Origin of the sequence: Microbacterium sp. cx-55, from assembly GCF_021117345.1 — a bacterium.
Lineage (GTDB): Bacteria > Actinomycetota > Actinomycetes > Actinomycetales > Microbacteriaceae > Microbacterium.
On sequence record NZ_CP088261.1, the window covers coordinates 1,026,789 to 1,084,459 of the forward strand.

Here is a 57,671-nt window from a genome sequence, read left to right on the forward strand (position 1 = left end):
GAACCGGAACACGACGAAAGCGCGGGCGCGGACGGTCCCGCGTGAAGCAGTACCTGCTGATCACCGCCGTCACGGCGCTCGTCACTTTCGGTCTGTCGTGGGCCGTGTGGCGGATCGCCATCCGGTACAAGCTGCATCCGCCGATCCGCGATCGCGATGTGCATACGCGTCCGACGCCGCGACTCGGCGGAATCGCGATGTTCCTCGGCGTACTGGCGGCCTTCGCGATCTCGTCGCAGAATCCGTTCTTCTCCATTTTCTGGGCCGATCCGATGCCCGTCCTCTCGATCCTCGGGGCGACGCTCCTGATCGTGCTGGTCGGTATCGCCGATGACCTCTGGGACCTCGACTGGATGATCAAGCTCGGCGCGCAGTTCCTCGCCGCCGGCATCATCGCGTGGTTCGGCGAGATGCAGATCTACGCGTTGCCGATCGGCGGGCTGACGATCGGGTCCAGCGCCATGAGCTTCGTGCTCACGGTGTTCGCGATCGTCGTCGTGATGAACGCCGTCAACTTCATCGACGGTCTGGACGGCCTGGTCGCGGGCGTCTGTCTGATCTCGAACGGGATCTTCTTCGTCTACTCCTACGTCCTCACCCGCGACATCGGCTCCAGCACGTACTTCAACCTGGCCTCGTTCATCGCGGTCGTGCTGGTCGGGGCCTGCGCCGGGTTCCTCCCGTTCAACTGGAACCGCGCGAAGATGTTCATGGGCGATTCGGGGGCGCTCATGCTGGGCCTCCTGATGGCGACGTCCGCCATCGCGATCACCGGCCAGCTGAACCCCGCAACCCTCGACCCCGAGCAGTTCGGCCGCTCGCAACTGCTCGGCGCGTTCATCCCGATCCTGCTGCCGATCGCGGTCGTCACTCTGCCGCTCCTCGACTTCGGCTCGGCGGTCCTCCGACGGATGCGCGCGGGCAAGTCCCCGTTCTCGCCCGATCGGAAGCACCTCCATCACCGGATGCTCGACATGGGCCACAGCGACCGTGCCGCGGTGCTCATCTTCTACGCGTGGACCGCCGTGATCGGCATCGCGGTGCTTCTCATGTACATCGCGACCCGTGAGGACTGGTTCGGCCAGTACTGGATCGGCGTCGCCTTCGGCGTGGTGGGCATCTCGGCCTGTCTCGTCGTCACGCTGCTGCCGGCGCGCCGGCGCATCCCCGCATCCGCTCCGGCCGGAGTCCCTCCGGCCGCCGCTCCGGCCGCCGACGGCCCCTCACCGCAGGAGACCCCATGACGACCCCCACCGTGTCCAGTACCCCGATCCTGCGCACCGCCCTGGTGTGGTCGGGAGTGATGACGGCGGCGCTCGTCGTGATCGGTGGGATCGTCGGGTTCCTGACGGCTGGCACCCCCGGGCTGTGGAGTGCACTGTCGGGAGTGCTGGTGGCGGCGATCTTCCTCGGCATCACGGCCGCCAGCATCCTGATCGCCAATCGCTGGTTCGGCGATGAGCTGTACGTGCCGATCTTCTTCGGAATCGTGCTCGGCGGCTGGATTCTGAAGCTGGTCCTGTTCATCGTCGCTCTCGTGCTGCTCCGGGGTCAGTCCTGGATCGTTCCGATGGTGTTCCTGCTGGCGCTCGTCGTCAGCGTGGTCGCCTCGCTCGTGATCGACGTCGTCGTGATGATGCGGATGCGGCTGCCCAATGTCAGCGACATGAGGCTCCCCACCGACGTCGAAGAGGGGGAGCGGCGCACTCCGAACCCGGAGGCGGGCGACGCAGCCTCAGGAGTTTGATAGTGTTGTCCCGCACCCGACCGCGAGCGCCTGAGTGCCAGCGTGCGGTGAAAACCGACCATCGTCGCAACGGTCCACACCGATGCCCCGAAGCTGGAGCCTGTGCTGTTTAGTCACGCTGCGACACTGATCGCCAACGCCGAGTCCTCGGACGAGTTCCACGCTCCGTCCATCTGGGAGTTCTTCCCCGACGCTCTCCTGTTCGAGGGCAGTCCATTCGCGATCACGCGAATCAACCTCATCCAGATGCTCGCTGCGGCGGCACTGATCATCCTCTTCGTGGTGGGAACGCGTCGCATGCGACTCGTGCCGACCCGCTTCCAGAGCGTCATCGAGATGGGTCTGGACTTCGTCCGCGTCAACATCGCGCACGACCTGCTGGGGCGCAAGGACGGCAACCGCTTCCTGCCGATCCTCACGACGCTGTTCTTCATGATCCTGTTCATGAACGTGACGGGCATCATCCCGTTCCTGAACATCGCCGGAACGAGCGTCATCGCGGTTCCCCTGCTGCTGGCGGTCGTCGCGTACGTCACCTTCATCTACGCCGGCATCAAGAAGAACCCGGGTGCCTTCTTCAAGAACTCGCTCATGCCTTCGGGCGTGCCGTGGCCGCTCTACATCATCATCATCCCGCTCGAGTTCCTCTCGACTTTCATCATCCGCCCCGTCACTCTGACGCTGCGTCTGCTGATGAACATGATCGTCGGGCACCTCATGCTGGTGCTGTTCTTCGCCGCCACGCAGTTCTTCATCTTCTCGATGGGTGGACTCTGGACGGCTCTCGGGGCCGGAACGCTCGCGTTCGGCTTCGTCTTCACCCTCTTCGAACTCCTGGTGGCCTTCCTCCAGGCATACGTCTTCGCCATCCTTACCGCGGTCTACATCCAGCTCGCGGTGGCGGAAGAGCACTGATCGGGACGGCATCCGCCGCCCACTACGAAAGGAAAACCCCCGTGGACGCAACTACGGTTCTCGCCCAGGTGACCGGCTCGATCGCGACCGTCGGCTACGGCCTCGCCGCCATCGGCCCCGCCATCGGCGTGGGCATCGTCGTCGGCAAGACGATCGAGGGTGTTGCTCGTCAGCCCGAGCTCGCCGGCCGCCTTCAGGTGCTGATGTTCATCGGTATCGCCTTCACCGAGGCGCTCGCCTTCATCGGTATCGCCACCGGCTTCATCTTCGGCTTCTAATCAGACGCAACCAGTAAGGAGACAGGATGCTGAACGCTCTTGTCACTCTCGCGCACGCGGAGGAAGAAACGGCCCCGAGCCCGCTCATCCCCGCTGTGTACGACATCGTCTGGTCGGCGGTGTGCTTCGTCGTCATCCTGTTCGTCTTCTGGCGCGTCGTGCTGCCCCGGATGCAGAAGCTGCTCGACGAGCGCGCTGCGGCCATCGAGGGCAACATCGCGAAGGCGGATGAAGCGCAGCGACAGGCTGAGGCCGCGCTCGAGGAGTACACTGCGCAGCTTTCCGAGGCCCGCAAGGAAGCCGGTGAGATCCGTGAGGCCGCCCGTGAGGACGGCAAGAAGATCGTCGGCGAAGCGAAGGATGCGGCCGCGGCCGAGGCCGCTCGCATCACCGCGCAGGCGCACACCCAGATCGAGGCCGAGCGTCAGACCGCTCTGGTGTCGCTGCGGAGCGAGGTGGGCACTCTGGCCCTCGACCTCGCCGGCGGAGTCATCGGCGAGAAGCTGAACGACGACGCGACCGCTCAGGGTGTCGTCGACCGTTTCCTGGCCGACCTCGAAGCCTCCGAGAAGGCGACCAAGTAATGGGCAGTGCGACCACGCACGCACTCGGCGCGACGACTGCGGCGCTCAACGCCGCATCCGGTGTCGATCTGACCGTCGCGAGCGAGCTCTTCCAGGCCGCTCGCGCGGTCAGCGGCTCGCTGCACCTGTCGTCGGCGCTCGCGGATGCCGCGGCGCCGTCGACGGCGCGCGCGCAGGTCGTGGCGGCCGTATTCGGCCCCGTGCTCTCCTCGACGAGCGTGGCGCTGCTCTCGGCGGTCACCGCCGAGCGGTGGTCGTCGGCGTCCGACATGATCGACGGCATCGAGGAGCTCGCCCTGCGCGCCGCCTCGGTCGCCGCCGCCGATGTCGACCTCGAGGGTGAACTCTTCCGGTTCTCGCGCACCATCGCCGACAACCACGAGCTCGAACTCGCGCTCGGCAGTCGGCTGGGCGATGAGTCGGCGAAGGGCTCGCTGGTCACCACCCTGCTCGCCGGACGCGCGAGCGACGCGGCGATTCTCGTCGTCTCCTCGATCGTGCGCGATCTTCGGGACCGCCGGGTGCGTCAGCTGCTGACCCGCGCCATGTCGATCGTTGCCGACCAGCGTTCGCGCACGGTCGCGACGGTCATCACGGCTAAGCCGCTCGACGGTGCGCAGATCGATCGCCTGAAGAGCGCGCTCGCCCAGCGTTACGGCAGCGAGATCTCGCTGAACACCGTCATCGACCCGACGATCGTGGGCGGACTGCGCGTGCAGATCGCGGACGACGTCATCGACGCGAGCATCTCCGCGAGGCTCGCCGACCTCCGCCAGCGTCTCGCCGGCTGATTACAGACTTCCCGCCCGTCGCCCGACGGCACGGCGGAGACTTCGGGGCCGAGGCCCCATGAACCGAAGGAAGACAATGGCAGACATCTCCATCAGCCCCGACGTCATCCGTGACGCCCTGAAGGACTTCGTCGCGGCGTACGAGCCCACCGGGGCTGCGGCAGCCGAGGTCGGCACCGTCGTCGACGCGGCAGACGGCATCGCCCACGTCGAGGGACTGCCCGGCGTGATGGCGAACGAGTTGCTGACGTTCAAGGACGGCACGCTCGGCCTGGCGCAGAACCTCGACGAGCACGAGATCGGTGTCGTCGTCCTCGGCGAGTTCGCCGGCATCGAGGCCGGACAGCCCGTCTCCCGTACCGGTGAGGTGCTCTCCACGCCCGTCGGCGACGGCTTCCTCGGTCGCGTGGTCGACCCGCTCGGAACCCCGATCGACGGCCTCGGCCCGATCGAGGCCGAGGGTCGTCGTGCGCTCGAGCTCCAGGCGCCCGGCGTCATGCAGCGCAAGAGCGTGCACGAGCCCCTGCAGACCGGCATCAAGGCCATCGACGCGATGATCCCGGTCGGCCGCGGCCAGCGCCAGCTGATCATCGGCGACCGCCAGACCGGCAAGACGGCGATCGCGATCGACACGATCATCAACCAGAAGGCGAACTGGGAGTCCGGCGACGTCGACAAGCAGGTGCGCTGCATCTACGTCGCGATCGGCCAGAAGGGCTCCACGATCGCTTCGGTCAAGGGCGCCCTCGAGGACGCCGGCGCGATGGCGTACACGACCATCGTCGCGGCCCCCGCATCCGACCCCGCCGGCTTCAAGTACCTCGCGCCCTACACCGGCTCCGCGATCGGCCAGCACTGGATGTACGGCGGCAAGCACGTCCTGATCATCTTCGATGACCTGTCGAAGCAGGCCGAGGCCTACCGTGCCGTGTCGCTCCTCCTCCGCCGCCCGCCGGGCCGCGAGGCGTACCCGGGTGACGTCTTCTACCTGCACTCCCGTCTGCTGGAGCGTTGCGCGAAGCTGTCCGACGAGCTCGGCGCGGGTTCGATGACGGGTCTGCCGATCATCGAGACGAAGGCCAACGACGTCTCGGCGTACATTCCGACCAACGTGATCTCGATCACCGACGGCCAGATCTTCCTGCAGTCCGACCTGTTCAACGCGAACCAGCGTCCCGCCGTCGACGTGGGCATCTCGGTGTCTCGCGTGGGTGGCGACGCGCAGGTGAAGTCGATCAAGAAGGTCTCCGGAACGCTCAAGCTCGAGCTCGCCCAGTACCGCTCGCTCGAGGCGTTCGCGATGTTCGCCTCCGACCTGGATGCGGCCTCGCGCCGTCAGCTGGATCGCGGTGCACGCCTGACCGAACTGCTCAAGCAGCCGCAGTACTCGCCGTACCCCGTCGAGGAGCAGGTCGTCTCGATCTGGGCCGGTACCAAGGGCAAGCTGGACTCGATCCCGGTCGAGGACGTCCTCCGTTTCGAGCGCGACCTGCTCGACTACCTGCGTCGTAACACGCAGGTGCTCGACACGCTGCGTGCCACCAACGTGCTCGACGACGACACCGTCGCGGAGCTCGAGAAGGCCACTGACGCATTCATTCTGGAGTTCCGCTCGGGCGATGGCGTCGCCATCGACGCACCGGGCAGCGAACAGCACGACGCGGCGGATGCTGCGGACGTCAACCAGGAGAAGATCGTCAAGGGTCGTCGCGGCTGAGCGCCTGAGGATCTAAATCATGGGCGCTCAACTCCGGGTCTACAAGCAGAAGATCGCTTCTGCGCAGACCACTAAGAAGATCACGAAGGCGATGGAACTCATCGCGGCTTCGCGCATCCAGAAGGCGATGGCGCGCGTGCGCGCGTCCTCTCCCTTCGCGCGAGCCGTGACGGGTGCCGTGTCGGCCGTCGCGACCTACTCGAACGTCGACCACCCGCTCACGCGGGAGCCGGAGACGATCCGTCGTTCCGCGGTGGTCATCTTCTCCTCCGACCGCGGACTCGCGGGCGCGTTCAACTCGCAGGTTCTGCGTGCGGGAGTCGAGCAGGCAGAGCTGGTGCGCAGCCTCGGCCGCGAGCCCGTCTTCTACCTGGTCGGGCGCAAGGCCGTCGGATACTTCCAGTTCCGTCGGATGGCGGCCGCGGCCGAGTGGACGGGCGACACCGATACGCCGCACTTCTCGACGGCCGAGGAGATCGCCGACACCCTGCTCGACGCGTTCACGCGCGGCGGCGACGGTGGCGGCGTGGATGAGATCCACCTCGTCTTCAACCGCTTCGTCAGCATGATGACGCAGACGCCCGAGACGGTGCGACTGCTTCCGCTGGAGGTCGTCGAGGCGGCCGAGAGTTCGACCGATTCGGCGGTGTACCCGCTGTACGAGTTCGAGCCCGATCCCGCGACCGTGCTCGACGCGCTCCTGCCGGTGTACATCCAGAGCCGCGTCTTCAACGCTCTCCTGCAGTCGTCGGCGGCCAAGCACGCCGCGACGCAGAAGGCGATGAAGTCGGCCAGCGACAACGCCGACAAGCTCATCACCGACTACACCCGCCTGCGCAACAACGCACGCCAGGCGGAGATCACGCAGCAGATCGCCGAGATCGTCGGCGGCGCCGACGCCCTGGCGTCCGGCAAGTAGAAAACGAGGAAGAGACATGACCATCCCCGCCACGGCCGAGAAGACGGAGACCGTCGTCGTCGGGCGCATCGCGCGCGTGACCGGCCCCGTCGTCGACATCGAGTTCCCCCACGACGCCATCCCCGACATCTACAACGCGCTGAAGACCACCGTCGCCATCCCCGGCGCGGAGTCCAGCGAGCTCACCCTCGAGGTCGCCCAGCACCTCGGCGACGACCTCGTTCGCGCGATCGCCCTGAAGCCCACGGACGGTCTCGTCCGCGGCCAGGAGGTGCGCGACACCGGCGGCCCCATCACGGTTCCCGTCGGCGACGTCACCAAGGGCAAGGTCTTCAACGTGCTCGGCGAGGTTCTGAACGCCGCTCCCGGCGAGCAGGCCGAGATCACCGAGCGCTGGGGCATCCACCGCAAGGCTCCGAACTTCGACCAGCTCGAGTCGAAGACGCAGATGTTCGAGACCGGCATCAAGGTCATCGACCTGCTGACGCCGTACGTGCTCGGCGGGAAGATCGGCCTGTTCGGCGGCGCCGGCGTCGGTAAGACCGTCCTCATCCAGGAGATGATCCAGCGCGTTGCGCAGGACCACGGTGGTGTGTCGGTGTTCGCCGGTGTGGGCGAGCGCACGCGTGAGGGCAACGACCTCATCCACGAGATGGAAGAGGCGGGCGTCTTCGAGAAGACCGCCCTCGTGTTCGGCCAGATGGACGAGCCGCCGGGAACGCGTCTGCGCGTCGCCCTGTCGGCCCTGACGATGGCGGAGTACTTCCGTGACGTGCAGAAGCAGGACGTGCTGTTGTTCATCGACAACATCTTCCGCTTCACGCAGGCCGGCTCCGAGGTCTCGACGCTGCTCGGTCGCATGCCGTCCGCGGTGGGATACCAGCCGAACCTCGCCGATGAGATGGGTGTGCTCCAGGAACGCATCACCTCGACGCGCGGTCACTCGATCACCTCACTGCAGGCGATCTACGTCCCGGCCGACGACTACACCGACCCGGCTCCGGCGACGACCTTCGCGCACCTCGACGCGACGACCGAGCTCTCGCGCGAGATCGCGTCGAAGGGCCTCTACCCGGCCGTCGACCCGCTGACCTCGACCAGCCGCATCCTCGACCCGCGTTACATCGGTGAAGACCACTACCGGGTCGCCACCGCGGTGAAGCAGATCCTGCAGAAGAACAAGGAACTGCAGGAGATCATCGCGATCCTCGGTGTCGACGAACTGTCCGAAGAAGACAAGATCGTCGTCTCCCGGGCACGCCGCATCCAGCAGTTCCTCTCGCAGAACACGTACATGGCGAAGAAGTTCACCGGTGTCGAGGGCTCCACGGTTCCGATCAAGGAGACCATCGAGTCGTTCGACGCCATCGTCAAGGGCGAGTTCGACCACGTCGCCGAGCAGGCGTTCTTCAACGTCGGTGGTATCGCCGACGTCGAGGCCAAGTGGGCTCAGATCCAGAAGGAGAACGGCTGATCATGCCGCTCAAGGTCAGCGTCGTCTCCGCGGACGCGGAGGTCTGGTCGGGCGAAGCATCGCTCGTGGTGGCCAAGACCGTCGAGGGCGAGATCGGCTTCATGGTCGGTCACGAGCCCGTGCTCGCGATCCTCGCCGCAGGTCAGGTGCGCATCACCGAGACCTCGGGGAACAAGGTCATCGCGGACGCGCAGGACGGCTTCGTCTCCGTCGAGCACGACGTGGTGACGGTCGTCGCCGGAAACGCGACACTCGTCTCCTGAACCACCTTTCGGCGCGCGCTGCTCGTTTCGACGGGCGGCGCGCGCCTTTTCCGTCCCGTGCGAAAGAGAACCCGGATGCTGCTGCTTCTTCCCCCGTCCGAGACCAAGCGGCCGGGAGGGACCGGGGCGCCGTGGGCCGCCGGACGTCTTGCGCTTCCGGCACTGGATGCTCGGCGCGCGCAGGCGCGTGATGCGCTCGTCGCCCTGTCGGCAGACCCCGAGGTGGCCGCGCGAGTACTGAAGCTCGGTCCGAAGCAGCGCGGCGAGATCGAGGTGAACGCGGCACTGCGGGGCGCCCCGACGATGCCGGCCGTCGATCGTTACACCGGCGTGCTCTACGACGCGCTCTCGGCGCCGACGCGAGGAGCGGAGGCTCGTCGCTGGCTCGGTGATCACGTGCTCATCCATTCCGCGCCCTTCGGGCCCGTCGGCGCCCTCGATCCGCTGCCGGCCTACCGCCTCGGGGCGTCGGCATCCGTTCCGGGACTCCCGCCCCTCCGCCGACTGTGGGCGGATGCGGTCACCGCCGCTCTCGCCGAGGTCGGTCCGCCGTTCATCGTCGACCTGCGTTCGGAGGCCTATATCGGTCTCGGGCCCGTGCCCCCGGGGGTTCCCTCCGTCTTCGTCCGTGTCGTCGCGGACGGCCCGGGTGGCACGACCCGCGCGCTGAACCACTTCAACAAGCACGCCAAGGGCGCACTCGTGCGGGAGCTGGCGGACGAGCAACCGGCTCCGGGCAGTCTCGGAGAGCTGCTCGAGTGGCTGCGCGGGCGGGGGCATCGGGTCGAGGAAACCCCGGGGGAGTGGTTGCTCTTCGAGGCGCCACGCGCACCCTGAACGATTGCTGGGAAACTCGTCACCCTGTCGCTACGATGAAGGGCGCGAGCAAGGTGCTCGTCGGACCGGCCGGACTCGGCCTCGAGACAGGAAGCTTCCATGCATCTGTACTACGACGACTCGGGCAGCGCGGCAGCCGCCGCCGCGCTCTTTCTCATCCTGATCCCGATCTTCCTCTTCATCGCCCTCATCGGCTATGTCATCAGCTCGTTCTTCCTGATGAAGATCTTCGAAAAGGCGGGCGTGCAGGGCAAGTGGCGTGCCTGGGTGCCCGTCTACAACAGCCTGGTCTTCGCCAAGCTCGGTGACTTCTCGCCCTGGGTCTTCCTCGGCACGATCGTCGCCGGCGGCATCCTCGGCAACATCCCCGTCCTGGGCTTCATCTTCGCCCTGCTGCCTCTCGCCGCTATGGTGATGATCTCGTGGCGCGTGGGCGCGAAGCTCAACAAGGAGTGGTACTACCTGCTGCTCTGGATCCTCGGCATCGGTGTCTACATCTGGTACGGCATCCTCGCCTTCACGAAGGACCGCTGGAACCCCGCGATCGCTCCCGCGCCGTGGGCCAACAGCTTCCTCGCCGACAAGACGGTCTGGGACGGCATCCCCGTGCAGCCCTCCGCCGGCGTCGCCCCCGGTCACGCCGCTCCGGCTCCTGGCTACCAGCCCGCACCGGGCGGCTACGCGCCGCCCGTCGGCACCGTTCCGCCGGCACCCCCCGCGGGCACGTTCCCGCCCGCTCCTCCGGCCGGCACCGTTCCGCCCGCACCTCCGGCCGGCCCCGTGCCGCCCGCACCGCAGGACCCGGACGCCCCCCGCGTCTGATCCGAACCGCACGAGAGCCCTCACCGACGGTGGGGGCTCTCGTGCGTAGAGGGGGCGGGTCGCTCACGGTCCGGTTGTCGGGGTTCCCGTTAAGATGTGAGGACGCCGCGGTGCCCTCGCGCCCGGTGTTCGCTCGCAACCGGAAGGACACCGCGTGCCGCACGCAGCGACCCGGCTGCACAGCGTTTCGCTGGCACAGGGCTCGATCGATCTCACTTGGGCGGCCGTGACCGACGTCGGAAAGCGCCGCGAGATCAACCAGGACGCCCTGTTCGCGGACTATCCGCTCTACGTCGTCGCCGACGGTATGGGCGGACACATCGGCGGTGAGATCGCCAGCGGCAACACCGTCACCCGGCTGGGTGCCATCGTGGCCGCGGGAAGCGTCACACCGAAGACGATCGAGAAGGCGCTCTCGCGCGCGGTGAAAGACATCGCCTCCCACCCGGAAGCCACGGACGACGGAACGGGTACGACCGTGACCGGGGTCTACCTCGATACGACCGGACCGGAGCCGCACTGGGTCAGCCTCAACATCGGCGACTCTCGCGTCTACCTTCTCCGCGACGACACACTGGTGCAGGTCACGACCGACCACTCGGTCGTCCAAGAACTGATCGCCGCCGGCCGATTGAGCCCGGAAGAGGCCGAACACCATCCCTACGGCAACGTGATCACCCGTGCCGTCGGACCGAGCGACAGCGTGCGCCCCGATTACGTACGGCTCGAGGTCGTCGATGCCGATCGTTTCGTGATCTGCTCGGACGGCTTGACCAAGGAGCTCACCGACTACGGCATCGCGCATTTCCTGCGCGAGCACGCAGACCCGGGCGACGCCGCGGAAGCCATGATGGACGCCGCCCTCGAGAACGGCGGCCGCGACAACGTCACGATCATCGTGCTGAATGTGTCGCGCCAGGACTGACCGCTCCTCCCCAGGGCGCTGATCAGGTCGGCGCGTCCACAGTCGGTCGTTCCTCGCGACACCGCGGCGGCACGAAGGATTGACTGGAGCGGTGTTCATCGTTCCTCCGGCGAGTATGCCGCGCGCACATCCCGCACCCGCGCTCGTCATGCCGCCCGCATCCGGCCCGGTTCGTCGCACGTCCATTCCGTGGATCGCCTCGCTCGTGCCGGTGCTCGGAGCAGCGGGGCTCTGGGCGGTCACCGGCTCGCTGTTCGTCCTGTGGTTCGCCGCCCTCGGCCCGGTCATCGCCGGAGCCGCGGCGCTCGACGGACGCCGTGCGCAGCGGCGTGACCGTCGGGACGCCGACCGTGATCGCGCGCGCGCCCGGACGCGCATCGAGACCGAGATCGATCGTCGTCACGCGCAGGAGCGCGACGCGATGGCGGCGCAGCATCCGGATGTCGTCGGCTACCTCGGGGCTCCCCACGAGATCTGGCGCGTGGTGCCGGCGAGGGAGGGGGTGCTCCGCGTCGGGCGGGGGCCGGTCGAGAGCGCCGTGCGGGTCGAGGGCGACGACGATGAGGTCGTGCAAGCGCTGCGGGCGCGGGCGGCGCACGTGCCGGATGCGCCCGTGCTGATCCCGGATCACGTGGGGGTCGCCATCGTCGGGCCTCCCGTGTTCGCCGAGGCCGTCGCCCGCGCTCTCGTCATCCAGCTGTGCTGCACGCGCCCGCCCGGCCGGATGCAGCTGAACCCCGCCCGTTCGCCGGCGTGGGCGGCATCGTTGCCGCACCGCGCGCCGGCAGCCACGGCGTGCCACCTCGATACCCGGGATGCGGCGGTGCGACGTGCGGGCGACCCCGCCATCGTGGTGGTGCCGCCGGGCGCTGTTCCGCCTCCGCACTGCGGAGCGGTGCTCACGCTCGATGGCATCGAGACCGCGCGACTGGACTACGCCGGGCGGTCGATCGCGGTGCGGACCGAGGGACTCGGGCAGGCGCAGGCCGCCCGGATCGCCGGGGCACTCGCGGAACGCGCGGACACCATCGGCGGCGTCGATCGGGTTCCGGATGCGGTCGCGTTCGAAGACCTGGACGAGGGGCCGGCAGCGCCCGCGGGGGAGCGACCGGACCTGCGCGTCATGATCGGGCACGACGGCACGGGGCCGGTCGCGATCGACCTCGTCGCGGACGGGCCGCACGCGATCGTGACCGGCATGACGGGTGCCGGCAAGAGCGAGCTGCTCGTGAGCTGGGTCGCGCGACTGTGCGCCACCCGTTCGACGCGAGACGTGGTCTTCCTCCTCGCCGACTTCAAGGGCGGCACGGCCTTCGACGTCCTCGCCGAGGTGCCGCACGTGACGGGCGTGCTCACCGATCTGGACGGCGCGGGCGCCTCGCGGGCGCTCGACAGCCTGCGTGCCGAGATCAGGCACAGGGAGGAGATCATCGCTCGTGCGGGTGCGCGCGACATCCTCGACCCCGCTGTGGATCTGCCCCGCCTGGTCATCGTCGTCGACGAGCTGGCCGCACTCCTCGACGGTCACCGGGAGCTCGGCGCGGTCTTCGCAGACGTCGCCGCCCGGGGGCGCGCTCTGGGCATGCATCTCATCCTCGGTACGCAGCGCGCGACGGGCGTCGCCCGCGAGGCGCTGATGGCGAACTGCCCGCTGCGCATCAGCCTGCGCGTCGTCGACGGCGCCGACAGCACGTTCGTGCTCGGCTCGGATGCCGCGGCCGCGCTTCCCGGTGATCCCGGAGCGCGCGGCCTCGCGCTGATCCGTCGTGCGGCTGACGCCGCCCCGACGCTCGTGCGGATCGTGCGCACTCGGCCCGCGGACATCTCGCGGATCCAGCACGACCGGGCGGCTGAGCCGCGCCCGCGTCGCCCGTGGCAGCCGGCGCTGCCGCCGCATCTGTCGCTCGATGACCTGCGTCCCGCGGGCGAGACGACGGCGGAGCCGGTGATCGGTCTTGCCGACGAGCCGGATCGTCAACGCCATCATCCGGTGCGACTTCACGAAGGAGACGCCGGTCTGGCCGTCATCGGCGGGCCCGGGACCGGTAAGTCGACCGCGCTGGCGGCGATCTCCGCCCAGATCGACCCCGCTCGCGTCGTCCGACTCCCGGTCGACCCCGAGCCGTTGTGGGATCTGCTCTGCGAGCTGACCGACCGGGGCCCGGCTCCGGACACGCTCCTGGTCGCCGACGATCTCGACGTCGCCCTCGCCTCTTTCCCGCCCGACTACGCGATCGCGGTCGCGACCATGGTCGAGCAGCTGTGCCGCAGCGCACGATCGCTCGGCTGCCGGGTCATCCTGTCGACGGCGCGACTCGCGGGCCCGGTCGCCCGCATCGCCGAGCTCCTGCCGCGACGTGCGGTGCTGCGTGTTCCGACGCGCGTGGAACACGCGGCGGCGGGCGCCGATCCGGCGGCCTACGATCCCGCCCTGCCCCCGGGGCGCGCGCAACTCGACGGACGCACCGTGCAGATCGCGAGCGCCGAGCGCATCCCGCCGCCGGCGATCGCGGTGCCCGAGCCCTGGCGGCCGGGCGAGGACCTGTCGGGACTCGTGATGCGGGCGGGCGGCGGGGCTCGCCGACTGGCCGCGGCCCTCGCGGCGGACGGCGTCGACGTGCTCCACGCCGGAGACGACCACGACGCGCTCACGCGACGCATCGACACGGCCGATCGTCCCGTCGTGATCCTCGGTGAGCCCGAGCAGTGGCAACGCGCCTGGCGGATGCTGCAGACCGTGCGCGCGCGGGGAGAACTCGTCGTCGACGCGGCCTGCCTGGTCGAGTATCGACTGCTCACCGGCGACCGCATCCTGCCGCCGTACTGCGCCCCGGGCCGGGGCCGTGCGTGGCTCCTGCGCGACGGCGAACCCCCGGCGCGCACGGTACTCCCCGGGCAGGAGCATCCCCTGCGACAACGTGTCGCGTGACACGTTTCCAGACGACAACCTGTCGCTTGACCCGTTCTTCGGCGGAGCCATATCGTGCCCAGATGACTACCACTCCGATCAACCTTCAACGATCCGAAGGGAAGGGGCTCGCTGCAGGGACGCTCGGCCTCTGGGGATCCACCGTCATCGGCCTCGCCTCTACCGCCCCCGTGTACTCGCTCGTCGCGACGCTGGGTTTCGTGGTGCTCGCGGTCGGCGCGCAGGCCCCCATCGCCTTCGTCGTCGCCTTCGTGCCGATGCTCTTCATCGCCTTCGCCTACCGTGAGCTCAACCGTGAGGTTCCCGACTGCGGCACCACGTTCACCTGGGGCACCAAGGCGTTCGGCCCCTGGGTCGGCTGGATGGGCGGCTGGGGTGTGGCGGTCGCGGGAATGGTCGTGCTCGCCAACCTCGCGCAGGTCGCCGGAATCTACTTCTGGTCGCTGTTCGGCGACGGCTCCCTCGCGGAGAACGTGCCCCTCGTCACCGGCACCGGAGTCGCCTTCATCGCGGCCATGACCTGGATCAGCTGGCGCGGTGTCGAGATCGGCGAGAAGATCCAGAACGTGCTCCTCGCCGTGCAGTACGGGGCGCTCGCCCTGTTCGTCATCGTCGCGCTCTGGAAGTACTTCGACGGCACCGCCCCCGACCCGACCGCGTTCGACTGGGCGTGGTTCAACCCGCTCGGATTCACCGACTGGCACGGATTCACCGAGGCGGTCCTGCTCGCCCTGTTCATCTACTGGGGCTGGGACACCTGCCTCGCCCTCAACGAAGAGACGAAGGACCCGCGCCACACCCCCGGCCGCGCGGCGCTGCTGACGACCGTCATCCTGCTGGTGACCTACGTCGGAGTGACGGTCGCGGCGATGATGTACGCGGGCCTGGGGGAGAGCGGCACGGGGCTCGGGAACGAAGCGATCGCCGACGACTTCTTCCTCGCCGTGAAGGACGGGCTCCTCGGGCCGTTCGGTTGGGTACTCGTCGTCTCGGTGCTGATCTCCGCGATCTCCTCGACGCAGACCACGATCCTGCCCACCGCGCGCGGAACGCTGTCGATGGCTGCCTACCGGGCGCTGCCCCTGCGTTTTCGCACCGTCCACCCGGTCTACAAGACGCCGTCGTTTTCGACGCTCGTGATGGGTGTGGTCGCAAGCCTGTACTACATCGGAATGACCCTGATCAGCGACAACATCCTGCAGGACTCGATCCTGTCGCTCGGTCTCGCGATCGCGTTCTACTACGCCATCACCGGGTTCGCTTGCGTCTGGTATTTCCGCCGAGAACTCTTCACCCGGGGGTTCTCGAGCTTCCTGACGCGCGGCCTGCTGCCGTTGCTCGGTGGGCTGATGCTCGCCTACGCGTTCATCCAGTCGGCGATCGACATGTGGGATGTGGATTACGGGTACACGGTGCTGTTCGGAATCGGCGGCACCTTCGTCCTCGGCATCGGTTCGCTCGCCGTCGGCGTCCTGCTCATGCTCCTCTGGTTCGCGTTCCCGAACTCGAAGCGGTTCTTCCGCGGCGAGAGCCTCAACCGAGACACCGAGGTGCTCGTGCCCGACGAGGGCGTCTACACCCGCTCGGTCGACGGCGGCATCTGAGAGAACGGGCGGCTCGGCGCACTCCGAGCCGCCCGTTCTCCGGGTCGCAGGATGCGCACCGCCTCGCGCGGGCCGGGCCGGGTCAGACGGTGGGGCGGATGCTGCCGACCACGGCGGCGCCGCCGTGCAGGGCGAGCGAAAGGTCGCCGATCGCCTTCTCCGCATCCGACGACGACACGGCGCCGGCGCGCTCCAGGAGACGAAGGCCCACGGCGCTCGCCGCACGGGAGCTTCCGTCGAGCATCTTGAGTGCCACGGTCGTGCCGTCCGGCGCGATCATCACGAGCACACCCTCGGCGCCGGTCTTCGCGAACACGCCGGTGCGTTCGATCACGACGGTGTCGGGGCGACCCGGGCCGTCGATCGTCCACGGATGCGCGCGGACCGCGCCGATGAGGGTGGCCGCGTGCCGGTGCAGGGCGAACGGCGACCGCTCCGACGACGTGCCCATGCGCTGCAGGGCGCGGGCGAGCGCGATGAGGCTGACCGCGGGGACGGGGGCTCCGCATCCGTCGACCGCGTAAGTCGTGGGTTTCTCGCCCGTGAGCCGCTCGACGACCTCCCGGATGTGCGCCTGGAGCGGATGCGCCGGGTCGAGGTACCCCGCGATGTCCCACCCGCCGGCGCGGCACGCGAGCAGCATCGCGGCGTGTTTGCCCGAGCAGTTCATGCGCACCCGGGCCGGTGCCGCGTGATCGCGCACCATCTCGTCGCGGGTTGCGGTGTCGGTCGGCCAGGCGACCGGGCAGCCGAGGTCGTCTTCTGTGGCGCCGGCGTCCTCGAGGATGCTGCGGACGACCGCGACGTGCCGGTCGGTGCCGGTGTGGCTCGCGGTCGCCAGACCGAGCCGCTCGCCCTCGAGCACGGCACCGGCGGTCAGACACGCGAGAGCCTGGAGAGGCTTGAGCGTCGAGCGCGGAAGGATCAGGGCGGCCGGGTCGCCGAAGGTCGTCGATCCGCCGTCGGGGGAGAGGACGACCGCCGAGCCGCTGTGGCGGGACTCGATGAACCCGCTGCGTTCGACCACGGCGAGTTCGACGGCGGCGGTCACGGGGAACGTCTGCGGCATCCGTCCAGCCTATCCCCGCCGCTCGCACCGTTCCCGGCGCGTCGGAGGCGCGAGCGATGTCAGACTGAGGTCATGAACGGCGAGCATCACTACCGTCTGCGTGCGGCCTGGACCGGTAACCGCGGGTCGGGAACCAGCGGGTACCGCGACTACGACCGCGACGTGACCCTGTCTGTGGACGGCAAGCCCGATGTGCTCGCCTCGAGCGACAAGCCCTTCCGGGGCAACGCGGAACGGTGGAACCCGGAGGACATGCTGCTCGCGGCGCTCTCCGAGTGCCACCTGCTCTCGTACCTGCACGCGTGCGTGACGGCGGGCGTCGTCGTCGTCTCCTACGAGGACGACGCCGAAGGAACCATGATCGAGGACGGCGCGGGTTCCGGCCGCTTCGCCGACGTGCTGCTGCATCCGCGGGTCGTCGTGGCCGAGGAGAGCATGGTGGAGGCGGCGCGTGCGGCCCACAAGCAGGCGCACGAATGGTGCTTCATCGCGAACTCGGTGAACTTCCCGGTTCGGCACGACGCCGTGGTGACCGCGGCCGACTGACGCGGATCCTGCCGCACTCGGAGGCATGGCGAAGATCCGCCCGTACGGTCACATCCGTTCGTGCGGAAGAACCTGCCGGATGCGGTCGATCGGGGTCTGGGCGGGAACCTCGTTGTAGACCCCGGCCAGTTCCTGCTCGGAGAGCGCGTGGATCGCCGCCATGATCTCGTCGGTGGCCAGCCGTCTCGCGCGTCCCGACGTCGCCGGGCCATGCGGTGACAGATCCAGCGGCGCACCGAACCGGACGGTGATGCGCGGTCGTACCCGCGGGAACTTGGCGCCCACCGGCATGGCCTCGTTCGTGTTGATGAGGCCGACCGGCACGACGGGCACCCCCGACTGGAGTGCGAGGAAGGCGACACCCGTGCGCCCCTTGTAGAGCCGGCCGTCGAGCGAGCGCGTGCCCTCGGGGTAGAGCGCGATGCCCTTGCCGGCCTCGAGCATGCGGCGCTGCTGCGCGAGCGCATCGAGAGCGGCCTGGCCGGCCCCACGCTGGACGGGGCTCGCTCCGACCGCGGTGAAGAACTCCCGAGACAACCAGCCGCGCAGGCCCGTGCCGTCGAAGTAGCTGGATTTCGCGAGGAACTGGACGTGGCGGGGCGACGACATCGGGATGACGAAGGAATCGATGAACGACAGGTGGTTGCTCGCGAAGATCACGCCGCCCGTCCGCGGGACGTTCGCACGGCCCTCGATGCGGGGACGGTAGGCGGCGCGCGCGAGCGGCGCGAGTACATAGCGGCCGAGCAGATAGGTCATTCCGACGTCGGCGACAGCCTCGGTCTCGTCGGGATCGGCGGACGTCTCGGGCTCGGAACTCTCCGCGGAAGGCACCGCAAGAGGATACTCCTGATCGCATTCCCAACCGCGCATGGGGTGGTGCGCGGGCCGCGGAACCCGCCGCGCATAGGTCGTGCAGGCCGCGCTCCCAGGCGGAACCCACGCCGATGCGCGATGATGGGCACAACCCCGTCCCGATCGATTGAGGTCATCCGTGCGCGTCCGCCCGCTCGTCGTCCTGTCCGTCACCGCCGTGTCGCTGCTCGCGCTCGCCGGCTGCTCGTCGTCCGGAGGCGACTCGGCTACCCCGACGCCGACCAGCGCCGCTGCGGACCTCTGCGACGTCGCCGTGGGCGGGGGCGCCGCATCCGACTCGATCCAGGTCTCGGGAGAGGTCGGCCAGGCGCCGACCGTCTCGTTCACCTCGCCGCTGGATGTCACCGACCTCGAGAGCACGGTCATCACCGAGGGCACGGGCCCCGCGATCGCCTCCGGCGACTACATCAACTACGCCGTCACGGCCTACGACGTGTCGACGGGCGCGCAGGTAGACGCCGCCGGGTACCAGAGCGAGCAGATCCTCCCGCAGCAGATCACGGCGGGGTCGGTGCTCGGCCAGGTGCTGGGCTGCGCCCCGATCGGCACGCGCGTCGCCGCGACGTTCCCGGCCAGCGACCAGAGCGCGGCCGCGGTCTACGTCATCGACCTGTTGAGCATCACCCCGACCGCCGCGTGGGGCGAGGACCAGGCCCCCACCGCGGGCTTCCCCGAAGTGGCGCTCGATGATGACGGCGCCCCGACGATCACCGTGCCGGATGCGGATGCCCCCACCGACGTGCAGATCGAGACTCTGAAGAAGGGCGACGGCGCGGAGGTCCTCACGGGCGACACCGTGCTCGTGCAGTACACCGGCGTGAAGTGGTCGGACGGCTCCGTGTTCGACTCGAGCTGGCAGAACGGTGCCCCCGTCTCGTTCCAGACGACGCAGGTCGTCGACGGTTTCCGGCAGGCGCTCGAGGGCCAGACCGTCGGCTCGCAGGTCGTCGTCGTCGTTCCTCCGGCATTCGGCTACGGATCCGCCGAGGGCAACGAGCTGCAGAACGAGACGCTCGTGTTCGTCGTCGACATCCTCGCCACGCAGCACCCGATCGCCGGCTGACGCGGGAGACGAGCGGATGCGTCGCGTTCTCATCCTCGGGTCCACCGGCTCGATCGGTACCCAGGCGCTGGACGTCATCCGCGCGCACCCGCAACGCTTCGAGGTCGTGGGCCTCGCGGCCGGGAGCGACCGGGCGGGCGTCGAAGAGCAGGCCGAGCGGTTCGGGGTAGAGCACATCGCGCTCGGCGCGGAGGAGGCGGAGCAGCTCGTCCGGGACGTGCCGGCCGATGTCGTGCTGAACGGGATCACCGGATCCGTCGGCCTCGGGCCGACGCTCGCGGCGCTCGAGTGCGGCCGGACGCTCGCGCTGGCGAACAAGGAATCGCTCATCGTCGGCGCCGACCTGGTGGCTGCTGTCGCGCGTCCGGGTCAGATCGTGCCCGTCGATTCGGAGCATTCCGCGATCGCGCAAGCGCTCCGCGCCGGCACGGATGCGGAAGTGCGCCGGCTCGTGCTGACCGCATCCGGCGGCCCCTTCCGCGGACGCGCCCGCGCGGATCTCGCGTCGGTGACACCGGCCGAAGCGCTCGCCCACCCCACCTGGAACATGGGGCGGGTCGTCACGACGAACTCCGCGACGCTCGTGAACAAGGGGCTCGAGGTGATCGAGGCGCACGTGCTCTTCGACGTGCCCTACGACCGGATCGACGTGGTGGTGCACCCGCAGTCGATCGTGCACTCGATGGTCGAGTTCATCGACGGGTCGACGATCGCGCAGGCCTCCCCGCCCGACATGCGCCTGCCCATCTCGCTTGGTCTGGACTGGCCGCATCGCATCGGCGGGATCGGTCGGCCGCTCGACTGGACGACGGCGACGAGCTGGACCTTCGAGCCGCTCGATGAGGCCGCGTTCCCGGCCGTCGCGCTGGCGAAGCAGGTCGGACGCGCCGGAACCACCTACCCCGCGGTGTTCAACGCCGCGAACGAGCAGGCCGTGGATGCGTTCCACGACGGACGCGTGACGTTCACGGGCATCCTCGACACGGTGCGTGCGGTCGTCGATCGCAATGACCCGCCGGTCGTCCTCACCCGCGAGAGCCTCGCCGAGGCGGAGCGCTGGGCACGTGCCACGGCGGACGCGGTGATCGCCGCATCCGCCTGAGGCTCAGTACGTCACGAGGCCCGCGGCGCGGAACTGGTTCCGCACCCGCTCGATGAGGTCGACGGACGGCGCGGGCGTGCCCTCGAGGGTGTACTCCCGGCCGAGATCCCGCCACTTGTCGCGCCCCATCTGGTGGAACGGCAGCACCTCCACCCGGGCGACCGCACCGGGTCGGATCGCGTTCAGGGATGCCGCGTACTCCGCGACGAGCTCGACGTTCCTGACGTCGTCGGTGAGACCGGGTACCAGCACGAACCTGACCCAGATCGACACATCGTCGCGGCGCGCGAGTCGCTCGCCGAATTCGAGGGTCGGGGCGAGTTCGCGCCCGGTCGCGCGGCGGTACACCTCGTCGTCGCCGGATTTCACATCCAGCAGAACGAGGTCCGTGTCGGCGAGCAGATCGTCGCTCGCGTGCGCGCCGAGGTATCCGGACGTGTCGAGAGCCGTGTGCACGCCGAGCTCCTTCGCACCGCGCAGGATGCGGGCGGTGAACGCGGGCTGCATGAGCGCCTCGCCACCGGAGAGGGTGATGCCTCCGCCGGTCGCGCGGAAAACGGGAAGGTAGCGACGCAGCCGCTCGAGCACGGCCTCGGCCCGTACCGGAGCGCCGTCCTTCATCGCGAGCGTGTCGGGATTCTGGCAGTACACGCAGCGCAGCGGGCAGCCGTTCAGGAACAGCGTCATGCGGGTGCCCGGGCCGTCGACGGCCGTGACCAGCTCCCACGAGTGCACGGATCCGAGTTCGCCCGAGCGCATGGCAGCGAGTCGGCCGGCGCGGTCGATGTCGGCCACCGCGAGTCCGTGCAGACCGGCGCCGCGCACCCGCGCGGCGCCGGTCGTGCTGTCGGGGGCGTCGAGCCGTCCGGCTGCGCGGGGCAGCATTCCGGATGCGACGAAGGCGACCATCAGCGCGTCACATCCCCCCGTGGAAGGTGCGGGACAGCACGTCGAGCTGCTGCTCGCGGGTCAGCCGGACGAAGTTCACCGCGTACCCGGACACCCGGATGGTGAGCTGCGGGTAGGCATCGGGATGCTCCATGGCGTCCAGGAGCGTCTCGCGGTTCAGCACGTTGACGTTCATGTGGTAACCGTTCGCACCGAACGAGGCGTCCAGCAGGCCGGCGAGGTTCGTGCGACGCTCCTCGCCGGTGCGGCCGAGGCCGGCCGGGACGACCGTGTTGGTGAGCGAAATGCCATCCTCCGCCTGGGAGTAGGGCACCTTCGCGACCGACAGGGCCGAGGCGAGCATGCCGTGCGTGTCACGTCCGTTCATGGGGTTGGCACCCGGAGCGAAGGGCTGGCCGGCGCGGCGGCCGTCCGGCGTGTTGCCGGTCGCCTTGCCGTAGACGACGTTCGAGGTGATCGTGAGCACCGACTGGGTGGGGATGGCGTCGCGATACATCGGGTGGCTCCGGAGCTTCGTCATGAAGCGCTCGGTGATGTCGACCGCGATCGCGTCCACCCGGTCGTCGTCGTTGCCGTACGCCGGGTAGTCGCCGTCGATGACGTAGTCCACGACCACTCCGCGCTCATCGCGGACCGGGGTGACCTGGGCGTACCGGATGGCCGAGAGCGAGTCCGCCGCGACGGAGAGCCCGGCGATGCCGAACGCCATCGTGCGAACTACGTTCTTGTCGTGCAGCGCCATCTCGATGCGCTCATACGCGTAGCGATCGTGCGACCAGTGGATGCAGTTGAGTGCCTCGACGTACGTCGCCGCGAGCCAGTCCATCATCCGGTCGAATCGCGCGTTGACATCGTGGAAGTCGAGGGGGCCGTCGCCGACCGGTGCCTCGAACGGCGCGATCTGCGCGCCGGAGACCTCGTCGCGTCCGCCGTTGATCGCGTACAGCAGCGTCTTGGCCAGGTTGACCCGTGCACCGAAGAACTGCATCTGCGACCCGACGCGCATCGGCGAGACGCAGCACGCGATCGCGGCGTCATCTCCCCATCGGCCGCGGATGAGGTCGTCGGACTCGTACTGGACGGCCGACGTGTCGATCGACACCTGCGCGCAGAACTCCTTGAATCCCTGGGGAAGGGAGGGGCTCCAGAACACGGTCATGTTCGGCTCGGGGGCAGGTCCGAGGTTGTAGAGCGTCTGCAGGTAGCGGAACGAGGTGCGGGTGACGAGCGGGCGACCGTCTTCGCCGACACCGCCGATCGTCTCGGTGACCCAGGTCGGGTCACCGGAGAACAGCTCGTCGTACTCGGGGGTGCGCAGGAACCGCACGATCCGCAGTTTGATCACGAAGTCGTCGATGATCTCCTGGGCGTCGGACTCCGTCAGGATGCCGGCGGCGATGTCGCGCGCGAAGTACACGTCGAGGAACGTCGAGGTGCGGCCCAGCGACATCGCGGCGCCGTTCTGCTCCTTCACGGCCGCGAGGTACCCGAAGTACAGCCACTGCACGGCTTCGCGCGCCGTCGTCGCGGGGCCGGAGATGTCGTACCCGTAGGTCGCGGCCATCTGCGCGAGCTCGCCGAGCGCCCGGATCTGCTCGGCGTGCTCCTCCCGCATCCGCACGTTCTCCTCCGAGAACGGGCTCGTCTCGAGGTCGAGCTTGTCGAGCTTCTTCGCGGCGACGAGCGCGTCGATGCCGTAGAGCGCGACTCGGCGGTAGTCGCCGATGATGCGGCCGCGGCCGTATGCATCCGGCAGTCCGGTGATGATGTGCGAGCTGCGCGCGGCGCGCACCGACGGCGGGTACACGTCGAAGACGGCCTGGTTGTGCGTCTTCCGGTACGACGTGTACACCGTCTTCAGGGTGTCGTCGACCTCGTAGCCGTAGGTGCGCAATGCGCCCTCGACCATCCGCCAGCCGCCGTTGGGCATGATCGCCCGGCGCAGCGGAGCATCGGTCTGCAGTCCGACGATCAGCTCGTCGTCCTTCGCGATGTAGCCGGGTCCGTGCGCGGTGATCCCGGCGGGGGTGTGCGGGTCGATGTCGTAGACACCGCGTTCGCGCTCGGTCGGGAACAGCTCGCTGAGCGTATTCCAGACCGACGTCGTGCGGGCGGTCGGACCGGCGAGGAACGAACCGTCGCCGACGTAGGGCGTGTAGTTGCGCTGGATGAAGTCGCGCACGTCGATGCCGTCCTGCCAGGGGCCGGATGTGAAACCGCGCCACGCGGTCGGCATCTCGTCTGCGGCGTCGGGGGCCGTGCCTGCGGGGGTGACGGTACTCATGGGAACTCGCTTCCTTCGTCCGGTGCGGAGTCGGTCGCGTCGGGTCGCCTGGCGCCCTGCGGGTGCCGGCCCGGCGGGCCATCGATCGACGGTACGTCCGGGGGGAAGCGGCTCCCGAACCGCCTGCGCGCCGCGCACAATGGCGGGGCCGCATCCGCCGCCTCCGGATGCGTGCCCCCACAACATCCGCCGTGAATAATCCACCCGCCGCGCGGTGGCTCTCGGGGGCCGGTGCGACGGTGGGTGCGGCGGGTTCGGGGCGCGGCGGGTTCGGGGCACCGGCGGTCGGCCCGACGAGCGCGAGCGGTCGGCCCGAAGAGCGCGAGCGATGGGCCCGAAGAGAGGAGATCTGCCGAAGCGAGGACGAAAACCCGGGTGTCGGCCCTCGCTTGGGCAGATCTCCTCGCTCCGGGCGCCGTCAGCTCAGACTCGGAGCCTCGTGTCAGGCCCGGCGGTCCCCGGCGCGGGTCTTGCGTCGGGCCCAACGGTCCCGGCGCGGGGTCTCGCGCGGGAGTCAGGCCGAGTAGGGGACCGGCCAGTGCGGCTCGGGAACCGGCCAGCCCGCGTCGCGGAGGGCTCGACGGGCGAGCTCGCGCGCCGAGTACGGCGTGCGCTGCCCGCGGATGTCGCGGTAGTCCTGGTGTCCGGGGCCCGCCCAGAGGATCGCGTCGCCCTCGCCGACGAGCGCGACCGCGTCGACGATCGCCTGCTCGGGCGGCGAGGAGACGTGGATCTCCGCATCCGGTCGCGCCTGGCGTGCTCCCTCGAGGAGCGTGTCGCGGATCGCTGCAGGGTCTTCGAAACGCGGATGGTGATCGGTGATGACCAGCACGTCCGATCCCTGTACCGCGGTGCGGCCCATGTCGTGGCGCTTCGTCGCATCCCGATCGCCGTCGGCGCCGAAGAGCATCAGCACCCGGCCTGGGGTCACCCGGCGGACTGCGGCAAGTGTCTTCTCGAACGCGTCGGGGGAGTGCCCGAAGTCGACGTAGACCGTCGGACCGCGGTCGCCCGACACGCGTTCGGTGCGCCCGGGCAGATAGGCCTCGATGCGGCCGCCGTCGAGGACCGCGACGATGCGCTCCCAGGCGTAGCCCGCCTCGAACATCATCACGATCGCGAGCGCCGCGTTCGCCGCCATGTGCGTGCCGATCACCGGCACGATCGTCTCGAGATGCTGCCCGTCCGGTCCGTGCAGGGTGAAGCGCGTGCCGTCGGGTTTCTCGCCCTGGATGTCGACGGTCCAGTCGGCGGATGCGGCGAAGGCGGGGTCCGCGGCGATCGCGGGCGTACCCACGGTCACGAACGGAACCTCGGCGCGCTCCGCCACCTCGGCGGCCGCGGCGGAATCGAGCGAGATGACAGCCCGCCGGGAGCGATCGGGGCGGAAGAGCGGCAGCTTGGCCTCGAGGTACTCGCGCATGTCGGCGTAGTCGTCGAGGTGGTCATGGCTCAGGTTCGTGAAGGCCGCGACGTCGAACACGATGCCGTCGACGCGATGCCGGCTGAGGGCCTGCGCGCTCACCTCCACGGCGACCGCTTCGACGCCGCGCTCGCGCATGAGGGCGAGCAAGGCGTGGAACTCGGATGCCTCGGGGGTCGTCAGCCGCGACACGATCACCTGTCCGGCGATGTGGCGCTCCGCCGTGGACGAGAGCCCGGTGACGATGCCGAGCTGGCTCAGCATCCCCTCGAGGATGTGCGAGACGCTCGTCTTGCCGTTGGTGCCGGTCGTCGCGAACAGCAGCGGCAGGTCGTCACCGGGACCCGTGCCGTAGACCCAGGCCGACAGTTCGCCCATCCGCGCACGGGGGGAATCGAGGACGAGGACGGGCAGACCGGATGCGGCGGCCGCATCGGCCCCGACCGCATCCGTGATGATGGCGACCGCGCCCTTCTCGGCGGCCGACGCCGCGAACTCGGCCCCGTGGCGGTTGACGCCCTGGAGCGCCACGAAGGCCTCGCCGGGTCGGAGGTCGGCGGTCGCGAGCGTGATCCCGCGCAGCGAGATGCCCTCGATCTCACCGCGCACCTCGGCGCCGAAACGATCGGCGAGATCTCCCAGCGATCGCGTCGCGGGCTGCTCGGGGCGGAGCACGGGGGGCAGGTTCGAGGGGGGTGTCGACATCGCGGTCCATTCAACCAGACCCGACCCCTCGCGCCGGGTCTGGTCGTGTTCGGCTCGCTCAAAGAGATCGCGGCTACGGTGGGCGAGTGACGATCATCGCCTTCGTGGTCGGCATCGTGCTGCTCGTTGTCGGGCTCGCGATCTCGATCGCCCTCCACGAGCTGGGACACCTCATCCCGGCCAAGGCCTTCGGCGTACGCGTCGGCCAGTACATGATCGGCTTCGGGCCGACGCTCTTCTCCCGCCGGAAAGGCGAGACCGAGTACGGCCTGAAGGCGCTGCCGCTCGGGGGCTACATCTCGATGTCGGGCATGTATCCGCCCGCCCCGCAGACGGATGCGGACACCGCGCCCGCCGACGGCAGCGGTGTCGCCACCGCCACCACGACGCGGCGAGCCACCGGTCGGGTCTCGGCGCGTTTCTTCCAGACGCTCGTGCAGGACGCGCGCGAGGTCAATGCGGAGACCCTGGTCGGCGCAGACGAGCGCGTCTTCTACCGCCTGCCGGTGTGGAAGCGCGTGATCATCATGCTCGGCGGGCCGCTGATGAACTTCGTTCTCGCGATCGTGCTGTTCGCCATCCTGTTCACCGGCATCGGCGTGCAGACGGCCACCTCGACGGTCTCCGCACTCAGCGACTGCGTCCCGGCCTCGAACGGCACGTCGTGCGTCAGCGCGACTACCCCGGCGGAACAGGCCGGGCTCGAACCGGGTGACCGGATCGTGTCGATCGACGGCACCGCGATCGGCGACTTCGCCGACGCCACGGCGATCATCCAGGCCTCGGCCGGTCGCCAACTCAGCGTCGTGGTCGACCGAGGCGGTGTCGAGCGCACGCTCGCAGTGACCCCGGTCGCCATCGAAGCGGCGACGACGAACGCCGCCGGCGAAGCGCAGACGGATGCCGACGGCAACCCGGTGACGCAGCAGATCGGTTTCATCGGCGTGCGGCCGACGTCGGAATTCGTGCGCCAGCCGCTGTGGGCGGGGCCCGCCGCGGCGATCGAGAACGTCGGGGCCGTCGCCGGGGTGATCGTCCAGCTCCCGGTCAAGGTCGTCGACGCGGCGTCCACCCTCTTCACGGGCGCGGAACGCGATCCGAACGGACCGTTGAGCGTTGTCGGTGCCAGCGTGATCGCCGGCGAGGTCGCCGCATCCGACGCTCCGGTGCTGAACCGGGTCGCCGGGATCATCGGACTCCTCGGTTCGCTCAACCTGGCTCTCGGCGTCTTCAATCTCGTGCCGCTGCTGCCGCTCGACGGCGGGCACGTCATCGTCGCCCTGTGGGACGGCATCAAGCGCGCCTTCGCGCGACTGCGTGGGCGCCCGGCACCCGCCCCGGTCGATGCGACCCGACTCGTGCCCGTGACGTTCGTGGTCGTGGCGCTCCTCGGCATCATGGGCGGCACGCTGATCCTGGTCGACCTGATCAACCCGATCTCGCTGTTCTGACGCGGGACGCGGGGCGCGGGGCCGTCAGACCGTGACGGGCTCGAGCGCCTGCGCGACCAATCGCTCCAGGGTACGCATCCCGTCGCGCGACAGGATCGACTCCAGATGACCCTGCACCGACGCGAAGCCGGGGCCGCGCAGCGCGTAGACATCGCCCGACACGGGCGATGCCGCGACCTCGGCGACACCGACCCGAGTGGTTCCGGGGGTCGTCCGCGCGGTGAACGTGTTGTAGAAGCCGATGGATGCCGGTTCGCCGAACACATCGACCTCGAACTGCAGTCCCTGGTGGGGGCGGTCGAGCGGAACCAGATCGATTCCGAGCCGATCGGCGAGGATCTGATGGCTGAGGCACACCGCGAGCAGCGGCCGCCCCGCGGTGAGCCGCTGCGCGACGACGCCGCGCATGTGGCGGATGCGGGTGCTCGCGTCGTCGCGCGGGTCACCGGGACCCGGGCCCGAGATCACCAGGTCGGCGGCGTCGAGCACGGCGGCGTCCGCATCCGCCCACGGCACGATCGCGACGTCGAGCCCGAGGTGACGCAGCTGGTGCGCCAGCATCGTGGTGAACCGGTCCTCGGCGTCGACCACGACCGCGGTGCGACCGGCGAACGGGCCGTCGCTGTCGCCGCCCTGCGGGTTGAGCCAGAACGCGGCCAGGCGCGAGTTCCGCGATTGCAGCAGCGCCGCGATCTCCGGATCGTCCGCGAGCGGAGCGCGCTCGATGACCGGAGCGTCCGGGTCGGCGGCGGGCACGGTGTCGCGAGGGACCGCCCCGATCGCGCCCAGCACGCCCGCGGCCTTGCCGTGCGTCTCGCCGACCTCGCCGGCGGGGTCGGAGTGGCGCACGAGGGTCGCGCCGACCGGAACACGGAGTCGACCGTCCTGCAGGTACGCCGTGCGGATCAGGATCGGCGCGTCCAGGTCGTGCGTGACGCCCTCGGTGGCGCCGTTCGGGGTGAAGAGCGCGGCCACGCCGGAGTAGTACCCGCGTGGTGAGGTCTCGTGCCGGGCGATCACGGTGCAGGCGTTCTGCATGGGCGAGCCCGTGACGGTCGGCGCGAACATCGTCTCGCGCAGGATGTCGCGGGGATCCAGCTGCGACCGCCCGCGCAGCATGTACTCGGTGTGGGTGAGGCGCGACATCTCCTTCAGATGCGGGCCGGTGATGCGTCCGCCGTCGGAGCAGACGGCGCTCATCATCTTCAGTTCCTCGTCGACGACCATGAAGAGCTCCTCGGTCTCCTTGGTGGACTCGAGGAACGTCCGCAGCGTGTCGACGGTTGCGCCGCCCGCCGGGTGCCGGAAGGTGCCGGAGATGGGGTTCATCGTGACGACGCCGCTCTGCGCGCTCACGTGCGCCTCGGGACTCGCGCCGACGGCGACGTGTCCTTCGGTGACTACCGCGAACGTCCAGTACGCGCCGCGCTCCTGCGCGAGAAGTGCGCGGAACCAGGTGAGCGCCGCGACCCGCTCGTCTGCGGAGACGGATGCGGTGAAGTCGCGCCGGATGACGAAGTTCGCGCCCTCGCCGCGCCCGATCTCATCGGCGATCACGGTGCGCACGATGTCGGCGTACTCGTCGTCGCTGATGTCGAAGCCCGGGTCGCCGAGCGGAAGCGGCGCGGTCGGAAGCGCCTCGAGCGCGTCCGCACGGGAGACGCGCTCGTGCCCCGTGATGACGAGGCAGCGGAGCGGGGCGCCGTCGTCGTGGCAGACGAAACCGCGCTCGCGCACCTGGCGGTACGGAACGAGCGCGAGCACCTCGCGAGCGGTGCCGTCCGCATCCAGCAACGGGATGTCGGCGAGCAGCTCGACGTCGACGACGTCGCCGGTGAGCACTTCGACCCACGCGTCGTCGCGGGCGATCAGCGCGAACGGCGCGTCGGCGGCAGCCAGCGAGGAGAAGAGGTCCGCAGCGGTAGCGGTCATGGTCGATCCTTTATCGGGGGAGCGGCAGCCTCACGAAAAAAGGACCGCTCATCAGCGGTCCGTGTCGCACGCGCGCACACCGCCTAGACGGTGAGCCACCAGGAGCGGTTCGCGAGCATGGGGCTGAAATTACCACACGGACCCGAGCATCCGGCGCCGCGCATTCGGGCCCGGCACGAACGCGGCGGCGTAGGCTGAGTGCGTGCCAGCCGTGAACCTCGGGATGCCGCGCATCCCGGAAACCCTCGCCCCGCGCCGGAAGAGTCGGCAGATCCGCGTCGGCAAAGTGCTGGTGGGCGGCGATGCGCCGGTCAGCGTCCAGTCGATGACGACGACGAAGACCACCGACATCAACGCGACCCTCCAGCAGATCGCCGAACTCACGGCCAGCGGCTGCGAGATCGTGCGCGTCGCGGTGCCGAGCCAGGATGACGCGGATGTGCTGCACATCATCGCGAAGAAGAGCCAGATCCCGGTCATCGCCGACATCCATTTCCAGCCGAAGTACGTCTTCCAGGCGATCGACGCGGGCTGCGCGGCCGTGCGAGTGAACCCCGGTAACATCCGCCAGTTCGACGACAAGGTCGGCGATATCGCCGCCGCCGCCAAGGCCGCCGGAGTCTCGCTCCGCATCGGCGTCAACGCGGGTTCGCTGGACCGACGTCTGCTGGAGAAGTACGGCAAGGCGACCGCGGAGGCCCTCGCGGAAAGCGCCGTCTGGGAGGCGTCCCTCTTCGAGGAGCACGACTTCCACGACTTCAAGATCTCGGTCAAGCACAACGACCCCGTCGTCATGGTGAAGGCATATCGGCTGCTCGCCGAACGAGGGGACTGGCCGCTGCACCTCGGTGTGACCGAGGCGGGTCCCGCGTTCCAGGGCACGATCAAATCCGCGACGGCGTTCGGCATCCTGCTCTCCGAGGGGATCGGCGACACCATCCGCGTCTCGCTGTCGGCGCCGCCGGCGGAAGAGGTGAAGGTCGGCCACCAGATCCTGCAGTCGCTGAACCTTCGCGAGCGCAAGCTCGAGATCGTCTCCTGCCCGTCGTGCGGGCGTGCGCAGGTCGACGTGTACTCGCTGGCCGACAACGTCACCGAGGGGCTCAAGGACATGACCGTCCCGTTGCGCGTCGCCGTCATGGGCTGTGTCGTGAACGGACCGGGCGAGGCCCGCGACGCCGACCTCGGAGTCGCGAGCGGCAACGGCAAGGGGCAGATCTTCGTCAAGGGCGAGGTCGTGAAGACGGTGCCCGAGGCCGATATCGTCGCGACTCTGATCGCCGAGGCGAACCGCCTCGCCGCCGAGATGGGTCCGAATGCCCCCCTCGGCACCGCGCAGGTCGTCACCGCCTGACCCGCGGCGCGCGCCACTTCTCCGCGCGCTCTCCGGCCGCATCCGGCTCGCGCGCCACTTTTCTGTGCGCGCGCTTCCGATCTGTAGCGCGGCAGCAGAAAAGAGGCGCGCGCCGGATGCGGGGTGCGAGGGTGATCGTGCCACGGGGAGCGACGTGGCCTGCGGGGCGCGGTGTCCGCATCCGCTAGCGTCGGGGTTCTCATGACCGGCACTCCTCGTCCTTCCGCGACCCGCCCGATCGTCGCGGGAATCGTGACGGCGCTCGTCGGCGTCACCAGTACCTTCGCGGTCGTGCTCACGGGTCTGGGGGCGGTGGGGGCGACACCGGCGCAGGCGGCGAGCGGCCTGCTGGTGCTGTGCCTCACGATGGGGCTCGCCTCGATCTTCCTCGCCTGGCGTTACCGGATGCCGATCACCGTGGCCTGGTCGACTCCGGGCGCCGCGGTGCTCGCGACGACCGGGCTGGTCGACGGTGGCTGGTCGGCAGCCGTCGGGGCGTTCTTGCTCAGCGCGGGCCTCATCCTGCTGACCGCCCTGTGGCCGCGGCTCGGCGCGTTGATCGCGCGCATCCCGCCGTCGATCGCGCAGGCGATGCTGGCGGGCGTGCTGCTGCCGTTGTGCGTCGCTCCGGTGACCGGGCTCGTGACCCAGCCGTGGGCCGTGGCGCCGGTCGTGGTCGTCTGGCTCGTCTGCATCCGCTGGGCGCCGCGCTGGGCGGTGCCGTTGGCCTTCGTCGCGGCGGCTACCGTCGTCGGCGTGTACGCGGTGTCGACCGGCGGGCACGCGGAGGCGACGTCGGTCGTTCCGAGCCTGCAGTTCACCGCGCCGACGCTGTCGTGGGGTGCGGTGCTCGGCATCGCGCTGCCGCTGTTCCTCGTGACGATGGCCTCGCAGAACGTCCCCGGAATCGCGATCATGCGGAGTTTCGGCTACGAGGTTCCGTGGCGGCCCGCGATGCTCGCGACCGGGATCGGGACCGCGCTCGGTGCATCCGCCGGCGGACACGCGATCAACCTGGCCGCGATCAGTGCTGCGCTGGCCGCCGCTCCCGATGCGGAACCGGATCCGCAGCGGCGCTGGATCGCGGGCGTCTCGACGGGGGTGTCGGGGATCGTGCTCGGCGGGCTGTCGGCGGCGCTGGTGGCGCTCGTGGTGGTGGCGCCCGAGGCGCTCATCCCCGCCGTCGCCGGAATCGCGCTGTTCGGCGCGTTCGGTGCGGCTGTGCAGCAGGCCATCGATGACCCCGGCGAACGGCTTCCGGCGGTCGTGACCTTCCTGGTGGCGGCATCGGGCATCGCCGTATTCGGGGTCGGCGCGGCGTTCTGGGCTCTGCTGGCCGGACTCCTCGTACGCGCCGTGACCCACCGCCGCGCCTGACGCCGCCTCCCGTCGACCGGGACCCTGCCCCGGCGGCCCCCGCCCGGCCGCAGCTGCCTGGCGTCTGTCGCCCGGCCCCAGCTGCCGGCGCCGGTCGCCCGGCTGCAGCTGCCGGCGCCCCGACCCTTCGCCCGTCCCCTCCCGCCGCCCGGAGCGCCGATCTGCTCCGCAGTCGTCGGATCGCTGGGGCTGATGTGCACGCGTGGGGCGGGTGAGGTGACGAAAGCTCTGCCGCTCCGACGACTGCGGAGGTATTCGACGCGATCGACCCGCGGCGGGGTCGGTGTCGGCTCGGGAAGCGGGCCGGTGCGAGCAGAACCGGCTGGAGGCGTGAGCCGCGCATTGGCCACGCCAGGCCGATCTCAGAAAACACGGCCAGGGCGGGAACCTTTTCCCGGATGCCGGACACTACTGGGTGTGACACATGTGGAAGCCGCGCTCTGGGAGCGGCTACGGGCGGGCGACGAGTCCGCGCTGGGGGACCTGTTCGATACGTGCGAGCCTCGCGTATTCCGGCACGCCAGCCGCCTTCTGACGTCGCGCGAGGACGCGAAGGATGCGGTGGCGATCGCGTTCTTCGAACTCTGGCGCAAGCGCTCTTCCGTGCGTCTGGTGGACGGATCACCATTGCCGTGGCTGCTGACGACCGCGACGAACGCGGCGCGGAATCTGGAGCGATCGGGGCGCCGCTACCGGGCGCTCCTTGCGCGCGCGCCCCGGTCCGCGCACGCCGACGCCCCGGTCGGCACCGATGAGAGCGGCATACTGTCTGCGCTGAATCGTCTTCCCGCGGGCGAGCGCAGTGTCGTGGTGCTGTCGGTTCTGGAGGGCTACCCGGACCGTGAAGTGGCTGAGACCCTGGGCATCCCGGTCGGCACAGTGAAGTCTCGGCTCTCCCGAGCAAAGGCGCGCCTGCGCGATGAGATGACGGCGATGGAGGCATCGTGGATGTGAATGACGAGAAGCTCACTTCCGCGGAGCACGCGCAGATGCGCGAGGTCGTGACGTCCGGTGCCCGCCGGATGCGGCTCCTTCGCGCGCGCCGGAGGCAGACCGCAGCCGTCGCGGCAGCGGTCGTGCTCGTCGCTGCGGTCGTGACGGGCGTGTCGTTCGCCGCGCTTCGGCCGGATGATCGAGTCGCGGAGCCCGTGGAGACGACGAGCGCCCCGACACCGACCGTGACCCCGTCACCGTCGGTGGCTCCGCCTGCGCCGCAGGCCCCGGCCACGGCGGTTCAGCCGTACGGGGGTGACTGCGCGAACATGCTCAGCAACGATCAGGCAAGCACCTGGATCGGCACGGCGGCGCAGCCGATTCCGCAGAGGTGGGTCGATCCGGGGCAGACGCTGAGCGGCGGAATGGTCTGCATGTGGTCGGTCCCGGATGCGTACCTGTCCAGATACGTCGAGATCGTCGCCTACCCCGTGTCCCTCTTCGATGCGACGGACGAGATGCCCGTGTCGGCCGGGGAGTGCGTGGACGGCAGGTGCCTCGCGGCGTCAGCGTTACGGGACACCTGGATCGGTGTCAGCTGGACGGGCGCCTCCGAATTCGACGAGGGGCCGGCGGTGCGATCCATCGGCGCGGTCGAGTTCGCGGAACTGTTTGACATGCTCGATGAGTCGGCCCGCGCCTATCCTGCCCCGCGAGCAGCCGAGAGAACGTCTTCATGGTGGCCGGGCGAGGGGTGTTCGGTCGTGAGTCGCGCCGTCTCGGACGAGTACACGCTCTCGGCGCCACCGGGCGCGAGCACCACGCTGTTTCCCGCACTGGATGCGCCGATGGAACGTCTGGGTGTCGACACGTGCAGTTTCGCGACGGGTGACGCGACGGACCTCACCCTGAGAGTCATCCCCGGAGCCGGATATCTGATCGATGACATCGCGGCATCCGAGTACGCGACGCCGGTCGACGTTCCGGGAGCCGATGCCGCGACCCTCGTTCCGAGTAATTACGTGTGGGAGTTCAACGGGAACGATCTCGTCGTCCGGAGCGGAGACAACCTGCTCATCGTCGCGGGATACCCGACGGGAGACGAACAGCAGCAGCTCGTTGAGCTGATTGCGCTCGCGACGGCGGCCCTCGCCGCGATGAACGCCACGCTCGGCTGACACTGCGGCGCCCGCCGCATCCGTAGACTTGACGATCGTGGTCACTCGTCTGTCGCAGTACTTCCTCCGCACGCTCCGTGAAGACCCCTCCGACGCGGAGGTGGCGAGCCATCGCCTGCTCGTGCGCGCGGGCTACATCCGCCGCCAGGCGCCGGGCGTGTTTGCCTGGCTGCCGCTGGGCCTGCGGGTGAAGGGGAAGATCGAGCAGATCGTCCGCCAGGAGATGGCGAACGCGGGTGCGTTCGAAGTGCACTTCCCGGCGCTCCTGCCCCGGGAGCCCTACGAGGTCACCGGGCGCTGGGAGGAGTACGGCGACGCACTCTTCCGCCTGCAGGACCGCAAGGGCGCCGACTACCTCCTCGCGCCGACTCACGAAGAGGTCTTCACGCTGCTCGTGAAGGACCTGTACTCGTCGTACAAGGACCTGCCCCTCACGATCTACCAGATCCAGGACAAGTACCGCGACGAGGCGCGTCCCCGCGCGGGCCTGCTGCGCGGGCGCGAGTTCACGATGAAGGACGCGTACTCCTTCGACGCGAGCGACGCAGGACTCGAGGCGTCGTACCAGGCGCAGCGCGACGCGTACGAGCGGATCTTCCAGCGACTCGGCCTCGAGTACGTGATCGTGCAGGCGGATGCGGGCGCCATGGGCGGTTCGCGTTCGGAGGAGTTCCTGCACCCCACCGCGGTCGGCGAAGACACCTTCGTGCGTTCCGACGGCGGGTACGCCGCGAACGTCGAGGCGTTCACGACCCTGGTGCCGGATTCCGTTCCGTTCGACGGCCTGCCTGACCCGGTCATCTTCGATTCGCCGAACACGCCCACCATCGCCAGTCTCGTCGCGCACAGCAATGAGGTGCTCGAGGGGGAGTACACCGCGGCCGACACGTTGAAGAACGTCGTGCTCGCCCTGACCCACCTCGACGGCACGCGGGAGCTCGTCGTCGTCGGACTCCCGGGCGACCGGGACGTCGACGACAAGCGGGTAGAAGTCGCGTTCGCACCCGCCGCGGTCGAGCCCGCGACCGAAGCGGACTTCGCGAAGAACCCGCTGCTCGTGAAGGGCTACATCGGTCCGTGGTCGCCGACCGGCGCGGTGCTCGGCGATGAGTCCGCGACCGGCATCCGCTACGTCCTCGACCCGCGCGTGGTCGACGGCACGTCGTGGATCAGCGGCGCGAACATCGACCAGAAGCACGTGCACTCGCTCGTTGCCGGTCGGGACTTCGTCGCCGATGGGTTCGTCGAGGTCGCGACCGTGCGACCCGGCGACCCGGCGCCCGACGGATCGGGTCCGGTCTCGCTCGCTCGGGGCATGGAGATCGGACACGTCTTCCAGCTCGGACGCAAGTACGCCGAAGCGCTGGGGCTGAAGGTGCTCGACGAGAACGGCAAGCTTGTCACGGTCACGATGGGCTCGTACGGCATCGGCGTGACCCGCATCCTCGCGATCATCGCGGAGCTGAACAACGACGCCAAGGGCCTCATCTGGCCGGAATCGGTGACCCCCTTCGATGTCCACGTGGTCGCCGCGGGCCGGGATGCTGTCGCCTTCGAGGTGGCTGCGACCCTCAGCGAGCAGCTGGAGGCCACAGGTCTGGACGTGCTCTACGACGACCGCCCCAAGGTGTCGCCGGGCGTGAAGTTCGGCGACGCCGAGTTGGTCGGCGTGCCCTGGATCGTCATCGTCGGCCGCGGTGCCGCCGACGGGCAGGTGGAGCTGTGGGACCGGCGCTCGGGTGAGCGCGACACGGTCGCCCTCGCCGACGTCGTGGAGCGCCTCCGCCGCTGACCGCTGCGCCGCGCTCCTGGTCGGTGCGCGGCGTGCCCGACCCGGTGGTTCACGCCTCCGGGTCGGTGCTCCCCGAGATCCACGGCGGGCCGATCGGAATCACCCGGCGGTGCATCGTGCGCCAGCAGAATTTTTCGGCCAGCAGGTAGAGCGCGAGCGCGGATGCGGCCAGAAGCGTGAGCGACCCGGCGACGGCGAGTGCCTCCACACCGGTGAAAGCGGCCGCCGACTGCAGTCCGAGGCCGACGGAGACGCACAGCAGCGTCACCGGGAGCACCGAGTTGTGCATGGCCCCGGCCGGCGCGAAGCCGAGCGCGAGCAACGCGAAGATCAGCGCGAACACGCCGCGGGCCTGCGCCGTCACCTCGAAGAAGCCCAGCTCCTCACCGAGCAGGAAACCGGGAACGACGATCCAGTACCAGCCGAACGCGTTGTAGACGATGAAGTGGAAGTCGTCGCCGACGAAGTACGACAGCATCCCGGCCGTCACCTGCACGATTCCGCCGAACGCGGCGCCGATCCAGAAGACGGCGCTCTCGTCCTGCAGGCCGAGATGGGCGAGTTGTGCCGTCACCGTGGCGATGACGAAGCCGAGCAGGCCGATGAGGCCGGGATCGGCGGGTTGGAACGGGTACCCGCGCAGGCTGGCGGATGCGGAGGTCTCACTCGATTCGGGGGGCATCCGTTCAGCTTGGCCGATGCCGCCGCGACTGTCTCGATCGGACGCCGGTGAAATTTCCGACGCGGCGTCGGGGCGGGGGTGGGGGAACCGTCACCGAGGCCCCCTACAGGCGCGCGAATCGCGCGCGGAACCCGCAGAAGATGCCGTAGGCGATGAACCCGACGCCCACCCCCGCGATGATCCACGGCCCGAACGGAAGCTCGCGGAGAGCGCTGATGGCCCCGTCGAGCCCCCCGGCCTCCTCCGGAGAGACACGGACGGCAGCGACGACGAGGAGAACACCGACCGCCGCGAGGGCGACGCCCTTCGCGGCGTACCCGATGCTGCCGAGCATCATGATCGAGCGCCCGGCCGGACCCGCGGGGAGCGCAAGCTTCTTGCGGAAGCTCCGTCGGATGCCGATCACGACGAACGCGACTCCGGCACCCCCGATCGCGAGCCCCGCGGCGCCCAGGAGGAACGGCCCGCCGGGGAGCGACAGGACGCCGCCGCTGGCCGATTGCGCGCTGCTCTCGCTGTCGGGGCGGGATCCGAGCGCCACGGTGACCGACACCGCTGCGAGCGCGAGGTAGACCGCGGCCCGACCCGCTTCGGGGAGCCGGGCGACCCACCGCCGCGTGTCGCCCGATCCCTGCGCGATCACGGCTCCCGCCACGTGCCACACGCCCAGAGCGCCGAGCGCGACCGCCAGAACCCAGAGGGCGAGAAATCCTGCGGGCGCATCGGCGATCGCCTTGAAGGCGCCCGCCTGATCGCTCTCGCCGTCTCCGCCCGCGGCGATCGCCACGACGATCACCCCGATCAACGCGTGCACGACGCCGTTGGCCGCATATCCCGTCCGCGCGAGAGCGCGGAACGCCGTGCTGTCTGTCGCCGCTCGCGCCGCATCCTTCGCCACCGTCATGGGGGCACTCTACGGCGGGCCCCGGACGGCGCGGACGGGCGGCCGGTGCTGCCTAGAATGTGCGGATGCCCGAGAGCCCGACGCGCCCGCGGCGCTCGCTGCGGTTGAGCGCCCTGCCGGGCCTCGTCGCGGCCGCCCCGCCGCGCGTGACCGTGCTGCTCGGCGTCATCATCGTGGCGCTCGGCGCGCTCATCGTCATCCGGCCGCTGACATCGCTCGTCCTCCTCGGCGTCTACGTCGGCGCCAGCGCGATCGTGTCGGGCGTTCTCGAACTCGCTCCCCGCCGCGCTCCCCCGTGGTGGGCGCGGGCGTTGGCCATTGCGTGGATCGCCGGAGGCCTCGTCATCCTCGTCTGGCTCGGACGCAGCATCGAGTTGCTGCCTCCCGCTCTCGCGCTTCTGCTGATCGTGGGTGGGCTGGCCTCCTTGGGCGAGGCGATGGCCGGCGGAGTGCGGAGCGCGCGGGTTCTCGCGGTCGCGTGGGGCGGTGCGCAGATCGCTTTCGGCGCGCTCTCGCTGACCTGGCCGGATCTGACGCTGCTGGTGGTGGCCGTGGTCTTCGGGGTGCGAACCGTGATCTTCGGCGTGACGCTTCTGGTTCGCGGCATCGGGGCGATTCGCACGGGGCGATCCGGGGCGACGGATGCGCCGGACCGCCCGTCCGACCGTGTGCGCTGGGGGACCGCGCTCGGGCGTTACGCGCTGTCGCTCGTGCTCGTGCTCGGCGTCGTCGGCGGCGTCGGGCTCGATGACTGGCTCAGCGACGGCGCGCCGGTCGTCGACGGCTTCTACGACCCGCCCGACACCCTGCCGAGCGGGCACGGCCGCCTCATCCGCACCGGCGACTACCTCGGGCGTGAACCCGCCCGCGGAACGGTGAGCCGCATCCTGTACACGACCGAGGACGCGCGCGGTCGCCCGGCCGCCGGAAGCGGCATGGTGATCGTCCCGAAGGACCCGCCGCCCGGCCCGCGTCCGGTGCTGATCTGGAACCACGGCACGACGGGCGTCGCACGGGGGTGTGCGCCGAGCCTCGCGGACGGCACGGCGACGAAGTGGGCGATCCCGGACCTCGAACGGATGCTGGCGCGCGGGTGGGTCGTCGTCGCGCCCGACTACAGCGGCCAGGGCGCGCCGGGGGACTTCCCGTACCTGATCGGTACGGGCGAGGCCCGGTCGGCGCTCGACGCGGTGCTCGCGGCGGGCGAGATCGACGACCTCGTGCTCTCACCCCAGACCGTGGTGTGGGGTCATTCCCAGGGAGGCCACGCCGCGCTCTGGACGACGCAGATCGCCCCGGAGTACACGCCCGGCATCGACATCCTGGGCACGGCGGCCCTCGCGCCGGCGGCCGACCCGGCAGAGCTCGCCCAGGAGCTCACGTCCGGCGATGCCGGAGCCATGCTCACGGTGCTCGTCGCGTGGGTGCTGGTCCCCTACGCCGACACCTACCCCGACGTCGAGCTCAACGACTACGTCGCGACGGGTGCGCGTCCGATCGTGCGGGAGATGACGCAACGCTGTCTGAGCGAACCGGGTGTGATGGTGTCGGCCCTCACCGCGCTGGGACTGAGCGAGGACAGCCCGTTCGACACCGGCAACCTGACGACCGGCGCGCTCGGGCGACGGCTGGAGGAGAACGTGCCGACGGGGCCGTGGGGCACGCCGATCCTGGTCGCGTGGGGCACCCGCGACGAGGTCATCCCGATCACCGCTCAGCAGCGCCTCGTGCAAGAACTGTGCAGCCAAGGCGAGCGGGTGCGGGCGGTTCCGGTGCCGCGCCGGGGGCACCAGGACATGCTGCAGCCGAAGTCGGCGCTGCTCCACGATCTCGCCCGCTGGACGAACACTCTGCTGCTCGCCGAAGTGCCGCCCGCATCCGTCGTCGACGACTGCGCTCGCTGAGCGGAGCGCCAGCTGAGTGCTGCCGGCATCGGGTAACGTAGACGGGATGCGGACGCTCTGAGCCCCGCGAAGATCTGAATATGGAGGGCACCGTGGATATCGATCTCGGACTGCTGCGCACTGTGGAACGCGAGCGGGAGATCCCCTTCGAGGAACTCGTCTCGATCATCGAGCAGGCGATTCTGACCGCCTACGCCAAGCACACCTCGCCCGACGGCGAACTGCCGGCGGGTGCGCGTGCGCACCTCGACCGGAAGACCGGTCATGTCGCCGTGTTCGTGCCCCTTCTCGACGAAGAGGGTGCGGTCGTCGGTGAGGAGGAGAGCGCCCCGGACGACTTCGGCCGGATCGCCGCGTTCGCCGCGAAGCAGGTCATCAACCAGCGTTTGCGCGACATCGCCGACGACGCCGTGCTGGGCGAGTTCCGCGGCAAGGAGGGCGACATCGTCGCCGGCGTGATCCAACAGGGTCCGAACCCCCGGATGGTCCACGTCGATCTCGGTTCGGTCGAGGCGATCCTGCCTCCCGAAGAGCAGGTCCCGGGCGAGAACTACACGCACGGCACCCGCATCCGCGTGTACGTCACCTCGGTGTCCAAGGGCACCAAGGGTCCGCAGATCACCGTCTCGCGCACGCACCCGGGCCTCGTTCGGAAGCTCTTCGCGCTCGAGGTGCCGGAGATCGCATCCGGCGTCGTGGAGATCGTGTCGCTGGCCCGCGAGGCCGGACACCGCACCAAGATGGCCGTGCGCACCGACGACAGCTCCATCAACGCCAAGGGCGCCTGCATCGGCGAGCTCGGGCGCCGCGTGCGCGCCGTGACCGAAGAGCTCGGCGGCGAGAAGATCGACATCGTCGACTACAACAGTGAACTGGCAGCCTTCGTCGCCAACGCGCTGTCGCCCGCGAAGGTCACCTCCTCGTTCATCCTCGACGCGTCCACCAAGGCCGTCCGTGCTCTCGTGCCGGACTACCAGCTGTCGCTCGCTATCGGAAAAGAGGGGCAGAACGCTCGTCTCGCCGCGAAGCTCACGGGCGCGAAGATCGACATCCAGCCCGACAGCATCCTCGAAGGCTGATCCGCGTCCTCGCGACGACCGGTGTAGGATGGAACCCGTACGAACGTGCGTCGGATGCCGCACGCGTGCCTCCCGGAACGATCTCCTTCGAGTGATCGCCATCGATTCCCTCCTCGTCCCCGACGAGCGAGCGTCGATGCCGGGGCGGGGCGCGTGGGTGCACGAGACGCGGGAGTGCATGGAAGCCGCCATCCGGCGACGTGCCTTCGTGCGGGCATTGCGCGTGTCAGGTCCCCTTGACACCCAGACCATCGAGAAACGGCTGAACGGCTATGGACGAAAAGTGAACGGCTCGAAATGAGACCCGTCCGCGACTAACGGTCTGCCCTGTCTTGGGGTAGGCCCTCAGACAGGAGAATTGTGGCAAAACCACGCGTGCACGAAATTGCTTCCGAGCTCGGCGTCGACAGTAAAGTCGCCCTCGCGAAGCTGAAGGAGCTCGGCGAATTCGTCAAGAGCCCCTCATCCACCATCGAGCCCCCCGTGGCTCGCAAGCTCCGCGCCGCCCTCGAGGCGGAGGGCGCAGCATCCGGCGGGTCCGCTCCCGCCGCGACCTCGTCGGCACCGAAGCCGGCCTCGGGCGCACGCCCGGGTCCCGCGCGTCCCGGCCCGGCCCGCCCCAAGGCGCCCGCGCCGAGCCCCGCTCCGGCCCCGGAGCCCGCGCCGGTCGCGACTCCCGAGCCCGCTGCAGCGGCGGCACCTGCTCCCGCACCCGCGGCAGAGCCCGCGGCAGCTACTGTTCCCGCGGCCGACGCACCGACCGCCTCCGACTCCGCGAGCGACGCCCCGAAGCCGGGCGGGGCAACCCCCGCACCGCCGCGTCCGGGTGGCGCACCGCGTCCGGGTAACAACCCCTTCGCCAGCGCGCAGGGCATGGGCCAGCGTCCCGCCGGTCCGCGTCCGGGCAACAACCCGTTCGCGAGCGCGCAGGGCATGGGCCAGCGCCCGAGCCCCGGCAACATCCCGCGTCCGCAGGCTCCGCGTCCCGGCGCTCCGCGTCCGGGTGCTCCGCGTCCCGGTGGCGCAGGTCGCCCCGGTGGCGGCGGTCGTCCCGGCGCTCCGTTCCAGCAGCGTCCCGGCGGTCCCGGTCGTCCCGGCGGTGCCGGTGGCTTCCAGCGTCCCGGTGCTCCTGGTGCTGCCCCGGCCGGCGGATTCGCCGGTCGTCCCGGCGGCGGCGGCGGTCGTGGTCGTGGGCCCGGCGGTGGCACCGCGGGTGCCTTCGGTAAGGGCGGCGGCAAGTCCAAGCAGCGCAAGTCGCGGCGGGCGAAGCGGCAGGAATTCGAAATGCGGTCGGCGCCGATCGTCGGTGGCGTCAACGTCCAGAAGGGCAACGGCCAGATCATTCGGATGCGCCGCGGCGCATCGATCGCGGACTTCGCCGACAAGATCGAGGCCATCGCCGGTTACACGGTGCAGCCCGGCACGCTCGTGACCATCCTCTTCAACCTGGGAGAGATGGCGACGGCGACCGAGTCGCTCGACGAGGCCACCTTCGAGGTCCTCGGTGAGGAGCTCGGCTACAAGATCCAGATGGTCTCGCCTGAGGACGAAGACAAGGAGCTCCTCGAGGGCTTCGGTCTGAACCTCGACGCCGAGCTGGAAGCCGAAAGCGAAGACGACCTCGAGATCCGTCCGCCGGTCGTGACCGTCATGGGTCACGTCGACCACGGTAAGACGAGGCTCCTCGACGCGATCCGTCAGACGAACGTCGTGGCGGGCGAGGCCGGTGGCATCACCCAGCACATCGGTGCCTACCAGGTGTGGACCGAGCACGAGGGCATCGACCGCGCGATCACCTTCATCGACACCCCGGGTCACGAGGCGTTCACCGCCATGCGTGCACGTGGTGCCCAGGTGACCGACCTGGCGATCCTCGTGGTCGCCGCAGACGACGGCATCATGCCGCAGACCGTCGAGGCGCTCAACCACGCCCAGGCCGCCGGTGTGCCGATCGTTGTCGCGGTGAACAAGATCGACAAGCCCGACGCCAACCCGGCCAAGGTGCGCCAGCAGCTGACCGAGTACGGCCTGGTCGCCGAGGAGTACGGCGGAGACGTCATGTTCGTCGACGTGTCCGCGCGCAACAACATCAACATCCAGGAACTTCTGGATGCGGTGCTGCTGACGGCGGATGCCGGCCTCGACCTCACGGCGAACCCGAACAAGGCCGCTCGCGGTGTTGCCATCGAGGCGCGCCTCGACAAGGGCCGCGGTTCGGTTGCGACCGTCCTGATCCAGTCCGGAACGCTGCGCGTCGGTGACGCGATCGTCGCCGGCACGGCCTACGGCCGCGTCCGCGCCATGATCGATGAGAACGGCGATGCCGTCGACGAGGCCTACCCGTCGCGTCCCGTGCAGGTGCAGGGTCTGAACTCCGTGCCCCGTGCCGGTGACGTCTTCATCGTCACCGACGAGGACCGCATGGCGCGTCAGATCGCCGAGAAGCGTGAAGCTGCAGAGCGCAACGCCGCTCTGGCCAAGGCTCGCAAGCGCATCTCGCTCGAGGACTTCACCCGTGCGCTCGAAGAGGGCAAGGTCGAGTCGCTCAACCTCATCATCAAGGGCGACGTGTCCGGTGCCGTCGAGGCGCTCGAAGAGTCGCTCCTCAAGATCGAGGTCGACGATTCGGTGCAGCTGCGGATCATCCACCGCGGCGTCGGTGCGATCACCGAGTCCGACATCAACCTCGCAACGATCGACAACGCGATCGTCATCGGGTTCAACGTCCGCCCCGACACGAAGGCACGCGAGCGTGCCGCCCGCGAGGGTGTGGACGTCCGGTTCTACTCGGTCATCTACAACGCGATCGACGACGTGGAGCAGTCGCTCAAGGGCCTGCTCAAGCCGGAGTACGAAGAGATCCAGTCCGGTGTGGCCGAGATCCGCGAGGTGTTCCGTTCTTCCAAGTTCGGCAACATCGCCGGTGTCATCGTCCGCAGCGGAACGATCACGCGCAACGCCAAGGCGCGCGTCATCCGAGACGGCGTCGTGCTCGCCGATGGTCTGGCCATCGAGTCGCTGCGTCGCTTCAAGGACGACGTCACCGAGGTGCGGACGGACTTCGAGGCCGGTATCGGTCTCGGTAAGTTCAACGACATCCAGATCGGCGACGAGATCGAGACCACCGAGCTCATCGAGAAGCCGCGCGGCTGACACCGTCCGGTCGCGGCTCCGGCTGCGGTGATGGACGCCTCTTCGGCAAGAGCGGGGCCCCTACCCCGATTGCCTCAGAGGCGTCCATCACCTCCGCCTCCGCCGCGACCTCCGTTCTCATCCGGAAAAGAAACAAAGGAAAAGGTATGGCCAGCGAACGTCAGGCACGCCTCGCGGACCGCATCCGCGTGCTCATCGCGGAGCGGCTCGAAAAAGGGCTCCGCGACCCGCGGCTCGGGTTCGTCACGATCACCGATGTGCGAGTGACCGGCGACCTGCAGCACGCGTCGGTCTTCTACACGGTGCTCGGCACCGAACAGGAGCGGAACGACTCCGCTGCGGCGCTGACCGCCGCCACCGGCATGCTCCGAAGCGAGGTCGGCCGTCAGCTGGCGATCCGGCTCACGCCGACGCTCGAGTTCATCGCCGACGGCATCCCGGAGAACGCGGGCCACATCGAGCACCTCCTCCGCGAGGCGCGCGAACGCGACAAGTCCGTTGCAGGGCTCGCCGCATCCGCCGACTACGCGGGAGAAGAAGACCCCTACGTCAAGCCGCGCGAACTCGAAGACTGAGCGACGAACGCGAACGAGAACGGGGATCGGCTGCGGCCGGTCCCCGTTCTTCGTCTCGGCTGAGCATCACCGAGGTGAGCGTGCGTTACCGGGGCAGGCGCAGAATGCCGTCGGATGCCTCGGCCAGGCCATCGGCGATCAGCGAGTCGATCGCCCGATCGCGCTGAGCCGGGTCCGGCCAATCCGCGGCGACCCCGTCGATCGGGGCGGCATGGCCGTTCGCCGTCCGCAGCACCCGCAGGACTGCGCCCCGCGCCTGACGATCGCTGCCCTCGTAGCGTGCCTGTCGGCGGCGCGTGTCTCCCGTGTCGGGATACCCCGCGGCCCGCCACGCGCAGGACTGCGCGATCGGACACTCCGCGCAGCGTGGCGTGCGCGCCGTGCAGATGACGGCCCCGAGCTCCATGGTCGCGGCGTTGAAGGTCGCGGCCTCCGTGCGATTCGTTGGCAGGAGCGCCGCCATCTCGTCGAGGTCCCGGCGCGCCGCCGGACCGGGCTGAGACCGCCCGCCGATCACGCGAGCGATGACCCGCCGGGTGTTCGTATCGACCACGGGGTGGTGGTCGCCGTACGCGAAGACCGCCACCGCGCGCGCTGTGTAGTCGCCGACGCCGGTGAGCGCGAGGAGCGCCTCGACGTCGCGGGGCACGACGTTATCGTGCCGGTCCCGGATCTCGACGGCCGCCCGGTGCAACCAGAGCGCGCGCCGCGGATAGCCGAGGTTCGCCCAGTGCTGCACCGCCTCGGCCGGAGGTGCGCTGGCGAGGTCGGCGGGGGTGGGCCAGCGCGAGAGCCAGGCCTCCAGCAGTGGAACGACGCGGGCGACCGGGGTCTGCTGCAACATGAACTCGCTCACCAGCACACCCCACGCGCCGTACCCGGGTGCCCGCCAGGGCAGCGGCCGCGAGTGAGCACGGAACCAGGCGTTCAACGGGGTGACGAGATCGGACACCCCGACAGCGTATGCGCGCGAAGACGGTCGCCCGGCCGCCGTAGGCTGGGAGGATGCGCGACGAGAAGGCTGCCGCCCCGAACGGGATCCTGCTCGTCGACAAGGACGGCGCGATGACGAGCCATGACGTGGTCTCCCGTGCGCGGCGGGCACTCCAGACGCGGAAGATCGGTCATGCCGGCACGCTCGATCCCATGGCCACGGGCCTGCTCGTGCTGGGCGTTGGGCCCGCGACGCGCCTGCTCACCTACGTCGTCGGCCTCGACAAGACCTACTCGGCGACCATCCGGCTGGGGGTCTCGACCGACAGTGACGACGCCGACGGCGAGGAAACCTCGCGCGCGGATCCGCAGCGTCTGGGTGCGGTGACGGATGCGGAGATCGCCGACCGCATCCGGCCCCTGACGGGTGAGATCGACCAGGTGCCGAGCACCGTGTCGGCGATCAAGGTCGCGGGGCGCCGCGCCTACGACCTCGCGCGGGCGGGGGAGGCGGTCGAGCTGACCGCGCGCCGCGTCACCGTGGCGCGCTTCGATGTGCTCGAAACGCGCCGGAGCGCGGACGCGATCGACCTGGACGTGGTCGTGGACTGCACGAGCGGCACCTACATCCGGGCGCTCGCACGCGACCTGGGTGCAGCGCTCGGGACCGGCGGCCACCTCACCGCCCTGCGGCGCACGCGGATCGGTGCATTCGATGTGGCGCACGCGGCGGCCGTGTCTGCGATCGCGGAGGGCGAGATGCTCGATCCCGTCGCGGCCGCGTCGCAGGTGATGCCTCGCCTCGACGTCACGGCGGACGATGCCCGAGACCTGCGTCACGGCAAGCGTCTGATCGGGGCGGCCGCGCGGCTGGGCGGACCGCGCGCGGCAGCGGTCGATCCGGAGGGGCGCCTCATCGGCGTCCTCGAACGTCGCGGCGCTGATCTGAAGAGCGCCATGAACATGCCGGAGGAGCGCGCATGATCCTGTGGTTCACCCTCGTGCAGGTCGCGGTCGCGGTCGGGGCAGGTGTGCTCTGCATCGTGCTCGGCCTCGCCGGGCGTCGACCGAGCGACCTGAGCGTCGGATCTCTCGCACTCGTCGAGGTTCTCCTCATCGCCCAGGTCGTGACGGCACTGATCGCTCCCGCGGTCGGCAACGCGGCCAGCGGCAGTCTGCTCGAGTACTGGGTCTACCTGGTGTCGGCCGTGCTGCTGCCGCCCGCCGGCGTCGCATGGGCGCTGCTGGAGCGGAGCCGGTGGAGCACCGTCATCATGGGGATCGCCGCCCTCGCCGTCGCGGTCATGACGTGGCGCATGCACGTCATCTGGACGGTTCAGCTGACCTGAGCGCCGCGATCGTCGACGGTTCGAGAGGCGCACGGTCGCCGCCGAACTAGGATGGATGCGACATGTCACAGCCCGTTCCCCGCCGCCGCATGAGCGGCATCGGCCGCGTTCTCGTCGTCGTCTACGCGATCATGGCCCTCGCCGCCACCGGCCGCTCCTTCGTGCAGATCGTGCGCGAGTTCGACGAAGCGCCCGTCGCCTACACCCTCTCCGCCGTCGCGGCGGTGGTCTACATCGTGGCCACCCTGGCGCTCGTCTTCGCCGGCCGCACGATCTGGTACCGCATCGCCTGGGCCGCCATCGGGTTCGAGCTGGTCGGCGTCCTCGTGGTCGGCACCCTGAGCCTGCTCGATCCGGCGCTGTTCCAGCATCCGACGGTCTGGTCGCTCTACGGCATCGGCTACCTCTTCATCCCGCTCATCCTGCCGTTCTTCGGACTCTGGTGGCTGTGGACGCACCGGATCGCCGCCCTCGCGGGGTCACCGCGATGATGGTCTTCCGCTCGCCCGACGACGTTCCCGCGGGGTTCGGGCCGTCGGTCGTCGCGATCGGCAAGTTCGACGGCGTGCACGCCGGTCATCGCGCGATCCTCGAACGAGCGAAGGTCGACGCAGCAACGCGCGGCGCGAAGGTCGTCGCCGTGACGTTCGATCGCAATCCGCTCGCGCTGCTGCGCCCCGACCGCTGTCCGACGGATCTCGTGAGCCTCCCGCAGAAGCTGCGGCTCCTGGCCGAGACCGGCATCGACGCGACCCTGGTGCTCACCTTCGACGAGCAGCTCTCCGCGCTCGCTCCGCGCGACTTCGTGGTCGACACGCTCGTGCGTCCGCTGGCCGTGTCGACCGTGCTCGTCGGCGCGGACTTCCGGTTCGGGCGCGGCGGAGCCGGCACACCCGACACCCTCCGAGAGCTGGGCGACGAGTTCGGGTTCCGTGTCGATGTCATCGACGAGGTACGCGGCATCCACGAGGGGCGCCGCGTGTCCTCGACCTGGGTACGCGAGCTGCTCGCGGCGGGCGACGTCGCATCGGCGTCGAAGCTCCTCGGCCGGCCCACATCGGTGTGGGGAGAGGTCGTGCACGGGCTCAAGCGCGGGCGCGAGCTCGGGTTCCCGACGGCCAATCTCTCGCCCGCGCTGGAGGGCTTCGTACCGGCCGACGGGGTCTACGCCGGATGGCTCGTGGATGAGGCGCCGGGGCTCCGCTCCGGCATCCGCTACCCGGCGGCCATCTCGGTCGGAACCAACCCCACCTTCGACGACGTCGCCGTCCGACAGGTCGAGGCCTACGTGCTGGACGAGACCGATCTCGACCTGTACGGCCACGAGGTCGAAGTGCAGTTCGTGCGCCGGGTGCGGGGCATGGTCGCGTTCGCCGACATCGAATCGCTCATGGTTCGGATGGCCGAAGACGTCGACGAGGTCCGCGCGATCCTCAGCCGCGCGTAGGCAGGCCGCCGGTCGGTTCCGCGGGCGCTCGGTCGCTCAGCTCTGAGCGGGCGCGGGGGAGGCGGATGCGGTGGTGTTGCGGATGCCGAAGAAGGATGCCACGGCACCCGCCGCCATCAGGGCGGCCGTGACGATGGCGACCGCGTGGAAGCCGTCCAGATCCAGATCCCCGGCGACGACGACGCCGAGCAGCGCCACGGCGACGAGACCTGCGACACGGGAGACCGCGTTGTTGACGGCCGATGCGATGCCGCTCCGGTCCGTCGGCACGGCCCCGAGTACGGCCGCCGTGAGGGGCGCCACCGTCAGGGTGAGTCCGGCGCCGAAGAGCAGGATTCCGGGGAGCACCTGCGTGAGGTAGTTGAAGTCCTCGCCCACGAAGAGGAAGTACAGCATTCCCATCGACATGATCACGGGCCCGAGCGTCATGAAGAGGCGAGGACCGAAGCGGCCGGCGAGGCCGCCGATCCGGGAGCTGAACAGGATCATGAGCAGGGTGGCCGGCAGGCTCGCGAGCCCGGACTCCGTGGCGGAGAGCCCGGCACCCTCCTGGAGGTAGAGGGCGAGCACGAGTCCGTTGAGCGACAGCGCACCGTAGACGAAGAACGTCGTCAGGTTTCCGGCCCAGAAGTTTCGCGCACGGAACAGCGAGAGCGGCATGAGGGGCGACGCGGCGACTCGCTGCCGGAACACGAACCCGATCAGTGCGGCGATACCGATGACCGCGGTGAGCCAGACGGCGGGGGAGGACCAGCCGAGCCGCGGCTGCTCGATGAGTGCGAAGACCGTTCCGCCGAGCCCGAGCGTGCAGAGCGCGGCGCCCGGGATGTCGATCCGGGCTCCCGGGACGCGCTCGTCGCGAAGGCCCCCGCGCGCGAGCAGGACGAGCGTCAGCGCGATCGGCAGAGCGTTGATCACGAACACCCAGCGCCAGGAGAGCAGATCTACGAAGAGTCCGCCCGCGACGGGGCCGACCAGGGTCGCGACGGTGGTCGCCCCGGTCCAGATGCCGATCGCGCGGGCGCGGGCCGCATCCTGGAACTGGGCGGTGATGAGCGCCAGCGAACTCGGAACGAGCAGTGCCCCGCCGATGCCCTGCACACCGCGGAGCAGATTCAGGGTCAGCGGATCGGAGCTCGCCGCGATGGCGAGAGAGGCGACGCCGAACAGCACCAGCCCGACCCGCAGGATGCGGACGCGACCGAAGACGTCGCTGAGGGAACCGGCGACGAGAATGAATGCGCCGAGGGTCAGGAGATACGCGTCGACGACCCATTGCTGCGTTGCCAGGCCGCCGCCGACATCGCGTTCGATGGCGGGAAGAGCGACGTTCACTACCGTGGCATCGAGGAACGAGACGAACGAGGCGAGGATGGCGACCGTCAGCACGACGCGGTCGGTGCGGCGTGCGGTGTCCATGTCTGCACGCTATCCCTGCCCGTCGACATTCGTTCGGTCGACAGCCTGCGGAATACCCCAGGGGGGTATACGGTTGGGGATAGCAGAACGAAGGAGATGTCGATGAGCGAACACCCGATGGGCGGCCGAGAGGCGGTCCTCGAGATCCAGGGCATGACGTGCGCGAGCTGTGTGGCGCGTGTCGAGAAGCGGCTGCAGGCCGTTGACGGCGTCTCGGCAGCGGTGAACCTCGCCACCGAGACCGCTCGGGTGTCGTTCCCCGACGACGTAGAACCTGCCCGGCTCGTCTCCGCGGTCGCCGAGGCCGGATACACCGCGCGGGTGCGATCGGCGACGCCGCCGGCGCACGACCACAGCGACCACGGCGCCCATGACCACAGCGCTCATGACCACAGCGCTCATGACCACAGCGCTCACGAGCACGCGGTGCGGGCCGATGATGACGGCCAGCACGACCACGGCGGTCACGTGCACGATGTCGAGGATGCGCCCGGAACGACGAGTCTGCGGACGCGTCTGATCGTGAGTATCGTCCTCGCCGTGCCGGTCGTCGCGCTCGGGATGGTGCCGGCCTGGCAGTTCGCAGGATGGCAGTGGGTGTCGCTCGTGCTCACCGCTCCGATCGTCGCGTGGGGCGGGTGGCCGTTCCATCGCGCCACGTTCGCGAATCTCCGCCACGGCGCGCTGACCATGGACACCCTCATCACCCTCGGAACCGGCGCGGCATTCGGCTGGAGCCTGTGGGCGCTCCTCTTCGGTTCGGCCGGAACGATCGGGGTGACCCACGAGGTCGCCCTGTTCGGCCGGGTGCACGATGCGACGTCCCTCGTCTACTTCGAAGTGGCGGCGGCCGTCACCGTCTTCCTCCTGCTCGGCCGCTTCATCGAGCAGCGTTCCCGGCGCCGCGCCGGCGCCGCGCTGCGTGCCCTCGGCGAGCTCGTCGCGACCGAGGTGCTGCGCGCCGACGGTCGCGTCGTGCCGCTGGCCGAGCTGCGCGTCGGCGATGAGTTCGTCGCGCGTCCGGGGGAGGCGATCGCCACCGACGGCGTCGTCATCGAGGGGCGCGCGGCCGTCGACGAGAGCATGCTGACGGGTGAGTCCGTGCCCGCGCAGGCGAGCCCGGGGTCCACCGTGACCGGCGGCACGATCGCCCGCGACGGCGCGATCACGGTGCGAGCGACCGCCGTCGGGGCGGACACCCGTCTCGCGGCGATCGCGCGTCTGGTCGAGAACGCCCAGCTCGGCAAGAGTCGCGTGCAGCGGCTCGCCGATCGAATCTCCGGCGTCTTCGTGCCGATCGTCATCGCGCTGGCCGTCCTGACGTTCGTCGGGTGGATGGCTCTCGGCTTCTCGCCGGCCGACGGATTCACCGCCGCGGTCGCGGTGCTCATCATCGCCTGCCCGTGCGCCCTGGGCCTGGCCACCCCGATCGCCGTTCTGGTCGGCACGGGGCGCGGTGCGCAGCTCGGCGTCCTGATCACCGGACCCGACGCGCTCGAGAACGCGGACCGCATCGACACGGTCGTCTTCGACAAGACGGGAACCCTCACCGAGGGCCGGATGGCGCTCGCCGCGGTTGTGACGGCGCCGGGCGGAGACGAGCAGCAGGCACGCCGGATCGTCGGAGCGCTGGAGGCGCGGTCCGAACATCCGGTCGCCCGTGCCCTCGCCGTCGCCGACGCTCCGCGCGTCGAGGACTTCCGCGCGGAGCCCGGACGGGGCGTCACCGGCGTGGTGGAGGGGCGCCGCGCGTTCGCGGGAAACCTCGCCTTCGCGACGGCGCAGGGTGTGATCCTGCCGTTCGCGTTGACCGCCGCTCTCCGCGATCACGCGGCCGACGGCACCGCCGTCATCGCGGGCTGGGACGCCGCCGACGAGCCGATGCGTGCCCGGGCCGTGTTCATCGTCTCCGACACTCTGCGACCGGATGCGGCGGATGCGGTCGCCGGCCTCCGGGCCGCCGGCATCCGGGTGCGTCTGGTCACCGGCGACACCGCGTCGATCGCCGAGCGCATCGCCGCCGAGGCGGGAATCGACGAGGTCGTCGCCGGCGTCACCCCCGAAGGGAAGGTGGCCGAGATCGAGAGGCTCCGCGGCGTGGGCCGCCGGGTCGCGATGATCGGCGACGGCGTCAACGACTCCGCGGCGCTGGCGACCGCGGATCTCGGGATCGCGATGGGTGGGGGAACGGATGCGGCGCGCCACGCGAGCGACATCACCCTGACGGGGTCCCGGCCCGGCCAGGCGGTCGTCGCGGTGCGGCTCAGCCGCCGCGTCATGCGCACGATCCGGCAGAACCTGTTCTGGGCCTTCGCTTACAACGTCGCGGCGTTGCCGCTGGCCGCGCTGGGGCTTCTGAACCCGATGATCGCGGGCGCGGCGATGGCGTTCTCGAGCGTGTTCGTGGTGCTGAACAGCCTGCGGTTGCGGCGCGCGGGCTGACGCCGCGCGCCTGGCTCGCCACGTCGGGGGCGGCGGTTAGGGTCGGATCACACCGACTTCCGGAGGCATCCGTGACGACCTTCCGTCCCCGAACCCGCACCCTGCTGGCCGTGACCGCGGTCGCCGCCGCGGCCTTCGCGCTCGCAGCCTGCGTGCCCGAACCGTCGGCGACCACCGCGACCCCGACGAGCTCGCCGAGTTCGTCGGCGACGAGCACGCCGGCGGAGACACCCGAACCGTCCGCGCCCGCGAGCGACCGCCCGCAGGCACTCGAGATCTCCCTGCCGGGTTCCTGTGACGCGCTGTACTCCGATGCCATGCGCGCCACGCTCGACGCCGACGTCCCGCCGCTGAACGACTCCGCGGTCACGTTCGCGTCGACGCGGATCGAGGCGGCGGGCGGTCTGATCGACTCGGGCGTCCCCACCCTGCACTGCACGTGGGGAACCGGCGGCGCGAGCAGCCTGTCGACCACGGTGACGATCCTCGCGTCCGAGGACGTGCCGCGTGTGCAGGATCTGCTGGCCACGAACGGTTTGCCGTGCACCGATGTCGACGGCGGTATTCTCTGCTCTTCGGCCGCCGCCGGGTCGCAGTCCGCAGCCGAGGGCGAAGCCCACTTCCTGCGCGGCAACGGCTGGGTGTCGACGGCCTGGGTGGGCCTGCCGCCGCAGGGATACACGGAAGACATCGCCGCGACGCTCTGGGGATGACTCGTGCCGCCACGGGGCGGGGAATGGCGTAAACTGCACTCGATCGTTCCGGTCGTGCATCGTGTCGCACGCAAATCGATCTCCCCGCGTCCGTTCCGGCACCGAGCCGCCCGCGGGACTCTGACCACCGGTCGCTGGTCCGTTCGGACCCGACGCTCAGGAGGAGCATGCCGACTACGGCTTCCGCCGCGCACTCCGCGCAGCGACGCAGGAAGACCTCGTCCCCCCGCCGTGACGAGGATGCACCCGTCATCCCGATCCTCGCCCGCAAGGTGCGCGAGGTCGAGGCGAAGTCGCAGCGCGGCAAGCTCGGCCCCACCAACCGGGTGAAGTTCCAGGTGATCGCCTTCCTCGTACGCGAGGAGCGCGCGCGGGTGAAGTCCGACACCGAGCTCACCGACGGCGTCCGCGCCGAGCTGCTCAAGCGGCTCGACGGTGTCGCGACGATCCTCGCCAAGACGGCGGCGCGCGACACCTCGCTCATCCAGCTGCTCGAGGTCGATCAGGCGACGTCGCCCGTGGCCAAGCGGATGCGCCGGGACTGGCTGATCGAATCGGGTGCCGAGCTGGCGCCGGACGAGCTCATCATCACGGATGCGGCTCCCGCCGCCGCGCCGGTCGTCTCTGCTTCCAGCTCCGCACGTCAGGTGATCCCGCCGCAGTTCGAGGCGCGTCAGCTGTCGAACCCGTTCCTCGCGCCCGACCTCAGCCCGCACGCTCCCGCTCAGACACCGCGGCGTCGGCTCGACGGTTGGGAGCTGATGGGGCCCCTGTACAAAGCGTTCGAGACCGGTGCCGGCGGAGGCGCAGCCACGATGGAGCTGCCGCCCGTCCCCGAGTACGACCGGCTCTCGCCCAAGGGGCTCGAGGTCATGCCGCACCAGTCGCGGTTCCTCGAAGCCGTTCGCGAGGGGCACCGGAGCTTCCTGCTCGCCGATGAGCCGGGCCTCGGAAAGACCGCGGAGTCGGTGCTGGCCGCATCCGTTGCCGGGGCCTACCCGCTTCTGGTCGTCGTGCCGAACGTCGTGAAGATGAACTGGGCGCGCGAGGTCGAGCGGTGGACTCCCCAGCGACGTGCCACGGTCATCCAGGGCGACGGCGAGAACATCGACGCATTCGCCGACGTGTTCATCGTGAACTACGAGGTCCTCGACCGGCATTTGACCTGGCTGAGCTCACTCGGGCTGCGCGGAATGGTCGTCGACGAGGCGCACTTCATCAAGAACCTCACCTCGCAGCGATCGCGCAACGTGCTGGCGCTGGCGGCGCAGATCCGCGACCGCCTGCGGAACCCGCTGCTGCTCGCGCTGACCGGGACGCCGCTGATCAACGACGTCGAGGACTTCGACGCGATCTGGCGCTTCCTCGGCTGGACGAACGGCGAGAAGCCCGGTCTCGAGCTGATGGAGAAGCTCGACGCGACCGGACTCACGCCGGCCGACAAGTCGTTCTACCCCGAAGCACGCAGCGCGGTCATCTCGATGGGAATCGTGCGACGTCGCAAGACCGACGTCGCCGCCGACCTGCCCGATAAGCTCATCGCCGACCTTCCGGTGGAGCTCGACGACGAGTTCGGTCGATCGATCCGCCAGGCCGAGCGGGAGCTCGGCGACCGGCTGGCCGCGAAGTACCGCCGCATCCTCGAGGCCCGCGGCGACCGCGGGCTCGCTGCCGGCGAGCTCGACGAAGACATCGTGCGCCTCGTTTCGCAGCACGAACTCGACGAGTCCAAGAGCGCCGCATCCGGAAGCGAGAACGTCTTCTCAATGGTGCGACGCATCGGTCAGGCGAAGGCGCACCTCGCCGCCGACTACGCCGTGCAGCTGCAGCGCTCGGTGGGCAAGGTCGTCTTCTTCGCCAAGCACATCGACGTCATGGATGCTGCGGAGGCGCACTTCGCCGCATCCGGGCTGAAGACCGTTTCGCTGCGCGGAGACCAGACGACGGCGGTCAGGCAGGACGCGATCGACGCGTTCAATTCGGATCCCAGCGTGGCGATCGCGGTGTGCTCGCTCACGGCGGCCGGTGTCGGAGTCAACATGCAAGCGGCGTCGAACGTGGTCCTCGCGGAACTCTCCTGGACGGCTGCCGAGCAGACCCAGGCCATCGACCGCGTGCACCGCATCGGTCAGGGTGAGCCGGTGACCGCGTGGCGCATCATCGCCGCGCACACGATCGACACGAAGATCGCGGAGCTCATCGACGCGAAGCAGGGACTCTCGCTGCGCGCGCTGGACGGTCAGGTCGTCGAACCGGGCACGAGCGATTCCGTGCAACTGTCGGCGCTCATGCACCTCACCCGCGTCGCCCTCGGCGGCTGATCCGACGCCCTCCCGGTATTTCTTCCGGGAGGGTCCGGGTGCGCCGGAGCGCTCCGGCGCGATAGTGTCGGGGAGGCAGCGTCGCCCCATTCCACGGAGAAGCTACACCCGGAAGCAGGGACTCCAGCATGAAGATCGGCATCCTCACCAGCGGCGGCGACTGCCCCGGACTCAACGCGGTCATCCGCGGTGTGATCCTCAAGGGCACGACCACCTACGACCTCGAATTCGTGGGCATCCGCGACGGATGGCGCGGTCTCGTCGACGCCGACTTCTTCCCGCTCACCCGGCACGAGGTGAAGGGTCTGTCGAAGGTCGGCGGCACGATCCTCGGCACCAGCCGCACGAACCCCTACGAGGGTCCCCGCGGCGGCGCCGAGAACATCGCGAAGACCCTCGAACGGCACCGGATCGACGGCATCATCGCGATCGGCGGTGAGGGCACCCTCGCGGCGGCCAACCGTCTCGCGAACGACGGCATCAACGTGCTCGGTGTGCCGAAGACGATCGACAACGATCTGCGCGCGACCGACTACTCCTTTGGGTTCGACACCGCGGTGAACATCGCGACCGACGCGATGGACCGGCTCCGCACGACCGGAGACTCGCACCAGCGCTGCATGGTCGCCGAGGTCATGGGCCGCCACGTCGGCTGGATCGCGCTGCACGCGGGCGTCGCCGCCGGCGCGCACGTGATCTGCATCCCCGAGGTGCCGATGTCGATCGACGAGATCGTCTCGCAGGTCTCCCGCGCGCACGATCGTGGCCGCGCACCGCTCGTCGTGGTCTCGGAGGGCTTCACGCTCACCGGCATGGACGAGGCGTTCAGCGACAAGGGTCTGGATGCGTTCAACCGCCCGCGTCTGGGCGGCATCAGCGAGGTGCTGGCGCCCGAGATCGAGCGGATCACCGGCATCGAGACGCGCGCGACCGTCCTCGGTCACATCCAGCGCGGCGGTTCGCCGTCCGGCTTCGACCGCGTGCTCGCCACCCGGCTCGGGCTGCACGCCGCGGACGCGGTCATCGAGGGCGCGTGGGGTCAGATGGTGGCCATGCGCGGCACCGACATCGTGCGGGTGCCGTTCGCAGAAGCGCTCGGCGAGCTCAACACCGTGCCGCTGTACCGCTACGAAGAAGCCGCGGCCCTCTTCGGCTGAGCCCCGCCGCCCGCCGGCGCTGGCGGCATCCGCCGGACGCATCCGCATCTGCCGGGCGCATCCGCCGGCCGCATTCGCCGGGCGCGTCCACCGGCCGCATCCGCATTCCGCATCCGCATCTGCCGTGCGCATCCGCCGGCCGCATCCGTATCTGCCGTGCGCATCCGCCGGCCGCATCCGCATCCGGCTCTGTTGCTGCTGCCGCGTGCTGACGCTTCCCCTCCAGCGGTGGCATGTCCCACTTTTCGCTGTTCATGTCCCACTTCTTGCGGCTAAGTGACCGTCATAGCGGCAAAAAGTGGGACACGGATGCAGAAGACTCCGTGGTTTGACTGATCCTCCACAGTCGAACCGGTCGCTGAATCCGTCCCGGATCTGCCTCGCGCGCGCGGCCGGAGATCCCACATCGGGCACGGTGTGTCGATGCGCACTCCGGAAGAGCTGCCGTCCGACCTGCCGTCGTACTTCTCCGTCACCGATGCGCGGGAACGCGGGCTCGGGTGGGCGCGGGTGCGGCGGAGCGACCTCCGAGCGCCCTACTCGGGCATCCGCGCACGGATCGTCGACCCTGTGGGAACCTCGCTTTCCGAGCGATGCGCCGAGTATGCCCCGCGCCTCGCGGACTGGCAGTTCTTCAGCCATGAAACGGCGCTGGGTTTATACGGTGCGCCGATGCCGGAGTGGCCGTACCGCCCCGAGCTGCACGTCTCGGCACACCGACCGACCCGAGAGCCCCGGGTGCCCGGCATCCGCGGCCATCGGCTTCAATTGCGCGAGCCGGCCACTCAGGCAGGCATCAGAGGCCTCCCCGTCGAACACCCCGTTCGCGCCTGGCGCCAGGCCGGTACGACGTGGCGGCTCGATGACTTGATCGCCGCCGGAGACTATCTGGTGTCCGGCGCTCGTCCCCTGGCTTCTATCGCAGAGCTCGCCGAGGAGATCGAGGTCATGGGGGACCTGCGGTCGAGGCTTCTCTCGCGCGCGTTGTCAGAGATCAGGGTCGGGGTGCGGTCAGCGCGTGAGACCAAATTGCGCCTCGTTCTCGTGCGCGGCGGCCTTCCTGTCCCCGAAGTCAATTGGGTGCTCCGCGATCGGGCGGCGCGCGCCGTGGCCGAGCTGGACCTCGCCTTCCCTCGCTGGAGGGTGGCGGCGGAGTACGACGGCCGCGTGCACGAGATGGATTCGTCGCAGTTCGCGAAGGATTCCGACAGATGGGATCGGGTACGCGCCCAAGGCTGGCAGCACGTGAGAGTGATGAATCACCACATGAGCGGCGGCGCACAGCTCGCCGTCGCAAAGGTGCGCCGCGCGCTCGTCGATGCGGGATGGCGCCCCGGGCACTAGTCGGAATGTCTCTGAGCGGAGGAGATCTCGGCCTCACCATGTCCCACTTTTCGCCGCTATGAGCCGCTCATAACGGCAAAAAGTGGGACACGGAGTGCAAAAAGTGGGACATGGGGGGGGGAGAGGCGGATGCAGCGCACCCGCCCGCACCCACCCCCGCCCGCACCCACCCACCCGCCGCGGCGGGCTCAGGCCAGGTCGAGCACGTCCAGCAGCCAGGCCAGCTCGAATGCGCGCTCGCGCCAGGCGTTGTACCGGCCGCTCACGCCGCCGTGACCGGCGACCATCTCGCACTTGAGCAGCGCATCGGCGCCGACGTCGCGCAGGCGGGCGACCCACTTCGCCGGTTCCACGTAGAGGACGCGGGTGTCGTTGAACGAGGTGACGGCCAGGATGCGAGGGTAGGCGACGCCATCGCGCACGTTCTCGTACGGCGAGTACGACTTCATG

General features: G+C 69.7%; 50 protein-coding genes (2 of these 50 cut by a window edge). 39 read left to right on the forward strand and 11 right to left on the reverse strand.

Going from position 1 to position 57,671, the window contains the following annotated elements:
• The 16 genes from LQ938_RS04735 to LQ938_RS04810 all read left to right on the forward strand — a co-directional run.
• Window positions 1-45, forward strand: partial view of an L-threonylcarbamoyladenylate synthase gene (locus tag LQ938_RS04735; protein WP_223723347.1) — the 3' portion only. Its footprint begins 654 nt before the window's first position; only the last 45 of its 699 coding nucleotides appear in the window; the start codon falls outside the window, past its left edge; it ends in the stop codon at window positions 43-45.
• Entirely contained in the window at window positions 42-1,244 is a 1,203-nt protein-coding gene (locus LQ938_RS04740; RefSeq protein WP_223723348.1) for an MraY family glycosyltransferase, read from the forward strand. The genes LQ938_RS04735 and LQ938_RS04740 overlap by 4 nt, the downstream gene beginning before the upstream one ends.
• Entirely contained in the window at window positions 1,241-1,747 is a 507-nt protein-coding gene (locus LQ938_RS04745; protein WP_223723349.1) for a hypothetical protein, read from the forward strand. Before LQ938_RS04740 ends, LQ938_RS04745 begins: the two co-directional genes overlap by 4 nt.
• Before the next feature lie 102 nt (window positions 1,748-1,849).
• On the forward strand, window positions 1,850-2,662 hold the full coding sequence (gene atpB / locus LQ938_RS04750; protein ID WP_223723350.1) for a F0F1 ATP synthase subunit A: 813 nt from the start codon (window positions 1,850-1,852) through the stop codon (window positions 2,660-2,662).
• A gap of 41 nt (window positions 2,663-2,703) precedes the next feature.
• Window positions 2,704-2,940 (forward strand): F0F1 ATP synthase subunit C, encoded by a 237-nt coding sequence (atpE, locus tag LQ938_RS04755; protein WP_077050257.1) that lies wholly within the window; start codon window positions 2,704-2,706, stop codon window positions 2,938-2,940.
• A 26-nt stretch (window positions 2,941-2,966) separates the two neighbouring features.
• The gene (locus LQ938_RS04760; protein WP_223723351.1) at window positions 2,967-3,524 is read left to right on the forward strand and encodes a F0F1 ATP synthase subunit B; all 558 of its coding nucleotides are present in this window, start codon (window positions 2,967-2,969) and stop codon (window positions 3,522-3,524) included.
• Complete coding sequence (locus LQ938_RS04765) at window positions 3,524-4,315, forward strand: F0F1 ATP synthase subunit delta (protein ID WP_223723352.1); 792 nt, start codon at window positions 3,524-3,526, stop codon at window positions 4,313-4,315. The genes LQ938_RS04760 and LQ938_RS04765 overlap by 1 nt, the downstream gene beginning before the upstream one ends.
• Window positions 4,316-4,391: 76 nt before the next feature.
• Complete coding sequence (gene atpA, locus LQ938_RS04770; RefSeq protein ID WP_223723353.1) at window positions 4,392-6,032, forward strand: F0F1 ATP synthase subunit alpha; 1,641 nt, start codon at window positions 4,392-4,394, stop codon at window positions 6,030-6,032.
• Between the two features lie 19 nt (window positions 6,033-6,051).
• A complete protein-coding gene (locus LQ938_RS04775) occupies window positions 6,052-6,951 on the forward strand; it encodes a F0F1 ATP synthase subunit gamma (protein WP_223723354.1) in 900 nt (299 codons plus the stop codon).
• A 16-nt stretch (window positions 6,952-6,967) separates the two neighbouring features.
• Window positions 6,968-8,425, forward strand: coding sequence for a F0F1 ATP synthase subunit beta (atpD, locus tag LQ938_RS04780; RefSeq protein ID WP_223723355.1), 1,458 nt, complete (start codon window positions 6,968-6,970; stop codon window positions 8,423-8,425).
• A 2-nt stretch (window positions 8,426-8,427) separates the two neighbouring features.
• A complete protein-coding gene (locus tag LQ938_RS04785; RefSeq protein WP_223723356.1) occupies window positions 8,428-8,688 on the forward strand; it encodes a F0F1 ATP synthase subunit epsilon in 261 nt (86 codons plus the stop codon).
• 75 nt (window positions 8,689-8,763) lie between these two features.
• Window positions 8,764-9,525: a YaaA family protein gene (locus LQ938_RS04790; RefSeq protein ID WP_223723357.1), complete on the forward strand. Its 762-nt coding sequence runs from the start codon at window positions 8,764-8,766 to the stop codon at window positions 9,523-9,525.
• Window positions 9,526-9,624: 99 nt separating this feature from the next.
• Window positions 9,625-10,347: a large exoprotein gene (locus tag LQ938_RS04795; RefSeq protein WP_223723358.1), complete on the forward strand. Its 723-nt coding sequence runs from the start codon at window positions 9,625-9,627 to the stop codon at window positions 10,345-10,347.
• 154 nt (window positions 10,348-10,501) lie between these two features.
• Complete coding sequence (locus tag LQ938_RS04800) at window positions 10,502-11,272, forward strand: PP2C family protein-serine/threonine phosphatase (protein ID WP_223723359.1); 771 nt, start codon at window positions 10,502-10,504, stop codon at window positions 11,270-11,272.
• Window positions 11,273-11,363: 91 nt separating this feature from the next.
• Window positions 11,364-14,201: an FtsK/SpoIIIE domain-containing protein gene (locus LQ938_RS04805; protein WP_223723360.1), complete on the forward strand. Its 2,838-nt coding sequence runs from the start codon at window positions 11,364-11,366 to the stop codon at window positions 14,199-14,201.
• A 62-nt stretch (window positions 14,202-14,263) separates the two neighbouring features.
• Window positions 14,264-15,805: an APC family permease gene (locus LQ938_RS04810; RefSeq protein WP_223723361.1), complete on the forward strand. Its 1,542-nt coding sequence runs from the start codon at window positions 14,264-14,266 to the stop codon at window positions 15,803-15,805.
• Window positions 15,806-15,887: 82 nt separating this feature from the next.
• Here LQ938_RS04810 and LQ938_RS04815 read toward each other — a convergent pair whose 3' ends face one another.
• Window positions 15,888-16,874 carry an asparaginase gene (locus LQ938_RS04815; protein ID WP_223723362.1) on the reverse strand — a complete coding sequence of 329 codons (987 nt, stop codon included), beginning with the start codon at window positions 16,872-16,874 and terminating at the stop codon, window positions 15,888-15,890.
• A 72-nt stretch (window positions 16,875-16,946) separates the two neighbouring features.
• Between LQ938_RS04815 and LQ938_RS04820 the strand changes: the two genes are divergently transcribed.
• Window positions 16,947-17,420 (forward strand): OsmC family protein, encoded by a 474-nt coding sequence (locus tag LQ938_RS04820; RefSeq protein ID WP_223723363.1) that lies wholly within the window; start codon window positions 16,947-16,949, stop codon window positions 17,418-17,420.
• A gap of 48 nt (window positions 17,421-17,468) precedes the next feature.
• On the opposite strand, the gene LQ938_RS04825 is transcribed toward LQ938_RS04820, so the two are convergent.
• A complete protein-coding gene (locus LQ938_RS04825) occupies window positions 17,469-18,293 on the reverse strand; it encodes a lysophospholipid acyltransferase family protein (protein ID WP_374197492.1) in 825 nt (274 codons plus the stop codon).
• Window positions 18,294-18,414: 121 nt separating this feature from the next.
• On the opposite strand from LQ938_RS04825, the gene LQ938_RS04830 reads away from it, so the two are divergent.
• Window positions 18,415-19,359: an FKBP-type peptidyl-prolyl cis-trans isomerase gene (locus LQ938_RS04830; RefSeq protein WP_223723364.1), complete on the forward strand. Its 945-nt coding sequence runs from the start codon at window positions 18,415-18,417 to the stop codon at window positions 19,357-19,359.
• A 16-nt stretch (window positions 19,360-19,375) separates the two neighbouring features.
• On the forward strand, window positions 19,376-20,461 hold the full coding sequence (gene dxr / locus LQ938_RS04835) for a 1-deoxy-D-xylulose-5-phosphate reductoisomerase (protein ID WP_223723365.1): 1,086 nt from the start codon (window positions 19,376-19,378) through the stop codon (window positions 20,459-20,461).
• A gap of 3 nt (window positions 20,462-20,464) precedes the next feature.
• Here dxr and pflA read toward each other — a convergent pair whose 3' ends face one another.
• The 3 genes from pflA to LQ938_RS04850 all read right to left on the reverse strand — a co-directional run bounded on the left by pflA (window position 20,465) and on the right by LQ938_RS04850 (window position 25,782).
• Window positions 20,465-21,346: a pyruvate formate-lyase-activating protein gene (gene pflA / locus LQ938_RS04840; protein ID WP_374197494.1), complete on the reverse strand. Its 882-nt coding sequence runs from the start codon at window positions 21,344-21,346 to the stop codon at window positions 20,465-20,467.
• Between the two features lie 31 nt (window positions 21,347-21,377).
• Window positions 21,378-23,654, reverse strand: a complete 2,277-nt coding sequence (pflB, locus tag LQ938_RS04845) for a formate C-acetyltransferase (RefSeq protein ID WP_223723367.1) — start codon at window positions 23,652-23,654, stop codon at window positions 21,378-21,380.
• A 514-nt stretch (window positions 23,655-24,168) separates the two neighbouring features.
• A complete protein-coding gene (locus LQ938_RS04850; protein ID WP_223723368.1) occupies window positions 24,169-25,782 on the reverse strand; it encodes a Mur ligase family protein in 1,614 nt (537 codons plus the stop codon).
• A gap of 86 nt (window positions 25,783-25,868) precedes the next feature.
• Here LQ938_RS04850 and LQ938_RS04855 point away from each other — a divergent pair, with 86 nt between their 5' ends.
• Window positions 25,869-27,233, forward strand: coding sequence for a M50 family metallopeptidase (locus tag LQ938_RS04855; protein ID WP_223723369.1), 1,365 nt, complete (start codon window positions 25,869-25,871; stop codon window positions 27,231-27,233).
• A gap of 24 nt (window positions 27,234-27,257) precedes the next feature.
• On the opposite strand, the gene LQ938_RS04860 is transcribed toward LQ938_RS04855, so the two are convergent.
• A complete protein-coding gene (locus LQ938_RS04860; protein WP_223723370.1) occupies window positions 27,258-29,165 on the reverse strand; it encodes an anthranilate synthase family protein in 1,908 nt (635 codons plus the stop codon).
• 223 nt (window positions 29,166-29,388) lie between these two features.
• On the opposite strand from LQ938_RS04860, the gene ispG reads away from it, so the two are divergent.
• From ispG to LQ938_RS04885, 5 genes are all read left to right on the forward strand, one after another.
• Entirely contained in the window at window positions 29,389-30,519 is a 1,131-nt protein-coding gene (gene ispG / locus LQ938_RS04865) for a flavodoxin-dependent (E)-4-hydroxy-3-methylbut-2-enyl-diphosphate synthase (RefSeq protein ID WP_223723488.1), read from the forward strand.
• A 201-nt stretch (window positions 30,520-30,720) separates the two neighbouring features.
• Window positions 30,721-31,896, forward strand: coding sequence for a benzoate/H(+) symporter BenE family transporter (locus LQ938_RS04870; protein ID WP_223723371.1), 1,176 nt, complete (start codon window positions 30,721-30,723; stop codon window positions 31,894-31,896).
• 417 nt (window positions 31,897-32,313) lie between these two features.
• Window positions 32,314-32,850: an RNA polymerase sigma factor gene (locus tag LQ938_RS04875; protein WP_223723372.1), complete on the forward strand. Its 537-nt coding sequence runs from the start codon at window positions 32,314-32,316 to the stop codon at window positions 32,848-32,850.
• Complete coding sequence (locus LQ938_RS04880; RefSeq protein ID WP_223723373.1) at window positions 32,841-34,007, forward strand: hypothetical protein; 1,167 nt, start codon at window positions 32,841-32,843, stop codon at window positions 34,005-34,007. Before LQ938_RS04875 ends, LQ938_RS04880 begins: the two co-directional genes overlap by 10 nt.
• Before the next feature lie 37 nt (window positions 34,008-34,044).
• Window positions 34,045-35,799 (forward strand): proline--tRNA ligase, encoded by a 1,755-nt coding sequence (locus LQ938_RS04885; RefSeq protein WP_223723374.1) that lies wholly within the window; start codon window positions 34,045-34,047, stop codon window positions 35,797-35,799.
• Between the two features lie 49 nt (window positions 35,800-35,848).
• Here the strand turns inward: LQ938_RS04885 and LQ938_RS04890 are convergent, their stop codons facing one another.
• Both LQ938_RS04890 and LQ938_RS04895 read right to left on the reverse strand, forming a co-directional pair.
• Window positions 35,849-36,481 carry an acetate uptake transporter family protein gene (locus tag LQ938_RS04890; RefSeq protein ID WP_223723375.1) on the reverse strand — a complete coding sequence of 211 codons (633 nt, stop codon included), beginning with the start codon at window positions 36,479-36,481 and terminating at the stop codon, window positions 35,849-35,851.
• Window positions 36,482-36,584: 103 nt separating this feature from the next.
• A complete protein-coding gene (locus LQ938_RS04895; protein ID WP_223723376.1) occupies window positions 36,585-37,385 on the reverse strand; it encodes a DUF1206 domain-containing protein in 801 nt (266 codons plus the stop codon).
• Between the two features lie 65 nt (window positions 37,386-37,450).
• On the opposite strand from LQ938_RS04895, the gene LQ938_RS04900 reads away from it, so the two are divergent.
• From LQ938_RS04900 to rbfA, 5 genes are all read left to right on the forward strand, one after another.
• Entirely contained in the window at window positions 37,451-39,289 is a 1,839-nt protein-coding gene (locus LQ938_RS04900) for an alpha/beta fold hydrolase (RefSeq protein ID WP_223723377.1), read from the forward strand.
• Window positions 39,290-39,381: 92 nt separating this feature from the next.
• A complete protein-coding gene (nusA, locus tag LQ938_RS04905; protein WP_223723489.1) occupies window positions 39,382-40,368 on the forward strand; it encodes a transcription termination factor NusA in 987 nt (328 codons plus the stop codon).
• A 28-nt stretch (window positions 40,369-40,396) separates the two neighbouring features.
• The gene (locus LQ938_RS04910) at window positions 40,397-40,669 is read left to right on the forward strand and encodes a YlxR family protein (protein WP_223723378.1); all 273 of its coding nucleotides are present in this window, start codon (window positions 40,397-40,399) and stop codon (window positions 40,667-40,669) included.
• A gap of 59 nt (window positions 40,670-40,728) precedes the next feature.
• On the forward strand, window positions 40,729-43,521 hold the full coding sequence (infB, locus tag LQ938_RS04915) for a translation initiation factor IF-2 (protein WP_223723379.1): 2,793 nt from the start codon (window positions 40,729-40,731) through the stop codon (window positions 43,519-43,521).
• A gap of 146 nt (window positions 43,522-43,667) precedes the next feature.
• Entirely contained in the window at window positions 43,668-44,096 is a 429-nt protein-coding gene (gene rbfA / locus LQ938_RS04920; protein ID WP_223723380.1) for a 30S ribosome-binding factor RbfA, read from the forward strand.
• Between the two features lie 85 nt (window positions 44,097-44,181).
• Here rbfA and LQ938_RS04925 read toward each other — a convergent pair whose 3' ends face one another.
• The gene (locus tag LQ938_RS04925; protein ID WP_223723381.1) at window positions 44,182-45,048 is read right to left on the reverse strand and encodes an A/G-specific adenine glycosylase; all 867 of its coding nucleotides are present in this window, start codon (window positions 45,046-45,048) and stop codon (window positions 44,182-44,184) included.
• Between the two features lie 53 nt (window positions 45,049-45,101).
• Here LQ938_RS04925 and truB point away from each other — a divergent pair, with 53 nt between their 5' ends.
• The 4 genes from truB (at window position 45,102) to LQ938_RS04945 (ending at window position 47,825) form a co-directional block, all read left to right on the forward strand.
• Window positions 45,102-46,013, forward strand: a complete 912-nt coding sequence (gene truB, locus LQ938_RS04930; RefSeq protein WP_223723382.1) for a tRNA pseudouridine(55) synthase TruB — start codon at window positions 45,102-45,104, stop codon at window positions 46,011-46,013.
• Window positions 46,010-46,378: a hypothetical protein gene (locus LQ938_RS04935; RefSeq protein ID WP_223723383.1), complete on the forward strand. Its 369-nt coding sequence runs from the start codon at window positions 46,010-46,012 to the stop codon at window positions 46,376-46,378. The genes truB and LQ938_RS04935 overlap by 4 nt, the downstream gene beginning before the upstream one ends.
• 62 nt (window positions 46,379-46,440) lie before the next feature.
• Window positions 46,441-46,869, forward strand: a complete 429-nt coding sequence (locus LQ938_RS04940; protein WP_223723384.1) for a hypothetical protein — start codon at window positions 46,441-46,443, stop codon at window positions 46,867-46,869.
• Window positions 46,866-47,825, forward strand: a complete 960-nt coding sequence (locus LQ938_RS04945) for a bifunctional riboflavin kinase/FAD synthetase (protein ID WP_223723490.1) — start codon at window positions 46,866-46,868, stop codon at window positions 47,823-47,825. Before LQ938_RS04940 ends, LQ938_RS04945 begins: the two co-directional genes overlap by 4 nt.
• Before the next feature lie 36 nt (window positions 47,826-47,861).
• On the opposite strand, the gene LQ938_RS04950 is transcribed toward LQ938_RS04945, so the two are convergent.
• A complete protein-coding gene (locus tag LQ938_RS04950; protein WP_223723385.1) occupies window positions 47,862-49,244 on the reverse strand; it encodes an MFS transporter in 1,383 nt (460 codons plus the stop codon).
• Window positions 49,245-49,346: 102 nt separating this feature from the next.
• Here LQ938_RS04950 and LQ938_RS04955 point away from each other — a divergent pair, with 102 nt between their 5' ends.
• The 5 genes from LQ938_RS04955 (at window position 49,347) to LQ938_RS04975 (ending at window position 57,221) form a co-directional block, all read left to right on the forward strand.
• Window positions 49,347-51,686, forward strand: coding sequence for a heavy metal translocating P-type ATPase (locus LQ938_RS04955; protein ID WP_223723386.1), 2,340 nt, complete (start codon window positions 49,347-49,349; stop codon window positions 51,684-51,686).
• Between the two features lie 71 nt (window positions 51,687-51,757).
• Window positions 51,758-52,399 (forward strand): hypothetical protein, encoded by a 642-nt coding sequence (locus LQ938_RS04960; protein ID WP_223723387.1) that lies wholly within the window; start codon window positions 51,758-51,760, stop codon window positions 52,397-52,399.
• 167 nt (window positions 52,400-52,566) lie between these two features.
• Complete coding sequence (locus LQ938_RS04965) at window positions 52,567-54,720, forward strand: DEAD/DEAH box helicase (RefSeq protein ID WP_223723388.1); 2,154 nt, start codon at window positions 52,567-52,569, stop codon at window positions 54,718-54,720.
• A gap of 128 nt (window positions 54,721-54,848) precedes the next feature.
• Window positions 54,849-55,877: a 6-phosphofructokinase gene (locus LQ938_RS04970; protein ID WP_223723389.1), complete on the forward strand. Its 1,029-nt coding sequence runs from the start codon at window positions 54,849-54,851 to the stop codon at window positions 55,875-55,877.
• Window positions 55,878-56,300: 423 nt separating this feature from the next.
• A complete protein-coding gene (locus LQ938_RS04975; protein ID WP_223723390.1) occupies window positions 56,301-57,221 on the forward strand; it encodes a hypothetical protein in 921 nt (306 codons plus the stop codon).
• Between the two features lie 188 nt (window positions 57,222-57,409).
• Here the strand turns inward: LQ938_RS04975 and LQ938_RS04980 are convergent, their stop codons facing one another.
• Window positions 57,410-57,671, reverse strand: the 3' end of a protein-coding gene (locus LQ938_RS04980; RefSeq protein WP_223723391.1) for a S9 family peptidase. Its footprint extends 1,850 nt past the window's final position; the window shows 262 of its 2,112 coding nt (coding positions 1,851-2,112); its start codon lies beyond the right edge, outside the window; the stop codon is at window positions 57,410-57,412.

Coding starts and splice junctions, on each gene's coding strand:
- LQ938_RS04790 (WP_223723357.1), top strand. CDS start 8,764: ATGCTGCTGCTTCTTCCCCCGTCCGAGACCAAGCGGCCGGGAGGGACC.
- LQ938_RS04940 (WP_223723384.1), top strand. CDS start 46,441: ATGTCACAGCCCGTTCCCCGCCGCCGCATGAGCGGCATCGGCCGCGTT.
- LQ938_RS04745 (WP_223723349.1), top strand. CDS start 1,241: ATGACGACCCCCACCGTGTCCAGTACCCCGATCCTGCGCACCGCCCTG.
- LQ938_RS04815 (WP_223723362.1), bottom strand. CDS start 16,874: ATGCCGCAGACGTTCCCCGTGACCGCCGCCGTCGAACTCGCCGTGGTC.
- LQ938_RS04950 (WP_223723385.1), bottom strand. CDS start 49,244: ATGGACACCGCACGCCGCACCGACCGCGTCGTGCTGACGGTCGCCATC.
- LQ938_RS04850 (WP_223723368.1), bottom strand. CDS start 25,782: ATGTCGACACCCCCCTCGAACCTGCCCCCCGTGCTCCGCCCCGAGCAG.
- pflB (WP_223723367.1), bottom strand. CDS start 23,654: ATGAGTACCGTCACCCCCGCAGGCACGGCCCCCGACGCCGCAGACGAG.
- atpD (WP_223723355.1), top strand. CDS start 6,968: ATGACCATCCCCGCCACGGCCGAGAAGACGGAGACCGTCGTCGTCGGG.
- LQ938_RS04765 (WP_223723352.1), top strand. CDS start 3,524: ATGGGCAGTGCGACCACGCACGCACTCGGCGCGACGACTGCGGCGCTC.
- LQ938_RS04970 (WP_223723389.1), top strand. CDS start 54,849: ATGAAGATCGGCATCCTCACCAGCGGCGGCGACTGCCCCGGACTCAAC.
- LQ938_RS04975 (WP_223723390.1), top strand. CDS start 56,301: ATGCGCACTCCGGAAGAGCTGCCGTCCGACCTGCCGTCGTACTTCTCC.
- rbfA (WP_223723380.1), top strand. CDS start 43,668: ATGGCCAGCGAACGTCAGGCACGCCTCGCGGACCGCATCCGCGTGCTC.
- LQ938_RS04965 (WP_223723388.1), top strand. CDS start 52,567: ATGCCGACTACGGCTTCCGCCGCGCACTCCGCGCAGCGACGCAGGAAG.
- truB (WP_223723382.1), top strand. CDS start 45,102: ATGCGCGACGAGAAGGCTGCCGCCCCGAACGGGATCCTGCTCGTCGAC.
- LQ938_RS04820 (WP_223723363.1), top strand. CDS start 16,947: ATGAACGGCGAGCATCACTACCGTCTGCGTGCGGCCTGGACCGGTAAC.
- LQ938_RS04890 (WP_223723375.1), bottom strand. CDS start 36,481: ATGCCCCCCGAATCGAGTGAGACCTCCGCATCCGCCAGCCTGCGCGGG.
- LQ938_RS04870 (WP_223723371.1), top strand. CDS start 30,721: ATGACCGGCACTCCTCGTCCTTCCGCGACCCGCCCGATCGTCGCGGGA.
- pflA (WP_374197494.1), bottom strand. CDS start 21,346: ATGCTGCCCCGCGCAGCCGGACGGCTCGACGCCCCCGACAGCACGACC.
- LQ938_RS04910 (WP_223723378.1), top strand. CDS start 40,397: ATGGAACCCGTACGAACGTGCGTCGGATGCCGCACGCGTGCCTCCCGG.
- LQ938_RS04760 (WP_223723351.1), top strand. CDS start 2,967: ATGCTGAACGCTCTTGTCACTCTCGCGCACGCGGAGGAAGAAACGGCC.
- LQ938_RS04895 (WP_223723376.1), bottom strand. CDS start 37,385: ATGACGGTGGCGAAGGATGCGGCGCGAGCGGCGACAGACAGCACGGCG.
- LQ938_RS04900 (WP_223723377.1), top strand. CDS start 37,451: ATGCCCGAGAGCCCGACGCGCCCGCGGCGCTCGCTGCGGTTGAGCGCC.
- LQ938_RS04825 (WP_374197492.1), bottom strand. CDS start 18,293: ATGCGCGGTTGGGAATGCGATCAGGAGTATCCTCTTGCGGTGCCTTCC.
- LQ938_RS04810 (WP_223723361.1), top strand. CDS start 14,264: ATGACTACCACTCCGATCAACCTTCAACGATCCGAAGGGAAGGGGCTC.
- atpA (WP_223723353.1), top strand. CDS start 4,392: ATGGCAGACATCTCCATCAGCCCCGACGTCATCCGTGACGCCCTGAAG.
- dxr (WP_223723365.1), top strand. CDS start 19,376: ATGCGTCGCGTTCTCATCCTCGGGTCCACCGGCTCGATCGGTACCCAG.
- ispG (WP_223723488.1), top strand. CDS start 29,389: ATGCCGCGCATCCCGGAAACCCTCGCCCCGCGCCGGAAGAGTCGGCAG.
- LQ938_RS04775 (WP_223723354.1), top strand. CDS start 6,052: ATGGGCGCTCAACTCCGGGTCTACAAGCAGAAGATCGCTTCTGCGCAG.
- LQ938_RS04795 (WP_223723358.1), top strand. CDS start 9,625: ATGCATCTGTACTACGACGACTCGGGCAGCGCGGCAGCCGCCGCCGCG.
- LQ938_RS04785 (WP_223723356.1), top strand. CDS start 8,428: ATGCCGCTCAAGGTCAGCGTCGTCTCCGCGGACGCGGAGGTCTGGTCG.
- LQ938_RS04945 (WP_223723490.1), top strand. CDS start 46,866: ATGATGGTCTTCCGCTCGCCCGACGACGTTCCCGCGGGGTTCGGGCCG.
- LQ938_RS04860 (WP_223723370.1), bottom strand. CDS start 29,165: ATGACCGCTACCGCTGCGGACCTCTTCTCCTCGCTGGCTGCCGCCGAC.
- LQ938_RS04935 (WP_223723383.1), top strand. CDS start 46,010: ATGATCCTGTGGTTCACCCTCGTGCAGGTCGCGGTCGCGGTCGGGGCA.
- LQ938_RS04955 (WP_223723386.1), top strand. CDS start 49,347: ATGAGCGAACACCCGATGGGCGGCCGAGAGGCGGTCCTCGAGATCCAG.